The following is a 57,671-nucleotide window of genomic DNA, read 5'->3' as shown; positions in this document are numbered from 1 at the left end:
GTCACCGCCACCGCGGCCGGCGATCTCGGGCGCGACGCGGAGTTGCTGGAGCGGGTCCGCGCGGCGTGGCGGTCGGCCGTCCCGGGTCTGTCCGGTCAGCCCTACGTGCATTGGGCCGGAAACACCCCGGCCGGACCGGTCGCGCTGATCACCCAGTCCAGCGCCGACACCGTGATGGACCACCAGGGTTTTGTCGAGACGGTCGGCGGCCGGTTGCGGGTGGTCGCCGGGACGCTCCTCGTCGAGCCGGGCACGGTCGGGCCGGCGGCGATCCTGGCCGGGGCCGGCCGCGACGTGCTGGTGCTCGCCACCGGAGGTCAGTCCGTGTGGTACTCGGAAACCTACGAGATCAACGCGGCCGGGCGGGTCGACCGCACCTTCGTCCAGGTGCCGGACCAGCGCGAGGGGGTCGTGGTCTATCCGCGGGTCGACAACACGGGGATCGCGTTGATGCTCAGCGGCGGGCGCACGCCCCGGGTGCCGATCCTGAACTTCGACGAGCGCTTCGGCGGTGCGCGACCGGTGCGGATCGAGCGGGTGCTGCCGGGCGCGGGGACGGCCCGGCTCACCGACTCCGAGAAGATCCGCTGGGACCTGGGGAGACAGACGGGCTTTCTGGATCCGTACGGGTACCACTTCGACGAGGGGCCGGCCGAGTGGTACCTGCGGGGTCGCACGGCCGACGGGCGCCGCCTCGTGGTGCAGACCCTCGTCCTCAATGGTGAGGCGCGCGTGTTCTGCCTGGTCGGAGCCGCGAACTCGACGCCGGTGGTGCACTATCTGGGTGCGTACGGGACGGGTGTTTCCGCTCGTCTGAAGGTGCCCGGCGGCGACGTTCTCGTGCTGCGGGCGCGGCTGCCGGAGAAACTGGGCGTCGCGGTCGCCGCCGACAAATGCCAACTGCGTTTCCGCGTACGGGATGGGGCCTGGCTGCCGGTGTCCGGGAACGCGGCCGTGCTCCCCGAGGCCGCGACCGAACTGGAGGTGACCCCTCCGGATGGTGCCGCCATCGTTCCGCTGCCGCTGCCCTGAGTCGTGCGCCCCGGCTGTGGCTCGTGTCGTGCGCTCGGCCGCGGCTCGTGTCGTACGTCCGGCTGTGGCTCGTGTCGTGTGCTCGGCCGCGGCTCGTGTCGTACGTCCGGCTGTGGCTCGTGTCGTGTGCTCGGGCGCGGCTCGTGTCGTGCGTCCCGGCCGCGGCCCGGGTCGTACGGCGGCCGCTTCCGTGAGGAAAGGGGGCGTGGCGGATAGGTTGGTGGCATGGACGTTGTGATCGGCATCGACACCGGCACCACCGCGACGAAAGGGATCGCCGCCGCGCCGGACGGGTCGCTCCGCGCGCAGACCAGCGTCCACTACCCGTTGAGCGTTCCCGGGCCCGGGCGCGCCGAGCTCGACCCGGTCGCGCTGCGCAACGCCGCGGTCAAGGCGCTCATCGACGTCGCCTCGGCCTGCCGCGAGAACGGTGACCACGTCGTCGCCATCGGGCTCAGCGCTTTCCTGCACGCCGTGGTGCCGATGGACGCGGCCGGTGGCCCGCTCGGCCCGCTCGTCACCTGGGCCGACGGGCGCGCCGGTGAGCAGAGCGAACGTATTGTCGCCGACGGCCGGGGCAAACGGCTCCAGGCCCGTACGGGAACGCCGGTCCACCCGATGTCGCCGCTGACCAAGCTCGCCTGGTGGCTCGACAATGACCCGGACACGCTGCGCCGGACCCCGCGCTGGGGTGGGGTGAAGGAACTCGTGCTGGCCGGGCTGGCCGACGCCCCGTACTCGGTCGATCTCTCCATCGCCAGCGGCACCGGGCTCTACGACATCCACGAGCGGCGCTGGGACCCCGAAGCCCTGGAACTGGCCGGTGTGCGCGCCGAACAGCTGGCCGAAGTGCTGACCACGACGACCCGGCTGCGGCTGCGGTCCGACGTGGCGCAGGCGGCGGGCCTCGACCCGGCGACGCCCCTGATCATCGGGGCGGCCGACGGGCCGCTGGCCAACCTGGGCGTCGGCGCCACCCCGGCCGGGGTCGGGGCGATCTCGCTGGGCACGAGCGGCGCCCTCCGTACGGTGGTCGACCGCCCCACCGCCGACAAAGCGGGCCGCCTGTTCTGTTACGCGCTGACCGAGGACCGCTGGGTGATCGGGGGCGCGGTCAACAACGCCGGCTCGGTCGTGCGCTGGGCCGGGCAGAGCTTCGCGGCCGGGTTCGAGCGGCCGGGCGCCGAGGGGGAGGACGCCGACGAGCGGGACGCCGCCCTGCTGGTCGAGGCGCAGGGGGTGGCGGCCGGCAGCGAGGGGCTGCTGTGCCTGCCCTACCTGCTGGGCGAACGCGCGCCTTGGTGGCGGCCCGGTCTGCGCGGCGCCTATCTGGGGTTGCGCCGCGAGCACGCCCGGGCTCATCTGGTGCGCTCGGCCGTCGAGGGCGTGTGCCAGCAGCTCGCCCTGGTCAAAGACTCGTTCACGGCCGAGGGCATTCCGCTTTCGGCCGTACGGGCGACGGGCGGAGCGGTCGCCTCGGAGCTCTGGGTCGGCGTGCTGGCGGCGACGCTCGACCTGCCGGTCACGGTGGCCGACACGCCCGAAGGCACGGCGCTCGGGGCGTGTCTGCTCGCCCGGCACGCCATCGGCGAGCTGCCCGACCTCGACGCGGCGGCGGCCCTGGTGCCGATCGGCGAGCCGACCCGGCCCGACCCGCGGAACGCCGAGCTGTACGCCCGGTTGCGGCCGCTGGTGGAGACGTCGGCGCTGGCCGTGCAGGACGTGGTGAAGGAACTCGACCGCCTCGCCCCGCAGCCGCTGCCCACCACCGAGAAGGCCGTGTCGGACCGCGCCCGCTGACCCGGACAGGGCGGCGCTGGTCACCCCGCGTTGACTCGGTGCGTGGCGGTAGGAAAGCATGGCGGGCGAGCGGTCGCGGAGGAACCCGGTGTGCAATCCGGGACGGTCCCGCCACTGTGACCGGGGAGCGACCCGCGTGACATGCCACGGCCCCTAAGGCCGGAAGGCGCGCGGCGAGCGACGATCCGGGAGTCAGGAGACTCCGGCCGCTCGTGCCAACCGCCGCGCGGGCGTGGACACCCGCGCAGAAGGGGATCCACGTGACGCCGTACCCGTTCTCGGCCGTGGTCGGGCTCGCCGACCTGCGCCTCGCCCTGCTGCTGACCGCCGTCTCGCCCGCCGTGGGTGGAGTGCTGGTGCGGGGTGAGAAGGGCACCGCGAAGAGCACCGTCGTGCGGGCCCTGGCCGCGCTGCTGCCCGAGGTCGCGGTCGTGCGAGGGTGCCGCTTCGCCTGCGACCCGGCCGCCCCCGACCCGCTCTGCCCGGACGGGCCGCACGCCGCCGACTCGCCGGGCCTGCATCGGGCCGCGAACCTGGTTGAGCTGCCGGTCGGCGCGACCGAGGACCGCGTGGTGGGCACGCTGGACATTCAGCGTGCGCTGGCCGACGGGGTGAAGGCGTACGAGCCGGGGCTTCTCGCCGCCGCCCATCGTGGGGTGCTCTATGTCGACGAGGTCAACCTGCTGCCCGACCACCTGGTCGACCTGCTGCTCGACGCGGCGGCGATGGGGCGGGCCCACGTCGAGCGGGACGGGGTGTCGGTCAAGCACGCGGCCCGGTTCCTGCTGGTCGGCACGATGAACCCGGAGGAGGGCGAGCCGCGGCCGCAGTTGGTCGACCGGTTCGGGCTGGTCGTCAACGTCGCGGCGCCCCGGGAGGCGCGCGACCGGGCCGAGGTGGTGCGGCGACGGCTGGCGTACGAGGCCTCGCCCGATGATTTCGCGGCCCGGTTCGCCGGGGACGAGCGGGAGTTGGCGGCGCGGATCGTGGCGGCCCGTGAACTGCTGCCGCGCGTTGTGCTCCCGGACGGTGAGCTGGATCGGATCGCCCTGATCAGCCTGGCCTACGGGGTGGACGGGATGCGCGCCGACATTGTCGTCGCGCGGTGTGCGGTTGCGCTGGCGGCCTGGCACGGGCGGGAGCGGGTCACTGCGGACGACGTACGGAATGCGGCCCGGCTCGCCCTGCCGCACCGGCGTCGCAAGGACCCGTTGGATCCGCCGGGCTCGGACGAGCAGAAGCTCGAGGAGGCGCTGGCCGAGGCGGATGCGCAGCACGGGCCGGACGACGACCCCGACGACCCCGACGGTGGGGGACCGGGCTCGGGCGGCGGTCCGGATGACCATCCCGACGGCGACTCCAATCACGATTTAGCGGATAAATCGGGTGAGGGAGAAGTAGGCGAGGGAGCGGGCGACGGAAGCGCGGGCGGCGAAACAGCGGGCGACGATGGGGGTCGCGCGCGCGATGGCAGCTCGCCGCGTAGCAGGAGCTCGATGCGCTACGGGAGCTCGATGCGGGACGGGAACGGCGCGAACTCCGATGGCAGCCCGCGCGATGGGAACGCGATGCGCGACGGAGGCTTGAACGGCGACGCGACCAGCGGCGACGCGAGCAGCGGCGACGGCACGAACAGCGACGACGGGCAGAACGGCCGGCGCGCCACGCCGGAGAACGCCGCGAGCCTGGCCGCCGCGGTCGCGCCCGGCACGGCGTACCGGACGAAGACCCTCAGCATCGCCCGCCGCGGCGAGGGTGGGCACGCCGGCCGGCGGTCACCGTCGCTGTCGCGGCGGGGGCGGGTGATCGGGTCGCGGGTGCCGCGCGGCAAGCTGGCCGGGGCGCCGCACCTGTCGGCCACCCTGCGCGCCGCCCTGCACCGGGGCGTGCGTGAGGTCGACCCGCGTGACCTGCGGGAGGCCGTCCACGTGGGACGCGAGTCGAACCTGGTGCTGTTCGTGGTCGACGCGTCCGGCTCGATGGCCGCCCGCAAGCGGATGACCGTCGTCAAGACCGCCGTGCTGTCGCTGCTGCGCGACGCCTACCAGCGGCGGGACCGGATCGGGATGATCACGTTCCGGGGGCACGAGGCCGAGCAGGTGCTGCCGCCGACCTCCAGCCACGAGGTCGGGGTGCTGCGGCTCGCCAGTCTGCGGACCGGGGGCCGTACGCCGCTCGCGGAAGGGTTGAAACGGGCGGCCGCGACGATCGCCACCGAACGCCGCCGGGATCCGCGACGACGGCCGCTGCTGATCGTCGTGACCGACGGGCGGGCGACCAGCGGGCCTGACCCCGTACGGATGGCGCCTGCTCTGGCCGGTGTGTCCACGGTGGTCGTCGACTGCGAGTCCGGCCCGATCCGGCTCGGCCTCGCGTCACGGCTGGCCACGGCACTCAACGCCGACGTGATGCCGCTGGAGAGCCTGCAGACGGGACGGGCCGCCTGATGCCACAGGGCAAAGTGACCTCCGTACCCGACGATGGTCTGACCACCCGGCAGCGTCGCCGGCAGGCCGTGCTCGCCGTGCACACCGGTCACGGCAAGGGCAAGTCGACGGCCGCGTTCGGCATGGCGCTGCGGGCGTGGAGCGCGGGCTGGCCGATCGGCGTGTTCCAGTTCGTGAAGTCGGAGAAGTGGCGGGTCGGCGAGGAATCCGCGCTCAAGGCGCTCGGCCAGGCCGGGGGAGCGCCGGTGACCTGGCACAAGATGGGCGAGGGCTGGTCGTGGATCCAGCGCGCCGGCACCGAACGCGACCACGCGGCCGAGGCCGCCGAGGGCTGGGCGCAGATCAAACGCGACCTCGCGGCCGAGACGTACAAGTTCTACGTGCTCGACGAATTCACGTACCCGATGAAATGGGGTTGGGTCGACGTGGACGACGTGGTGGCCACGCTGGCCGCCCGCCCCGGCACGCAACACGTGGTGGTCACCGGCCGGGACGCGGCGCCGGCCCTGCTCGAGGCGGCCGACCTGGTGACCGAGATGACGAAGGTGAAACACCCGATGGACGCGGGTCGCAAGGGTCAGCCGGGCATCGAATGGTGACCATCCCGCGCGTCGTGATCGGCGCGCCCGCCTCGGGTCACGGCAAGACGACAGTGGCGACCGGCCTGCTGGCGGCGTTCGCGCGCCGGGGCCTGCCGGTGGCGCCGTTCAAGGTCGGGCCCGACTACATCGATCCCGGCTACCACGCCCTCGCCGCCGGTCGCCCCGGCCGCAACCTCGACCCCGTGCTGGTGGGGGAGAAGGAGATCGGGCCGCTGTTCGCGCACGGTTCGCAGGGCGCCTCGCTCGCGGTCATCGAGGGCGTGATGGGCCTGTACGACGGGCGGACCGGCGCCGGCGAGACGGGTTCGACGGCCCAGGTCGCCGGCCTGCTCGACGCGCCCGTGATCCTGGTGGTCGACGCGGCCGCCCAGGGCCGCTCGATCGCCGCGCTGGTCCACGGTTTCCGGAGCTTCGGCACCGTACGCATGGCGGGCGTGATCCTGAACCGGGTCGGCTCGGACCGGCACGAGGCGATCCTGCGCGAGGCCTGCGAGGAGGTCGGCACTCCGGTGCTGGGCGCGCTGCGCCGGGCCGACGCCGTGGCCGCCCCCTCGCGCCACCTGGGTCTGGTGCCGGCCGCCGAACGCCGGGCCGAGGCCCAGCAGTCGGTGGACGCCCTGGCCACGCTGATCGAGTCGTCGGTCGACCTGGCCGAGGTCATGGCGATCGCCCGCTCGGCCCCGACGCTGTCGGTCGAGCCCTGGTCACCGGTCGCGCCGGAGCCGGTGGCGGGCCGTCCGGTGGTCGCGCTCGCCGGTGGTCCCGCTTTCTCCTTCGCGTACGCCGAGACGGCCGAACTCCTGGCCGGCGCGGGCGCCGAGGTGGTGACCGTCGACCCCCTGCACGACGAGGCGCTGCCCACCGGAACCCGCGGCCTGGTCGTCGGGGGCGGCTTCCCGGAGGTCTACGCCTCGGAGCTCTCGGCCAACGAACCCCTGCGCCGGGCGGTAGCCGACCTGGTCACCGGCGGCGGCAAGATCGTCGCCGAGTGCGCGGGCCTGCTCTGGCTGTGCCGAAGCCTCGACGGCGCCCCGATGTGCGGCGTGATCGACGCCGAGGCGGCCATGACCCCCACGCTGACCCTCGGCTACCGCGACGCGGTGGCGCTCACGGACAGCCCCCTGGCCCCGGCCGGAACCCGGGTCACCGGCCACGAGTTCCACCGCACGACGGTCCACCCCCGCTCGGGCTTGCTGCTGTCACCCGCCGGCGGCGCGGCGTGGGCGTGGCGGGGCGCCGATCCCGAGGGTTTCGCCACGCCCGCTGTGCAGGCCTCCTACCTGCACCTGCACTGGGCCGGAAACCCCGCTTTCGCGTCCCGCTTCGTCGAGTCCCTGTGACGGTTTGCGTTGTGAGCGCCCTCCCTGTGAGCGTGCGCTTATGAGCGCCCAGTTAGCGAACGGCGTGTGACTGGCTGGCCGGGGCGTGGCCGTGCGGTGGTTGTCGGTCTCGGCGCGCGGCCCTCGGCGACCATGGCCGACCTGCTGACGGCCGTCGACACGACCCTGACCACGGCCGGTCTGTCCGCATCGGACGTGACGACCCTGGCGACGCTTGATCGGCGGGGCGGCGATTCCGCCGTACGGGAAATGGCCGTTGATCGTGGTTGGCAGCTGGCCCTGTTCGCGGCGGCCGATTTGGCGGCGACACCCGTGCCGTCGCCGAGCGGAGCGGTGGCCGCGGCCGTCGGCACCCCGAGTGTCGCCGAGGCCGCTGCCCTGCGTGCCGCCGGCCCGGACGCCTCACTCCTCGTGCCGAAGCGCATCTTCCCCAACGTGACCGTGGCGATAGCGACCGCCGTCTTCACCAAGGCCTCGCGGGAGTTCCTGGACCCTCTGGGCTGATCGTTCCCGTTCGTCGCCCGATCAGCCGGGGTGCGTGGTTCGCCGGTTTCGTTACCCTCCCGGCATGCAGGCCGCTCTCTATTTCCCCTTCATCAACGTCCCGCAGACGGCGTGGTGGACTCGGACGCTTCTCTACTGGGACCAGGTGGGCACGATCACGCCCGGGGAGTACATGCGGCGTCCCGATTTCTTCGACGGGCACACACGCGATCTCGTCCGCGCCGAGCTGTTGGTGCAGCGCGGGCCGGACGAAGCCGGCTATGTTTTCGCCGAGAAATTCGCCGCCTACCTCGCCCGGCTGAGTCCGAAAGAGATCAACCGCCGCCGCGAGGCCTTCCGGCGGGGCGAGGTCACGCGGATCCACCAGGACAAGATGTTCTACATCCAGGGCTTGGACGATCTGCCGGCCGGGTTGTCGACGGAGGACTCCTGGAGCGGGCGCGGCTACTGGGTGTTGGTCGAGCGGACCACGGCCGACGAGCTCATGGCCGCCTTGGCGTTGGCGCTGTGCCAGAAACGGGACTTCGCCGGGAACGCCCGCAAGAGCTGGATGCCGGTGACCGACCGGCCGGAGGCGCTTGACACGTTGCTCAGCGGCTTGGAACTCGTCCCGGCCGGCCGGGAGGCAACCGACCCGGACAGGGCCGACCGGGACGTCGACCGGGAGGAGCAGCTGACCACTCGTCGCCTCGACGCCGACTCGCCCCGCGCCGAGATCCGGACCGAGCTACTCGCCGATCTGTTGCCGGTGCCCGCCGAGCCGCTTTCCGTCGACCGGATCCTGCGTTTTCGCGAGAAGCGAGGCGACCTGCTGCCTCAATTGCGCCGGCACATCGAGGAGCGGGTGCGGGCGGCGGCCGACGCAACGGATGAGCGGTCCCAGTTCCAGATCTTGCAGGACGTCCGCGACGAGTTCGAATCGCGGGTGCAGGAGGCGGAGGGATATCTCAAGGAGGCCGGCGCCACGCGGATCGCCCGGTCGCCACTGCTCAAGGTCCTCAAGTTCGTGCCGCTGCTCAAGGACCCGGTGGAGGCGCTGCAGGATCTGGCCGAGAGCCGGCGCAAGCACGCGAACTTCACGTCCGAGCCGCTGGCCTATCTGGCGTTCGCGCGGGTCGAGTTGTTCCCGGTCCAGCGCTACCGCAGCGCCCACGAGCGGGGGCTTCCGCTGCTCGAGGCGATTGCGGCCGACGCACGAGCCGGGAACGGCTGAGCGGTCGGAGCACGAGCCGGGCCGGGAACATCTGAGCGGCCCCGGGGTACGGGCCGGGAACGGCTGAGCGGCCCCGGCCCGTACGGGAAATCAGTTGTCTTTCGGAAGGTCGGCCGGACCGGTGGCCCACGAGGTGTTCGCGGTGGTGCCCAGGGTGAAGTCGAGCGTGCCGCCGCGCTGGACGAAGGACTCGGGGAGCCACGACCTGGTCAGGCGCGAGCCGTTGAGGCGGGTGCTCTGCACGTACTTGTCGGTGGTGCCGGCATTGATCGTGAGGCGGACGTTGTTGCTCCGGTTGATCTCGACCCGGGTGAAGACGGGGCTGCCCAGCAGCATCTCGGCGCGGCCGGGCACCTGCGGGAACATGCCGATGGCGGCGAAGACGTACCAGGCGCTCATGGTTCCCAGGTCGTCGTTGCCGGGCAGGCCGCCGGGTCCGGTTCCGTACGCGGTGTCGACGATCTGCCGCACGGTCTCCTGCGTCTTCCACGGCTGGCCGAGCCCGTTGTACAGCCAGGGCGCGTGGATGCCGGGCTCGTTGGTCGGATCGTAGCGCAGCGCGTTGCCGCCCAGAACCGCCCAGTTGCCGTTCTCGTCGTGGAACAGCGAGTCGAGCCGGGCGGCCGCCGCCGGTCGCCCGCCCATCAGCGTGGCCAGGCCGGACACGTTCTGCGGCACCATCCAGGTGTACGTGGCGCTCGACCCCTGCGCGAACCCGACGTCGGTGGACGGGGTGAACCCGGCCTGCCAGGAGCCGTCCGCGCGGCGCGCCGCCTGATGACCCACGGCCGGGTTGTACGTGTTCTTCCAGTAGTCGCCGCGCGGCCGGAACTGGCGGGCGAGGTCGCCGCGGCCGGCCCGCTGCGCCCACATCGCCAGTGAATAGTCGGCCAGCGAGTTCTCCAGGGTCTCGGCCGCACCGCCCCAGCAGTGGCAGATGTCGTTGGCCGCGTACTTCAGGGCCAGGTAGGTGTTCAGGGTCGGCCGCTGCCCCTTGCACTGGCCGGGGCAGCCGGCGTCCGACAGCGCGTCCGGGTTCTGCACGGTGGCCTGCCTGACCAGCGAGTCGAGGGCCGCCCGGCTGTCGAAGTTGCGGACGCCCATCGCGTACCAGGTGGCGAGCGTCGGCGCGGCCGGGTCACCGGTCATCACGTGGGTGGGCGCGCCGAGGTGCAGCCATCGATCCCAGACACCGCCGTTCTGGGCCGCGAAATCGGCCATCGACGTTGCCATGTCACCGGCCACGTCGGGTCGCAGCAGCCCCAGAAGCTGGATCTGCGCCCGGTACTGGTCCCATCCGGAGAAGGTTCCGTACGCCGCTTTCTGGCCCGGCCGGATCCGGTACGTCTTCATGTCGGCGCCGAGATACTGCCCGTCGAGATCGTTCATCGTCTGTGGCTGCATCAGCGAGTGGTAGACCGCCGTATAGAAGGCCTTCGTCCGGTCCTCGGTGCCGCCACCCACCCGGATCCGCTTCAGTTCGGCGTTCCAGGCAGCCCGGGTCGCTTCCCCGACCGTCGATGGCGTGACCCCGTCGGGGACCTCCGTGTCGCGGTTCGCGGCCGCCCCGGAAAGGCTCACGTACGAGATCCCGACCCGCATGCGGACATCACTGTCCGTAGTCGTGTCGAATCCGACCCAGCCGCCCGAACCCTTTCCGGCCCGGTCGGCCCCGGTCAGATATCCCTCGCCGCCGGAGGCCGAAAGAGAGTCAGGCGTCAATGTCGAGTTCTGCCACGTGCCGGTCCGCGCGAAGTCCCGGTCGAACGCGGCGCTGAAATACACCTTGTAATAGGAACGGCGGTTGGGGTTGGTCGCGCCCCCGCCGTTGCCCCGCCGGCCGCAGAATCCGCCGGTCAGAACCCAGCCCTCGACGGTCCTCCGCTCGGGCGAGATCGTGATGGACGCGTCCTCGCTGCCATTGAGCGAATTCGACGTCCGGAACAGGAGGCTGGCCTCCGATCCGGCCGGGAAGGTGAAGTCGCCGACGCCGGCCCGGGTGTTCACCGCGACGTCGGCGCGGGCCCCCGAGTCGAGGGTCACCGCATACCGCCCGGGGGTGGCCGATTCATTCGCGTGGCTGAATGACGAGGCGTACTTGGCATCCTTCGTGTCGGCCGTGGGGGAGGAGTCGACCGGACCCACGTACGGCATGATCGGCACGTCTCCGGCGGCCCCGGGTGAACACCCGGCGCCATTGACGTGGGTCAGGCTGAAGCCCCGCAGCCGGGTGACGTTCCAGTCGTAGCCGTTGGAGGCCGGCGCGCTGGTCTGGTCGCCGGTGGTGGCGGTCGGGCTCCAGGCGATCATGCCGAACGGCCGGGTCGCGCCGGGCCAGGTGTTGCCCCCTCGGGTGGAGCCGACGAAGGGGTCCACGTACGCCGCCGGATCGGTCACGAGGGCGACCGGAGCGGCCTCGGCCGGCGCGGCCGCGCCCAGTGTGAGCCCGACCAGCAGGGCGGCGGCTCCGGTTAATGTCCGACGAATTCCTGGTATCGACACGCGTCTTCCTCTCTCGAGCTGCCGAAAACGTACTCCACGGGGCCGTTTCCGGGGCCTGCGGAGGGGTGAACTGCGCATGGACAGTCTGCATCGAGAGTGATGGATCGATTACCCGCCGAAACTGGAAACCGTTGCGGCGTAAGGCGTGGAGGCGTTTTTCCGGGTGCCCGCGGTGTGCCCGCGCGAACTTCGCGGTGTGCTCGCGCGTTCCATTGAGGACGCGCGGGTCGGCCGGTCGGAGAGTGTCACGGAAGGGCCTGGTGGGAATGGCGTGAATATTGTGACGGACAATTTCGGCGAGAATGCATCGGACGAATTGTCAAGACGTGCGGAAAACGAAGGACATATGCCGCGGGAGGCGATGAAAATCGACCTGTGATCTGCCTTCGGTCTATTCCGGTCAAGCGTTTCGCAGCGGTGATCGTGCTCGCGCTCGCGCTGGCCATGCTCTGGAATCCCACCGCCGCGCGTGCGGCCGCGGGAGCGATCAACACCTCGGCCCAGGGCGCCCGCGTGAACATCGGTCTGCTCGGCCTCGTCGGGTTCCCGTCGATCACGCTCGGGTTGCCCGCGCAGCAGAACTGGACGACCGGGGGCAGCACCGCCACCAAGACCGACCTGGGCGTCGACCTGCTCCCGGCGCCGCTGCCCAGCATCATCAAGGTCGGCGCGATCACCGCCACCGCCCAGCCGGCCACGGGCGGCGGCCGGGCCCAGGCCGACGTGGCCGGGCTCAACCTCCTCGGCGTGAACAGCCCGGCGGTCCTGAACCTCGGCGCCATCCGGACCCAGTGCCAGATGACCTCGACCGGAATCACCGGGACGACCGACATCGCCGACCTCAAGGTCCTCGGCCTTTCCGTCAACCCGGACGTCAACCTCGACCTGGGCAACCTTCTCGGTGGGATCGCCTCGGGCTGGATCGACCACCGGACGGCGGCGTGGGACAGCACCACCGGCCGGCTCGACTACACGATCCGGGCCGTCGACCTCAAGCTGCTCAAGGGCACCGGCCTGCTGACCATGATCGCCAACGGCGACGTGGTCATCGCCGAGTCGGTCTGCTCCGGCATCGTCAAGCTGGGATCGGTCACGACCTCTCCGGTCAACCTGGTCCCGGGCAACAGCGCGACGCCCTCGGTGAGCGTGCAGAACACCGGCGACATCGCCGCGCCGAACACCACGATCACCATCCCGGCCCCTCCGACCGGCTACACCGTGGGAACGCCGAGCATCACGGGGAGTAACGGAACCGGGTCCTGCGCCGTCGCCTCGTCGGGCACTGTCACATGCACGAACGTGACTGTCCCGGGCGCCGGCACGGTGAAGGTGAACGTGCCGGTGACTCTCAGCGCCACCGCGACGAACGCCGCTGACTGGTCGCCCGCGGCTCGCACCATCACCGCCAACAGCACGCCGGTCAGCGGATCGTCGACCGTCATTCCCGCCTCCGGCTCCGGCACCCTGGTCGCCGCCCAGCCCGCGGCCAGCACCGGTGGCTCGTTCGCCGTCCCCACCCCGTCCACGCTGACCGCCGGCAAGACCGCCACGACTTCGATCACCGTCTCCAACCAGGGACCGTCGAACGCCACCACCACGGTGACCATCCCGATCGACAACGCGCCGGCCGGCGTGTCGGTCACCTCGGCCAAGGTCGGCTCGACCCCGTGCAGCGTCACCACCTCGGCGATCACCTGTTCCGGGGTCAGCGTGGCGGCCGGAAGCGCGGCCACCATCGATGTCGCCACCAAGGCGACACTGGCGGCCGTCCCCGGCACGGTCTGGAACCTGCAGGGCATGACGGCCAACCTCAACGGCACCCCGATCGGCGGCCAGGCCAAGTTCCTCACCGTCGGCGACCCGGACGTCAACCTCACCGGCGGTGTCAGCATCACCCCGGCCAACGGCACCCCGGGCGGCGGCACCGCCACCGCCACGGTGCGGGTCGTCAACACCGGCGGCACCACCGCCGACCCGGCGACGATCACGATCCCGGCACCGCCCGCCGGTTACACGGTCGGCTCGGTCACGACCAGCAACGGCATCGGCACCTGTGCGCAGCAGGCGAACGGCAGCATTCAATGTACGGGCGTCCGGATCCCGTCCGGCAGCGCCAACGCAGTGACCATCTCGATCCCCGTCACCCTGGCCGCCAACGTGACGGCCAACTGGAGCGCGGCCGCCGGCACCGAGGTCAGAGCAACCACCACCGACTCGACCGGCACCGCCACCGGCGCGATCATCAACGCCGTCCCGCGGTCGACCCTGGGCATCACCGCCACCGGCCCGGCCGACGGCACGGTCAATCCCGGCCAGAACACCTCCATGGCGGTCAACGTCTACAACCAGGGACCGTCGGACGCCCGCAACAGCGCCTTCGTCGTGGTCGCCCCGCCCAACACCACGTTCGGGACGCTCACCGCGCCGACCTCGAACCTGTGCACGAACCTGACCTCGACCACCCTGCGATGCACGATCAGCATGGGTGCGGGTGACCCGGCCACCGGGCTGACCCTGCCGCTGGTCGTCTCGGCCGCGGCCGACCCGGCCACCCCGATCACCGGCGGTTGCGTCAGCCTCGACAACGACAGCGCCTGCGACGGACCGACCGACCAGGCCCTGCCCACGGTCAAGCTGCGCACGCCGCTGGCCACCCGCCTCACCACCAGCACCGACGCCGCCACCATCACGCCCGGCACGAGCGGCACCGGCAAGCTGACCCTCACCTCGACCCAGGCCGAGACCGGCGTGACGGTCACCATTCCGACCACCGGCCTGCCCGTCGGCTTCACGGTCGGTCAGGCGACGGTCGCGGGCGGCACCGGCACCTGTACGACCGGCTCCGGCGCCATCACGTGTACCGGCATCACGCTGACGGCCGGCCAGGCCAAGGACATCTCGGTGCCGATCACGGTCGCCTCGAGCGTGACGCCGCCGCAGGCCTGGTCCCCGTCCGGCATCGTCATCGCCACCGGCAACGAGCAGGTCAGCCGCTCCGGCTCGCTGGCCGGCACCGGCACCGGCAACTACACCCTGACCGCACCCACCCTGACCGTGCCCACCGACGGCTCGGTCGAGCCCGGCGGAACCACCTCGATGCAGGTGGCGGTCAGGAACATCGGCCCGTCCGACGCCACCAACGCTTCCTTCAGCGTACGGGCCCCGGCCGGCACCACCTTCGGCGCGCTGAGCGCTCCGGCCACGCCGATGTGCACCCTGACCAGCAGCACCGTGGTCACCTGTACCACCACCCTGACCGCCGGCTCCAGCACGTCCACGCTGACCCTGCCGTTGCAGGTCGGAGCCAACACCGATCCCGACAAGACCGTCACCGGGGGCTGCGTCGACCTCGACGGCACGCCGGGCTGTGGCTCGTCCGACACGGCGATCCCGTCGTTCACGCTCAAGGTGCCGTTCTCGATGCAGGCCACGGTGACGGCCGATCGCGCCGACGTCACCCCCGGCTCGACCGCGACCGCCACCGTGCACGTCGCGGCGCCGCACAACGACCTGTCCGGCGTGACCGTCACGATCCCGCTCACCGCGCTGCCGGCCGGGCTCACCGTCACCGGCCAGACGCCCGGCGGCTGCACCCGCACCGCCTCCGCGGTGACCTGCCCCGGTCTGTCCATCACCAAGGGCAACACCGCCGACATCGGGCTCACCGTGAACGCCACCTCCTCGTCGACGGCCGGCACGGGCTGGACCGCGACCGGCATCACCGTCGCCTCGGGCTCGGACTCGATCACCTCCGCCCAGGAGCTGGCCCGGGTCGGCGCGGCCCAGCCGGCGCTGAGCGCGGCGATCACCCTGCCCGCCGGCACCCTGCTGCCGGGCGCGACCGGCAACCTGGACGTCGCGGTGACCAACACCGGCCCCTCGGACGCCAAGAGCGCCCCGGTCGTCGTGACCGCCCCGCTCGGCGCCACGTTCAGCCCGCTCAACGGGGCCACCGCCACCGCCTGCACGCTGAGCCCGGACTCGCGCACCGCCACCTGCTCGGTCGATCTGGCCGCGGGCGCGCCGGCGGCCGGCCTCAGCTTCCCGCTGCGCGTCGACGCCACGGCCGCGCCCGGGTCGACCCTGACCGGAGGCTGCGTCGACCTGGACGGCCAGCCTGGCTGCTCGCCCACCACCGACAAGCCGATCGCGAGCATCACTGTGGGCACGCCGCTGCAGCGTCGGCTGACCGTCACCACCAACCCGGCGACCCTGGTGCCCGGTCAGACCAACCGGACCGCGGAACTCACCATCAAGTCGACCGCGACGGAGAGCGGACTGACCGTCACCATCCCGACGATCAACCTGCCGGCCGGTGTCACCGCCAGCTCGGCCACCGTTCCCGGCGGCACCTGCACCGTCAACGCCTCCGCGATCGTCTGCTCACCGGTCAACCTGCCGACCGCCGGTCAGACCGTCACCGTCGCGCTGAACACCTCGGCCCTGCCGTCGACGGCCGCCGCCACCTGGACCGCGGCCGGGATCACGGTGGCCAAGGGATCGGACACGGCCACCGCCAGCGGCGACCTCGCGGTCATCGGCCAGCCGCAGACCACCGTGACCGCGGACGCCTCCGTCCCGCCCAACGGCGCGGTCACCGCCGGCAGCAACGCCGACATCACGGTCAAGGTGTCCAACGGCGGCCCGTCGAACGCCAGTCCGGCCACGTTCACGGTGCGGGCGCCCGACGGCACCACGTTCGCCGCCCTGCCGCCCAACACGGCCAGCATCTGCACCGTCGGCCCGGCCACCGTGGCGACCTGCTCGGTCAACCTGGCGGCGGGCGCCGACACCGGCAACCTGATCTTCCCGGTCGCGGTGCCGGTCACCGCCGACCCGTTCGTCACTCTCGGCGGGGGCTGTGTCGACCTCGACGGCGCCGCCGCGTGCACGGCCGGCGACAAGGTCATTCCGGCGATCACGCTGAAGGTGCCGTTCGACCGCCGGGCCGCGATCACTGCCACTCCGGCCACCGTCACCCCGGGCGGTTCCGGCAGCGTGAAGGTGCGGGCCACCTCACTCAAGAGCGGCGACAACCTGAGCAACCTCACCCTGACCGTGCCGCTGGCCGCATTGCCGCCGAGCCTGATCGTGGGCACACCGGCCCCGGGCGCCTGCGCCAAGAGTGGCAGCACCCCCGACACCGTGGTCTGCTCCAACGTCAGCATCACCGGCGGGGGCTACTTCGACCTCACCCTGCCGGTCAGCGCCCCGGCCTCGGCCGCCGCCGGCGTGACCTGGACCGCCACCGGCATCACGCTGGCCTCCGGCAGTGAGAGCGTCACCGCGACCCGGGCGCTGGCCACCACCGGCGCGGCGACCTTCGCCCTGAACCCGACCGTCACCATGCCGAGCGGGTCGATCGAGCCCGGCGCCACGACGGCGATCAGCGTCTCGGTCAACAACCCGGGCCCGTCCGACGCGACCGGCGCCAAGCTCGCCTACAACGCTCCGGCCGGCACCACCTTCGGCACGCCGACCGGGTCGCTCGCCGTCGGCTGCACCGTGGACAGTCCGACCCGGATCACCTGCAACAACGTCAACCTGGCGAACGGCGCCACCGGAACCTTGACCCTGCCGATCACGGTCGACGCCAGCGCCGACCCGACCAAGCCGATCAGCGGCGGCTGTGTGGACGGCAACGCCGACGGCTACTGCACGAGCGACCCGGCCGACACGGCCTTCACCTCGTTCGCGCTGACCGTGCCGTTCTCGCAGCGGGTCTCGGTGACGACCACGAGCACCCCGGTGTCGCCCGGAACCACCGGCACGGCCAGCGTCGTGGTCACCAACTCGGGGAACACCAACCTGACCGGTCTCACCGTGACGGTGCCGCTGCCCCCGGTGGGCAGCGACGTGACCCTGACCCCGACGGCCGGTTGTTCGATCGTGGGTTCGACCATCACCTGCACCAACGTCTCGGTCACGGCCGGCGGCAACACCACCATTCCGATCGATGTCGCGATGGCGGGTGGAGCCCCGGCGACCACGGCCTACGCGTCCACCGTGTCGGTCTCGGACGGCACCCCGGGCAACACCGTCACCGCCCGCCGGGTGGTGGCCAGCGCCGGCAGCGCCGCCTACACGCTGGCCGCCCAGCTGACCGGCCCGGCCGACAACACGGTCCTGCCCGGAACCACGACCTCGATCACCGCGGTCATCTCCAACACCGGCTCGAACGCGGCGGTCACCGCGCCGGTCACCATCACGGCGCCGACCGGCACCACGTTCGGCACCCTGGCCCCGTCCGTCTCGACCGCCTGCACCCTGGTCAACCCGACCACGCTCTCCTGCGGCGTCGACGTCTCGGGCACGGCGGTGCCGCCCGCGCTGCCGGTGACCTGGACCCTGCCGATCAGCGTGCCGGCCGGGACGACGGCCGCGACGCTCACCGGCGGCTGCGTCGACCTGAACGACAACGGTGCCTGTGCCACCGCCGAGCAGTTGCCCACGATCGTCATGCGCAAGGCGTTGTCGGCGGTGCTGGTTCCCAGCGGCACCCCGCCGACGATCACCCCGGGCAACAGCGGCAGCTCGGTGATCACGCTGGCCGCCTCCGAGACCCGTACGGGCCTGGTCGTCGGTCTTGATCCGGCCGGTCTCCCGACCGGAGTCTCGGTGACCGGCGCCAGGATCAATACCACCGACTGCCAGGTCACCACCAACGCGGTCTCGTGCCCGGCGACGACGATCAACGCCGGTGCCACCGCCGAGCTGACCGTCGACGTCGCGACCGGGCCGTCGTCTCCGGCCTCGTCCGGCGCCGGCTGGTCGCAGGCGCTCACGGTGACCCAGGCCGCCGAGACCCTGACCCTGCACCCGACCATCGCCAAGATCGGTGCCGCGGTCAGCTCGCTGACGGTCGCCCTGGTCGTCCCGGACGCCGGCACCCTGAAGCCCGGCACCACCGGCGAGATGGACGTGACCCTGACCAACCCGGGACCGTCGGCCAACCCCACCGCCCGGGCCGTGTTCACGGCGCCGACCGGCACCACTTTCGCCGCCCTGTCCGGCCCGGCGGCCGCTCTGTGCACGGTGGACTCGCCGACGCAGGTCTCCTGCGGAACCTCCCTGGGTGTGGAGTCCAAGAGCTTCACCCTCGGGATCAGCGTGCCGGCCAACGCGAGCACCAGCAGCCCGCTGACCGGCGGGTGCGTCGACATCGTGTCGGACGGTGTCTGCCCGGGCCCCGGTGACCGGACCATCCCGGCCATCACGCTGGCCAAGCCGTTCAGCGCGCAGGCCGGGCTCGGCATCAGCCCGCTGACCATCGTGCCGGGCACCTCGGACACGGCGACCCTGACCGTCGCGCCCGACCGCCCCCTGAGCGGGATGACCGCGACCGTTCCACTGAGCGGCCTTCCGCAGGGCCTCACGGTGATGTCGGTGACCGGGCCGAGCGGGTCGACCTGCACCTGGGTCGGCGCGATCACCTGCACCGGTGTCAACGCCACGACCAGCACCACCAACCTGATCACCATCACCGTGCGGGCCGCGGCCTCGATGGCCTCGGGCACGGTGTGGTCGCCCAACCCGGTGACGCTGACCAGCGCCGCCGGCGACACCGCCCAGGTGACGGGGACACTCGTCCGCACCGGGACCGCTGCCACCAACCTGTCGTTCGACATGAGCGCCCCGACGACGCCGGTCGCCCCGGGCTCGACGGCCACCATCACCGCCACGGCCGCCAACTCCGGGCCGTCCGACGCCACCGGCCTGGTCGCCCGCCTCATCGCGCCGACCGGCACCACCTTCGGGCCGCTGACCGGCCGGGCCGCGACCGACTGCACACCGGTCGGCAACACGCAGCTCGACTGCCGCACCAACCTGCCCGTCGGCGCCGCCGCGGCCCAGTGGGCGCTGCCGGTGCGCATCCCGGCCAACGCCAACCCCAACGCCACGATCAGTGGCGGCTGCATCGACCTCAACCGCGACGGCGCCTGCGCCGCCGCCCCGGCCGACTACCCGCTGCCCTCCATCGCCGTGCAGGCGACCCTCGACCAGGCGGTCACCGCCACGGCCACCAGCCCGGCGATCGTGCCCGGCCGCAACGGCACCGTCGCGGTCACCCTGACGACGACCCGGGCGGCCTCCGCCGTCACGGTGACGATCCCGACCACCGGCCTGCCGTCCGGGGTGACGATCGCCCAGGCGCAGTCGACCAGCGGCACCTGCTCGGCCGTGGTGAACGGCGCGATCACCTGCACCGGCGTGAACGTGCCGGTCGGCAGCGGCGGCACCACGATCACGCTCGGCGCCGACGTCGCGACCGCCGCCACGCCCGGCCAGCCGGCCTGGACACCGACGCTCACCCTGGTCGAGGCTGGGGTGACCGCGGCCAAGGCGATCAGCTCGACGCTGGTCGGCGCGGCCGACGCCAAGCCGGTGGTGACGTTCACCGTCCCGGCCGCGCAGTCGCTCAAGCCCGGCGACACCGGCGCGATCGACGTGACCGTGACCAACCAGGGCACCTCGACGGCGAAGAACGTGCACTATCTGTTCCGCGCGCCGACCGGCACCACGTTCCAGCCTCCGACCGGCACGACCGCGAGCCTGTGCACGCGGAACCCGGCCGGCACGGTGGTCGACTGCAGGGTCACCGTGGACGGCAGCGCGAAGGTGCAGTTCCCCCTCCCGCTGCAGGTGTCGCCGACCGCGGACCCGGCCAGCCCGGTCTCCGGAGGCTGCGCCGACGTCAACCTCGACAACAACTGCGGCGGGACGAACGACGTCACGATCCCGGCCATCCAGCTCGGCCAGCCGGCCGGTCAGCTGGTCATCTCGGGCACGCCGGGCACGGTCACGCCGGGCAGCACCGCCACCGGTCAGGTGAAGGTCACCTCGGCCGGGGCGATCACCGGCGCCACCGTGGTCGTGCCGCTGAGCACGCTGCCGGCCGGGTTCACGGTCACCGGGGCGACCGGCCCGGGCAACGCGTTCTGCTCGGTGAGCACCACCGAGATCCGGTGCACGGGCGTCGCCCTGAGCACCGGCACCACGACCGCCGTCACGGTCACCACCAAGGTGGCGGCGACCGTCGCGCCCGGTGTGGCCTGGCGGGCCACCGGTGTCACGGTGACTTCGGGCTCGGACTCGGCCACCGGGGCGGCCGACATCGCCACCAGCGGCGCCCGCGTCGCGGCGGTGACGTTCAAGGCGACCCCGGCCAGCACGACGGTCAAGCCGGGCGACTCGACCTCGGTGTCGGTCGTCGCGACCAACGCCGGGCCCTCCAACGCCGTACGCAGGACGGTGACGATGACCGCGCCGACCGGCACCACCTTCGGCACGCTCACCGGCACCGCGGCCCAGGACTGCGTGATCTCCGGCTCGACCGTGACCTGCACGTACGACCTGGACGCGAACCAGTCGAAGACGTACACGGTGCCTCTGGTCGTCTCGAGCTCGGCCAAGAACGGCGACACCATCGCCGGCGCCTGCGTGACCGCCGACGGGGCCAAGGTCTGCGGGGCCGACGTGAAGGTTTCGGTCGACAACACCTCGACCAACCCGTCGATCAGCAAGACCGGCACGCTGTCGTTGACCAGCGCGGTCGTCGCGGCCGGAGCGTCCGGTACGGCAGAGGTCAAGTTCTCGTCGACGGTGGCGCACACCGGTCTGACGCTGACCGTGCCGCTGACCGCCCTGCCCGACGGGTTCAGCGTCACCTCGGCCACGGTCGAGGGGGCCACCTGCACGGTCGGCGCCACGGCGATCAGCTGCACCGGCGTCGACCTGGCGGCGAACGTGGCCAGGACGCTGTCGATCGGGGTCGGTGTGGCCTCGAACGCGGCCGCCACCGCCTCGTGGACGGCCACCGGCATCACCCTGGCCGACCCGAAAGACGCCGACGACAAGCTGACCGCCAGTGGCCTGATCGTCAGCACGTCCCGGCGGTCGTACTCGGTCGGGGTGACCTACGGCAGCCCGTCCAACACGTCGCCGCTGCCGGGGCAGACCACGACCCTGCCGATCACGTTCACCAACGCCGGGCCGGACGACGCCAGCCCGTACACGACGACGATCCAGCTGCCGGCCAACACCACCGCGGGCACGTTGCCGGACGGCTGTGTGCTCGGTGAGACGGGCCGGACGATCGTCTGCACCGTCTCGCTGCCGGCCGGCACGTCCCGGCTGATCCAGGTGCCGATCGTGATCGGCAGCGACCTCAAGGGCGGCGAGAGCATCACCGGCGGCTGCATCGACGGCGTGCTCGGCGACGACCCCCAGCCCGACGGCGAGTGCGGCGGCGACGCCGACGTGTCGATCCCGGAGGTCACGCTGGGCCGCTACAAGGTCAACCTGGCCGTCACCTACAACGAGCCGGCCGTGACCGTGGGCCCGAACGCAACCGGCGTGGTGGTGAGGATCCCGTACACCAACGAGGGCACCGACACGGCCGACAACGTCCGGTTCACGGTGGTGCCGCCGACCGGCGTGGTGGTGCGGTCCGCGTCCGTCGTGCTCGACAACACCACCGTCAGTGAGGGTGTCGTGGTGGCTGCGGCGACCGACGCCAAGACGGTCGCGGCCACCTGTGAGGGCGTCGGCGGCGCGGCGGCGTCGAATGCGGTCGTCTGCACGGCTCCGGATGCGGCCGGCCTGTACGGCAGCCAGCTCCTGCTGACCATCGACGGGTCGAAGGCCACCAAATCGGGCACCCAGCCGATGAAGGTCACGATCAGCACGACCAGCACCGAGGGCAACTCGCAGGACAACACCGTGTCGGTGATGCTGAAGCTGACCGCCAAGGCGTCCAGCGGTGGCGGCAGCGACAACGACGGCGACGACAACGGCGGCGGCAAGCTGCCCACCACGGGCGCCCAGATCGCCGGTACGGCCCTGGTGTCGCTGCTGATGATCGTCGCCGGTGCGACGCTGATGCTGGCCATGCGGGAACGGCGGCTTCCGACCCCGGCCTCGGTCCGGATTCCGGTCCGGGTCCCGCCGTACTCGCCGCGGCACTCGCGGCCCCGCTGGTCGCCCACCAGCCTGCTGCGACGCGAGTAGGGACGCCGGTCAGGCCGGGTAGGGCCACTCGTGCACGGGGAGGTTCTCGTGCATGAGTGGCAGGTAGCGCCGGAGCATCTCGTGCAGGGCGGCCTGGCGGTCGTTGCCGTCGGCCTCCAGCGCGTGCAGGGTCTGCACCTGCCAGGCGGCGCCGTTGCGGTGGGTCAGGCAGCGCTGCTCGATGATGCCGAGCAGGCGGTCGCGCTCGCCCTGGGAGACGCCCCAGCGCTCCAGACCCTGGTGGGCCATCGGCAGCAGCCGCCGCAGCACCAGCTCGGTGACCTGGATGTAGCCCATGCCGGGCCAGAACACCGTGGCGTCGATGCCGTGCCGGGCGCAGGTGTGGAAGTTCTCCTCGGCCGCGCTGAAGCTCATCTGGGTCCACAGCGGACGTTCCGCCTCGGCCAGCGTACGAATCAGGCCGTAGTAGAACGCGGCGTTGGCCATGGTGTCCACAACGGTCGGTCCGGCCGGCAGCACCCGGTTCTCCACGCGCAGGTGCGGACGGCCCTTCACCACGTCATAGATGGGCCGGTTCCAGCGGTACACCGTGCCGTTGTGCAGTCGCAGCTCGCTGAGCTGAGGAATCTCGCCCCGCTCGAGCATCTCGGCCGGGTCGGCGTCGTCACAGATCGGCAACAGGGCGGGGAAGTAGCGCACGTTCTCCTCGAAGAGGTCGAACACGCTCGTGATCCAGCGTTCCCCGAACCACACCCGCGGCCGTACGCCCTGGGCCCGGATCTCTTCCGAGCGGGTGTCGGTGGCCTGCTCGAACAGCGGGATCCGGGTCTCGCGCCACAACTCCCGGCCGAACAGCAGCGGTGCGTTCGCGCCCAGGGCGACCTGCACCCCGGCGATCACCTGGGCCGCGTTCCAGTAGGCGGCGAACTGGGCCGGACTGACCTGCAGGTGGAACTGGGTGCTGGTGCAGGCCGACTCGGGCGCGATCGTGTCCGTGGTCACGGCGAGCCGGTCCACGCCGTCGATCCGGATGTCGAGATCCTCCCCCCGGGCCGCGAAGATCTGCTCGTTGAGCAGCTTGTAGCGCGGGTTGGCCGAGAGCGCGTCGTCGGTCATGTGCTCGCGACGCAACGTCGGCAGGATCCCGATCATCACCGTGTGCGCGCCGACCGTACGGGAATGCTTCTCGGCGTTGTTCAGACTGGCCCGTAGCGTGCGTTCCAGGTCGGCGTTCTCGTCGCCGGCCAGCCGCCGCGGCGGCACGTTGATCTCGATGTTGAACTGGCCCAGCTCGGTCTGGAAATCGGGGTCGGCGATCGCCCCCAGCACCTCGGCGTTGCGCATCGCCGGGTCGCAGTTCTCGTCCACCAGGTTGAGCTCGATCTCCATGCCGGTCAGGGGCCGCTCGAATTCGAACCGCGACTCCCGCAGCATCGCCGCGAACACGTCGAGGCTCCGGCGGATCTTGTGCCGGTACTTCGCTCGGTCCTCACGGGTGAAGTTGGCCTGCTCGACGTCCTCGCCCACGGCACACCACCTCTCTCGCCAGCTTCCATCAAACTCGCACAGCCCGGTGTGTCGCGCCAGACGACACCAAAGCATGAGATCGCACGTGGTGTCCCTCTCATCGCCGTCGATGTGAGGCAGGTTGACGCCGGCGAACACGATCGCAGCGGTACCCTGCCGTACCGGATTTCATCCGGATCAGCACCCTGGGGAGGGCAAGATCTTGAACGTGCGGCGCTTGCTGATCGGCGTCGTGGTGACTTCGGTCCTGTCCACGATCCTGACGGTCACCTGGATGGCGCTCGGCCCGCTGCGGGCGGTGACCCCGTCGCCGCAGGCATCCGCGCAGGCCGCGGCGGCCACCGAGAGCCCGACCGGCACCAACCCGGAATGGTCGACCGCCTGGGCGGCCGCGCCCGCCGCGGCGAACCTGAAACGCCCGCTCGGCCACACGGTCCGCAACGTCGTGCACACCACGATCGGCGGGCCCCAGGTGCGCATCCGGCTGACCAACCGCTTCGGGCTCGCCCCGGTCCGCTTCGGCCACGTCACCGTCGGGCTCTCGGCCCACTCCGGCGGCCGCCGCGACGGAGCCGACAACCCCAGCGACGGTACGGCGGTTCAGGGCACCCTGCGCGACGTCACGTTCGGCGGGCGAGGCGACGTGACCGTGCCGGTCGGCGGCGACGTCCTCAGCGACACCCTCAACCTGCAGGTCGCGGCCGACGCCGACCTGCTGGTCTCGATCTGGACCCCGGTCAAGCCGGCCGCGTCGACCTTCCACGCCGACGCCAAGCAGCTGTCGTTCGTCAGCCCCGACAGCCTCGACCGGGCCGGCGATCTGGCCTCCACCGCGTTCACCCAGGGCACCGGGGCGTGGTTCTACGTCTCCGCGGTCGAGGTGACCGGCGCCCCCGGCACGATCGTCGCGCTCGGCGACTCGATCACGAACGGCGCCGCCTCGACCGCGGGCCGCAACCGGCGCTGGCCCGACCTGCTGGCGGCGCGCCTCGCGGCGACCCCCGGCCCCGACTACGGCGTGGCCAACGCGGGCCTGGCCGGCAACCGGCTCCTGCTCGACGCGCAATATCCGCAATACCGCATCAACTCCACGGCCGGCCGGTCGGCGCAGGCCCGCTTCGCCGAAGACGTGCTGGAACGCGCGGGCGGCCGCACGCTGATCGTCTTCGCCGGCATCAACGACATCATGCAGCCGCCGCAGCAGAGCGACGCGACCCAGATCACCGGTGGGCTCACCCACCTGGCGACCCGGGCCCGCGCGCAGGGCCTGCGCGTGATCGTCTGCACGATCACGCCGTGGAAGGGCTACACGAAATACACCCCGGCCCTCGACCAGGTGCGGCTGCGGGTGAACACGTGGATCCGCGGCGGAGGCAACGGCGCCTTCGACGCGGTGGCCGACTTCGACCAGGCGCTGCGCGACCCGTCCGACCCGCTGCGGCTCAATCCGCAGTACGACGGTGGGGATCATCTGCACCCGAACGACGCCGGCATGCTGGCGCTGGCCAACGCCGTGCCGCTCGACAAGCTGTAAGCCGATCTCTAACTGACCAGGACGGCCACGACCGCGGCGACGACGGCGAAGCCCAGGACGGCCTGGAGGAGCAGCGCCGGGCCCATGTGCGACCACATCGTCGGGATGCGCGGGGTGAGCGGCTGCATGGTGGTGAGGTTGACCAGCCGGACCAGCCGTACGGCCAGATGGGGGTCTTTCTGCGGGGCGGTCGTGAGCTGAACGAGGTCGCCTCGGTGCAGGGCGGACTGCGGTAACTGCCCGTGCATCTCGACCTCGTAGGTCTGGCCCAGGTCGTCGCGCACCCGCACCGGTGTCACGAGAAACTCGGGGCCCTTCTTGAGTTCCTTGAAGCTGCGGCGGCCCGGCTTCATGCGCAGCATCGCGCCGATCAGCTGAATCACGCCGGCGGCCAGGAAAACGGCCATGACCAGCGGCTGGCCGATCCGGACCTCGCGGGTGTACGAGGTCTGGAAGCCGGCGAACCGACCGGTGATGACGGGTCCGACGTGCCGGAGGATCTGCTCGCGGTGCAGGTCGACGTCATCCATTCCGATCACCTCCTGAGGGGTTCTCACATAGTACGGAGAGTTAATGCCTGAGCACCGTGAGTGAAATCGTGAGTACTGTAAGCACCTCCGCTGGGCTGCGGAGATAGATTTGTCGGTTTCTTCGCGCCCGGCGCTGACGCATCGTCCGGTGCCGCTTGTTGCTCGTCTGCCACCCCTGTCGCCGAAATGCTGAAAAGCGCGCGAATCGGTACCAATCGGCGGTGAACTTGTTTCGTGTCAGGCGAGGCGCACGCCTCGGAGCGGAATGGGGGCGGCTGACGTGGCACCGAACAAGGCGTACGTGGATCCGGAGAGCGTTCTGGCCCGCACCGCCCGGGAGATGCTCGCGGCGCACTTCGGCGGTCGCGGCCCCGCCGACGGTGTGACCGTGTGCCCCGCCTGCGGTGAACGTCTGCCCTGCACCGCCGGCCAGTCCGCGGGCGACGTCCTGGCCGCGGCCGGGCTCGCCGAGGAGTCCGGGCTGGTCGCGGCGGCCCGGCGGGGCTTGGGGGAGCCGTACGGGGAGCCGGGGTCCGGCTTCGACTTCAGCACCCCCGATCTGGACCGGCCGTGGGCCCGCACGTCCTCGGCTTCCGTCCCGCTCTCCGATTCCTCCGGCAGCTCGTCGACGGCTTTCGGTTCGGCCGACCGGCCCGCGACGGCCTTGGGTTCGACCGCGTTCGGTTCGGCCGACGTGCCCTCGACCGCGTTCGCTTCGGCCGAAGCTCTCGGGTCGGGCCCGTCGGCTCCCGCCTTCCGGTCCGCGTTGGCCTTCGGGTCGCCGATCGAGCTGTCGGCCGAGGATGAGCCGGCCCGGTCCGAGTACAAGCCGCGGCGTGCCAGGCCCGAGGAGGACAGCCCGGCGACCGGCTCCGGCTATCGCGACGCGTTGCACGTCGGCCCGGTCGACTTGTCCTTCTCCTCCGCGCCCTCCGCTTCCTCCGCTTCCTCCGCGCCCTCCGCGCCGGAAACTCTGGATCCGGCGTCATCGCGCTTGATCCCACCGGCCGACCTGACACACGGCGACCTGTCCCCGGGCGACCTGTCCACTGGTTCCTCGAGCGGCCTGTCCTTGGGTGGCCCGACCCCCGGCACCCCGAGCGGCCTGTCCCTGGGTGGCCTGGCTCCGGCTGCCCCGGGCGACCGGGAGCCCAGCGGTCTGGGCGGCGGTTCTGCGTTCGCCGGGGCGGCGTCAGATGGCGTGGGGGAGAACGAGCCGGGTGGACGCGCCTCGGGTGAGGGCCCTGAGACCGGTGGGCTGAGCCGCGGCCCGGCGTTCGGCGGTTCGGGCGAGCCCACGGAGAGCGGCCTCGCGTCGGGTACCCGTGGGGAGCCCGGGCCGAGCGGTTTGAGTAGCGGTTCGGCCTTCGGTGGCTCGGGGGAACAGGAGCCGAGCGGTCTTGCTGTGGGCGGTTCGGCTTTCGGTGGCTCGGGGGAGCAGGAGCCCAGCGGCCTCGCGGCGGGCGGTTCGGCGTCGGGTGTCTCCGCTGGGAGCGAGCTGAGCGGCCTGTCCGGCCGGATGCTCGGCGGCGCGGGGGAGCCGGAACCCAGCGGTCTGGGCGGACGGTTGCCCGCGGAGTCCGCCACGCCCCGGCCCGGGGGCGGGGACGAGCCGAGTGGGCCGCGTCTTGACCTGAGTTTTTCCGGTGGTGGCATGACGCTGGGCGAGCCACGCCTCGACCTCAGCCTCGGGGGCGCGGGAACGGAGCCGTCCGGCCCCCGCGTGGAGCTTTCCGGCCCGGGTGGTGCCGAGCTGGGCCACCCCGGTGGCGTGATCGCCGGCGGTCAGGCGGCACCGACTCATCCCTCATCCTCGACCGCGCAGCCCGAACCACCCACGACAGTCCGCTCGGCGCCGCCCACCGGGACTCAGCCGACGCCGTTCGCGGGCGGTCAGCCGACACCGTCTGCTGTGGATGACACGGCGCAGTCGGCGGCTGACCGGTCGACACCGGCCACAGCTGACCGGTCGGCGCATTCCGCTGCTGACCAGGCGGCTTCAGCCGCTGGGCCGCGACCGGAAGAGCCGGAGCGCCCGGCCTTGCGGAAGCCGGCGCCGCCGCTGCCGCCGGACTGGCACCAGAACCGGCCCCTGGACGCCCCGAAGTTCACTCCGTCGCGTCCCGTGACCAAGGCCAACGGAACAAACGGCCAGAGCCTGCCTGGCTCTCCCACCGGCCCGCGGGTGCCGGGCTCGGACACCCGCCCGCAATCGCCGGCCACGCCCTCCCCGCAGTACGGCTCGCCGACTGCACCGCCCCAGCCTCCGGCACCGACCAACCCGTCCCAGCCCTCGACCGGTCTGAGCAACCCTTCCCAGCCGTCAGCCGGCCTGAGCAACCAGTCGCAGCCTTCAACGGGGCCGAGCAACCTGTCTCAGCACATGACTGGACTGCAGCCACCGACGGCGTTGAACCAGCCGCCGCAGTCACTGACCGCGCTGAATCAGCCGCCGCAGCCGCCGACCGCGTTGAACCAGCCGCCGCAGTCGCCGGTCGCGTCGAACACGCCGCCCCAGGCTCCGGCCGCGGTCAACCCGCCCCGGCCCGCCGCGCACCAACCGCACCCGTCGGCCGGGGCGGTTCCCCCGGCGGTGCCCGGGTCCGGGGGTCACGAACCCTCGGGCCTGCCCGGCCTCTCCGGCCCCAACGCTGCCGCGGCCACGTCCCAGGCCGGCGGAACCGGCCCGGACTCCGCATCCCAGGGTCTCACCGCCCCGCAGCCGGGTGGTCTCGGCCAGAGCGCGCCCCCGAATGACGCCGACGGCCCGTCCGGTCTCATCGCGCACAACACCGGACACCAGCCTCCAACCGGACACCAGCCCCCGGGCTCCATGGCGTCGGCCGGGGCCGCGCCGACGAGCGGGCACGAGCCGTCGGGCCTTCCCGGCTTGGCCTCGGGCAACGAGCCGTCCGGCCTGACGGGCCGTCTCGCCGGTCAAGCGCCGCCCGCCGTCCACCCCACTCAGGCGAGCCCGGGCTCGACCGGCCACGAGCCGTCCGGTCTTCCCACCGGTCAGGAGCCTTCCGGCCTGGGCCAGGCCGCCGGCTGGACCGGCCAGGCGCTAGCCGGTCAAGTGCCCGGCGGCCAAGCGCCCGGCGGCCAAGCGCCCGGCGGCCAAGCGCCCGGCGGCCAAGCGCCCGCCGGCCAAGCGCCCGCCGGCCCGGCCTCCGGCGGCCCGGCTCCGGCGATGCCGACCGGCCAGGAGCCGTCCGGGCTGCCCGGCCGCCCGTCCCAGCCCACCGGCCCCAGCCAGCCGCACGGTGACACGGGCCAGTTCCCGCAGGGCCCGACGGGCGGACCACAGAGCCTCACCGGCCGGCCGCCGCAAGGTTCCACCGGGCCGGTCCCGCCGGGCTCGACGGCCCACGCGCCGCAGGGTTCCGCGGGGGAAGGCCTGACGGGCCAGGCGCCGCAGGGTTCCGTCGGTTCTGGGTCGCCGGGCCCCGGCAACGGCTCGACGCATTTCGGCGCCTCCGGGCCCGAGCAGAACGGCGCGCCCCGGGCCGCCATGACGCGCGCGCCGCTCGAAGCGCCGAACATGGGGCAGGTCAACCGGCCCCCGGCCGCGGGCGCGGCACCGGGCATGCCGGGCGGTCCGGGCTACGGCGGCAACGCCGGCCCAGGGGAGCCGGCCATGGGCACGCCCGCCGCCGCTCCCCGCCCGCCCCGGCCCAAGCTCGAGGCGCCCAACATGGGCCAGCTCAACAAGCCCCTCGGCGACCGCGACCACCCGGGCCCGCCGCATCAGTCCGGGCGGTGAATCCGCGCGTCTAGTTTGAGCACCGGTGAGGGAGGGCAGTAGGGTCCCGAATGGGCGGCGTGGGCGACCCGTCGTCCCCAATCACCTGCGGCCCCGGCGTTTCCAGCTCCGGCCGAGGCTGTCGAGGGGAGCGTCGATGTCCGAGAACACCGGTGCCCTGTCACCGGTCGAGGCTCTCGGCCTGGCCGCCGCGCCGGCCGAGGTGGGCGGGCTCGAAGATCTCGACGCCGCCGCGCTGGCCTACGCCGAACGCATCGTCGCCGCCTCCCCGGCCGAGCGCGCCACGCTGCGTGACGCCCTCTCCCGGCTGTGCCTGCCCTTCTGCCGGCGGCTGGCCCGGCGCTACCGGGGCCGCGGCGAATCCCTGGACGACATCGAACAGGTGGCCCGGCTCGGACTGGTCAAGGCGATCGACCGCTACGACCCGGGGCGGGGCTCCTTCACGGCGTACGCGGTCATCACCATCTCGGGCGAGATCAAGCGTCACTTCCGTGACAAGACGTGGGGGGTGCACGTGCCCCGCCGGGTGCAGGACCTCAGCCTCGAGGTCGGGCACGCCACCACCGTCCTGACCGCGCAGCTGTCCCGCACGCCGACGGCGGCCGAGATCGCCGACCGGCTGGGCCTGACGGTCGAGGCCGTTCGCGACGCGCAGGAGTCCTCGGCCGGATACTCTCCGTCGTCGCTGAACGCGCCCGTGGGTGACGGCGCCGCCGAGTTCGGTGATCTGCTCGGTGACGTCGACGGCGACCTGGAGCTGGTCGACGACCGGGTCACCGTGGCCGACCTGCTGATGCGGCTGCCGGCCCGGGAACGCCGGATGCTGGCGCTGCGGTTCTACGGCAACCGCACCCAGACCGAGATCGCCGACGAGCTCGGCATCTCCCAGATGCACGTGTCGCGGCTGCTGACCCGGGCCCTGTCCTGGCTGCGGGAGGCGATGCTGAGCGACGTCCCGCCGCGCTGGGAGGGTGTCGAGGCTCGGCCCGAGCGTCATCCGGTGCAGGTCGAGGCCGAGCACCACGACGGCGTGGTGACGGCCCGGGTGCGAGGCGAGGTCGACCGCGACACCGCCGAGCGGCTCCGGCTGGGCCTGCGTCACGCGATCGCCCTGTCCGGCGGCGACCCGGTGGAGATCGACCTGTCCGGGGTGCCGCTGCTCGACGCGGCGGGAGTGGCCGTGCTGGTCGACGCCGCCTCGGCGGCCGCGGTGGCCGAGGTCGACCTCACCCTGACCGGGGCCCAGGCGTACGTGGCGGGGATCCTCAAGGTCACCGGCCTGGCCCGTCTCCTCAAGACTGACCGCCCGCGCAACAAAGCAGAGCGCGACGAAACGAAGCGCGACAAAGCACTCGCGACAAAGCGCAGCGCACGAAGCAAAACGTGACAAAACGCAGGGCACGACGAAACGTGACAAAGCAAAACATGACGGAGCAAAGGCGAAGCGGCTAGGCCGCCCGGCGCAGCGAGGCCCACACCACCTTGCCGTCCACCGACGGCACACAACCCCACGAGTGCGCCGTGGCGTCCACCAGCACCAGACCCCGCCCGCGTGAGAGATCCACCGGCGGCTGCACATCGACCGGCGATCCGTCGCGGACAACGATGTGCAGGTAGCGCCGCCGCAGCGCCAGCCGGAGCGTCATCATCGTGTGCACGTGGTCGACCACGTTGCTGACCAGCTCGTTCGCGATCAGGCAGGCCGGGCCGACCAGGTGCGGCAGCTCCCAGCGCAGGCACGCGTCGGTGGTCATGTCGCGGGCGTGCCGGGCCGCCCCGGCGATCGGCAGCAGCTGGTCGGAGAGCGTGCGGACGGCGGCGGCCGGATCGCCCGACAGGTGGGTGCGCGCGCCGTCGAGGCTGTCGAAGACGCTGAGCCGCCGGTACGCGTGTCCGTCGAGCAGCGCCCGGGTCGCCGGTGGGGCCGCACAGAGCAGAACGGGCGTGCCCGGGAACCGGTTGGCCTGCCGGTTGATCGCGGTGAAGACGGCGAGGGACAGCGGTTCGGCGACGGACAGCGCGGACAGGTCGACCAGCAGCGCGTCGGGCTGCTCGGCGAGGGCCTTGAGCAGCTGGAGGTGCAGCGCCGCGACGTCGGTGAGGTCGAGCGCGCCGGACACCCGCGCGACCAGGTGCGAGCCGTCAGAATCGGCCTCGTACTTGATCGCCATCTCCCACCTCCCGACTCAGACTGCGCGGCTTACCCCGGTTCGGCCGGGGCAAACGGGTGATTCACGCCGATTCAACTGCGGCCGTCTCCATCACAATGATCGCTCCTTCGGGCTGGACGCCGCCCTCACGCCGCCGCAGCGGGGTGCACGCCACCCGCACCGAGATCGACCGGCCCCGCCGGTTGACCGCCTCGACCTGGAGCTCGGCGGTGGCCGCCTCGGGCCCCAGGGCCCCGCGCAGGATCGGGCGCAGGCGCTCGATCGGCAGCCCGATGTCGAGGTTGAGGAAGTGCTGCCCGATGACCTCCTCCGAGCGCAGACCCCATAGGTCTTCGGCGCGGCGGTTCCACATCCGGATCCGCAGATCGGGATCGACCACCGCGACGCCGGCCTCCATGCTGGTCAGCACCGTCTCGAGGAAGTCGTTGGCCTCGTCGAGCTGGGTGCTCGAGATGCGCAACTGGTCGTTTATGCTCTGCAGCTCGTCGTTGGTGGACTGGAGCTCTTCGTTCATCGTCTCCAGTTCCTCGTTGGTCGACTGGAGCTCCTCGTTGGTGGTCTCGAGCTCCTCGACCGTGGACTGCAGTTCCTCGTTGGTGGTCTCGAGCTCCTCGTTGGTCGACTGGAGTTCCTCGTACGCCGCCTCGAGCTGCTGGTTGGCATGTTCCAGCTCGTCCTTGAGGCGGCGGGACGCGGTCACGTCGTGGAAGATCAGGTTGACGCCGAGCAGGCTGCCGTCGACCCCGGCCAGGGGGCTGATCTGCACCTCGAGGTTGGCCTGTTCGCCGCCGCGCTGATAGTCGACGTCGCCGACGCGCAACGTGCGGCGTTCCAGCTGGGCCTGTTCGATGTAGCGGCGCAGCTCGACCGGGCGGTAGGACAGGTCGAGGTCGCGGAACGGCCGGCCGATGTCACGCGAGGACACCCCGAACAGTTTCTCGAGCTCGCGGTTGGAGAGCGCGACATGACCGTCGGCGGTGAGCGTGAGCTGGGCCAGCGGGCTGGCGGCGAAGGCCTCGTTGCGCAGCTCGTCGAGGCCGGTGACCGGGGCCCCGGAACTGGGCGGTGGGTCGGCGAACGCGACGCCGGGCCGGGCGTAGAGGCGCGGCACCCGGCGGAAGACGCGGCGCTTGAGGTCGATCGGCGTGAACAGGCTGCCGTGGCTGAGCAGCATCTCGGCCTTGCCGAGGAACAGCACACCCTCGTCGCGCAGCGCGAAGTGGAACCGGCCGAGGATCTTCGACTGGGTCTCGGCGTTGAAGTACATGAGCGTGTTGCGGCAGGTCAGCATGTCGATCCGGGAGATCGGCGCGTCCTGCACGAGGTCGTTGCGGCCGAAGATGACCGAGCGGCGGAGGTCCTTGCGGAAGGCGTGCCGGCCGTTGACCGGCTCGAAGTAGCGTTCGACGAGCTCGGGCGGCACCACCTCCATCGCGCGCTCGCCGTAGGTCGCCTGGCGCGCGTCGTTGAGCTGTTCCTCGTCGACGTCGGTGGCGTAGATCTTCACCCGGTCCTTGAAGGCGTCGACGCCGAGCAACTCGGCCAGCACCATCGCGAGCGTGTAGGCCTCTTCACCGGAGGCGCAGCCCGCGCACCAGATCCGGATGGGCGAGTCGGCCGGCTTGGCCTCGATCATCGGCCCCAGGACGTCCTTGGCGAGGTATTCCCAGGCGTCGGCGTCGCGGAAGAAGCCGGTGACGTTGATCAGGATCGTGTTGAACAGCGCGGTGAACTCGTCCGGATGGACCTGGAGGTAGTCCACGTAGTCCTGATATTCCGACGCGCCGACCTGGCTCATCCGGCGGTCGACCCGCCGCACGAGGCTGGAACGTTTGTACCCGGTGAAGTCGAAGCCGCGAGACTCCTTGAGATAGATCAGCAGCGCTTCGAAATGGGGGTCAGCCGGTTGCACAGAGCGACGCTACCGCACGTCGCCCGGCGCGTCAGCGCGCCCCGGTGACGAATCAGAGCGTGTCCGCGCGCATCCGGGTCCAGACGACCTTGCCGTCGGTGACCGGCAGGACGCCCCAGGCGTCGGTCAGATCCCGCACGAGCCGCAGGCCGCGCCCGCCGGCGTCGGACAACCCGGCGTCGGCCGGCTTGGGCATCCGCCGGCTACGGTCCCGCACGGTCATGCCGAGGCGACCGCCCTGCAGCGGCCGCACGGTGAACTCCATGCTGGTCCGGGCGTGCCGTACGACGTTGGCCACGAGCTCGGTCGCGATCAGGGTCGCGATCGACGCCACGTCGGCCCGCTCCCAGGCCGAGCAGGCCTGGGTGACCAGCGAGCGGACCTGGCGGCAGGCGTCCGGCACCGGGCGCAGGCGCACCCGGATCCGCGGCGGGACGGTCTCGGCCCGGGCGGTGGCGAGGGCGCCCGCGTAGTCGCCGGCGAAGTCCAGACCGGTGCAGTCGGGCGCGTCCGAGATCATGGCCATGGTGGGGGCGTCGGCGCCGCAGAGGACAACCGGCACGTCGGGCCACTCGAACGCCTGACAGACGACCGCGCTGAGCGCCGCGAGCCCGACCGGGTCGCCGATCCGCAGGCCGGCGACGTCGAGCAGAAGCAGAGTGGGCTGGTCGGCCAGGCGCAGCCGGACCGCCTGCTGCAGCGCGTCGCCGGTGACCTGATCGAGGGTGCCGCTGACACGCAGCGCGGCGACCGGAAACCCCCGTTCCGGGCGGCATACGAGCTGACTCGGCACCACGCCTCCTCCACCGCATAGATCCGCGCCCGACATGGTGCCCGCCATGACCCCGACACAAACGCGGTGTGAGGTGAAGGTCGGCACCAACCTCCCAGGGAAATGAAGTACCGTTGCCCGCCATGGGTGTGTCGTCGCGGCTGAAGAGCCGGTTTCGCAAGTTTCTGCAGCGTCCGGGCACAACGGTCGACCTCGCGCCGTTCTCCAAGCGCCTGCCGGCCATCGACGCGCGTGAGGAGGCGCTGCGCGAGCTCGACGACGAGGCGCTGACCGCCGCCGCCCAGGAGGCCACCGACTTCACCGAGCTGTGCGCGATCGGCCGCGAGGCCGCGTGGCGCGCGCTCGAACAGCGACCTTACGACGTGCAGCTGCTCGGCGCCATGGCGCTGCTCTCGGGCAAGGTCGCCGAGATGGCCACCGGTGAGGGCAAGACGCTGACCGCGACCATCGCGGCGTACGGGCACGTCCGTCTCGGCCACGGCCCGGTGCACGTGCTCACCGTCAACGACTACCTGGCCCGCCGCGACGCCGAGTGGATGGAGCCGGTCTACAAGCTGCTCGGCCTCTCGGTCGCCTGGGTCACCGAGGCCGCCACCCCCTCCGAGCGCCGCGAGGCCTACCTGGCCGACGTCACCTATGTCTCGGTCAGCGAGGCCGGCTTCGACTACCTGCGCGACCAGCTGGTCACCGACGTCGAAGACCGCGTGCAGCGCGAGCTGGCCACGGCGATCGTCGACGAGGCCGACTCGATCCTCATCGACGAGGCCCGGGTGCCGATGGTGCTGGCCGGCAGCATCGCCACCGAGGCCGACCCGGTGCACGACGCGGCGGGGCTGGTGCGCGAGCTCAAGGCGGGCAAGGACTACGAGGTGGCCGAGGACGGCCGCAGCGTGGCCTTCACCGAGGCCGGCCTCAAGAAGATCGAGGAGCAGCTCGGCGACATCGACCTCTACGCCGACGACCAGGTTCAGCAGCTGTCCGCGGTCAACGTGGCCCTGCACGCCCACGCCCTGCTGCGCCGCGACGTCGACTACATCGTGCGCAACGGCTCGGTCGAGCTGATCGACGAGATGCGCGGCCGGGTCGCCCAGCGCCGCCGCTGGCCCGACGGCCTGCAGGCCGCGGTCGAGGCGAAGGAGGGCCTGAGCGCCACCGCCGAGGGCGAGGTCCTCGACACCATCACCGTGCAGGCCTACATCGCTCTCTACAAGACGGTGTGCGGCATGACGGCCACCGCCGTGCACGTCGGCGAGCAGCTCCGCGAATACTTCAAGCTCGAGGTCGCGGTCATCCCGTCCAACACCGAGAACATCCGTGAGGACGAGCCCGACCGCATCTACTCGGCGCACGAGACCCGCGACGAGGCCCTGGTCGAAGAGATCAAGATCGCCCACGAGAAGGGCCGGCCGGTGCTGGTCGGCACCCTCGACGTGAAGGCGTCCGAGCTGCTGGCCAAGCAGCTGGCCGCGGTCGGCGTGCCGTCGAACGTGCTGAACGCGAAGAACGACGCCGAGGAGGCGCGGATCATCGCCGAGGCGGGCGCCAAGGGCGCGGTCACCGTCTCGACCCAGATGGCCGGCCGTGGTGTCGACATCCGCCTCGGCGGCAGCGACGAGGCCGACCGCGACGAGGTCGTCGAGCTGGGCGGGCTCTACGTCATCGGCGCCGGCCGGCACGACAGCCGCCGCGTCGACGACCAGCTGCGCGGCCGCGCCGGCCGCCAGGGCGACCCGGGCGGGTCGGTCTTCTTCGTCAGCCTCGAGGACGAGCTGGTCACCCGGCACGCCGGCGACATCCTGCCGGCCTCGCCGCGCATGGACATGGACGGCGTCGTCCACGACGACCAGGTGGAATACGCGGTCGAGCACGCCCAGCGGGTCGCCGAGGGCGTCAACCACGAGATCCACCGCAACACCTGGCGCTACAGCGTCGTCATCGAGCAGCAGCGGGTGGCCCTGGCCGAACGCCGCGAGCGCCTGCTCACCTCCGAGGTCGCCGCGATCATGCTGCTCGAGCGGTCGCCCGAGAAGGCCAAGGAGACCGACGAGGACGTCCTCTCCGACGCCGCCCGGGCCATCGCGCTGTTCCACCTCGACCGGCTCTGGGTCGACCACTTGGCCGAGCTCTCCGAGGTGCGCGAGGGCGTGCACCTGCGCGCGCTGGGCAAGCTCGACCCGCTCGACGAGTTCCACCGGGCCGCCGTGCCGGCCTTCCAGAAGCTCCTGCTCGACGTCGAAGCGCGCACGATCGAGGCGTTCGAAGAGGTCGACCTCTCCGAGGGCTTCGAGCCCGACCGCGCCAAGATCGTGCGGCCGAGCGCCACCTGGACCTACCTGGTGCACGACAACCCGTTCGGTTCGGAACTCGACCGGCTCATCGCGGCCGTGGGTCGTCGTCTCATCTCCGGCAGCAACTAAATACCGGTCTCCGGAATCCGGGCGTTCCCGATGGGACGCCCGGATTCTTTTTGCACGCACGGCGGTAAATGGTGGCGTCGGTGTGTCTTCCGTCTCAGGAGGCTGCCCGACTGTGCCGCCGGCCGAGGTCGTCCGCGCACACTTTGGCCAGCGCAAACGCTTGTTGCTTGCGGTACGCGGCAAGTATTCGCAGGAAGATGCGCGTTCGGCAATGCTTAATCAGTCTGACAGAATCTGTTTGGGGAATGCATTTTCCGCAGTCCAGGCGGACGTGGAACGATTTTCCCACAGTGTGGTTGACGGGTTGACCCGACAACGGCGCTGGCGGAAATATCGTCCGCGGCTTTACGGAGGGTGATCGGTCTTATACGGTTGCCGAGACGTATTTCAGGGGGATCAACTAAATGCCGGCCAGTGCGCTTTCACCACGGCTCGCCCGACATGCCAGCGGGCCGGGCCGCGGCTCCACCGTCGTCCGCCGCCCGTCGGAACCCGCGCTGACCGTCACGGTCGCCATACCGCTCAACGGCGAAGCGATCTCCCCGCAGGCCCACAAGCTCATCGAGGCGGTCCGCGAGCTCGTCGAGGTCAGTCAGGGCACCGTGCACGTCGAGCCGGCCGTCGCGCCCGCTCCGGAGCTCGAGGCCGGCCCCGAGGTCGCCGGTCCCGAGGTGCGCCTGCTCACCGGCACCCGCCAGGTCATCGTCGACGGCGAACCGCTGCCGCTGACCCGGCTCGAGTTCGATCTTCTGCTGTTCCTGGCCGAGCGGCCGCGCCGCGTCTTCACCCGGGCCCAGTTGCTGACCGGCGTCTGGGGCTACGACCACACCGGCGAGCGCACGGTGGACGTCCACGTGCGCCGGCTGCGCCTCAAGCTCGGCGGCGCCGTTCCCCTGATCACCACCGTCTACGGGGTGGGCTACCGGCTGAGCGACGACGCCCACGTGCTGATCAAGCCGAACGAATAGTGCGCGTTCGTCCTGTTTCACCGGAAATCCTGGTCGGAGAACTGGCCGATCTGTTGATATGTCGGGAACCCGACAGTCACCTCCGGGTCGCCCTCGACGGCGCCTCGGCGGCCGGCCCTGGGGCCCTCGCGGACGCGCTGGTCGACCCGCTGAAGGCCCTCGGCCGTCCCACGGTACGGATCGACACGGCCGATTTTCTGCGACCCGCGTCACTGCGCCTGGAGTTCGGCCGGGACAACCCCGACTCGTACTACATGGGCTGGTTCGACGAGGCCGGTCTGGCCCGGGAGGTGCTCGATCCGGCCGGCCCCGGCGGCTCCGGACGTGTGCTCACCCGGCTCTGGGACGCGGGTGTCGACCGGGCTGCCCGCGAGCCTTACCGCGACCTCCCGCCCGGGGCGATTCTGCTGGTCAGCGGGCCCCTGCTGCTGGGTGGCGGGCTCGGCTTCGACGTCACCGTGCACCTCGAGATGTCGGCCGCCGCGCTGGCCCGCCGCACCCCGCCGGAGAGCGCGTGGACCCTGCCCGCGTTCCAGCGGTACGCGGACGAGGTGGCGCCCGCCTCCTTCGCCGACGTGGTCGTCCGCGTCGATGATCCACGGCATCCCGCGATGGTCCTCGAACGTTCCTGAAGCGAGTCTGTAGCGCATCCGACCACTGACAGTTATGCTCCGGTTACTTTTTCAGCGGAGAGCCCGTTTGGGATCTCCGTCGGCGGGTATCAGCCCGGCTCCACGGTGCGATGGGGCGGGGCCTCGGGGGACAGCCGGCAGGGGCAGAGGAAGGCAGGGAGCGCATGCTCGTCAATGGAGCGGTTATCACAGGCAAGGCCGCATCGAAGGGGCGTACGCCGGAGGAGATCGAGCAGATCCGCAACGTTCTGCGGGGCCGGTTCGACGACCTCAACGCCGAGTACGAGTCGGCAGTAGCCGAGAACCAGAAGCTCCGGCTGGTCGAGATCGGCGACTCCGCCGGCGACGACCAGGCCGACAGCGGGTCCAAGACCGCCGAGCGCGACGCCGCGACGTCGCTGCTGCGCACCCTGCTCGACAGGCGTACGCAGGCCGAGCACGCGATGCAGCGGCTCAACGACGGCACCTACGGCAACTGCGAGGGCTGCTCGAACCCGATCCCCTGGGAGCGACTCGAGATCTTCCCCTCGGCCACCACGTGCGTCAACTGCAAGCAGAACCGCGAGCGCCGGGCGAGCTGACGAGCACAGGAGACATCCGGGTCCGCCGCCGAGCGCGGCGGACCGGCTGCATCCGGACTAGCTTGACCTGATGGGGACCATCGAGATCGGCACCGCGTCGTGGACCGACCGGACGCTGCTGGCGTCCGGCTGGTACCCGGCCACCGCCGACACCCCGGAGAAGCGGCTCGCCTGGTACGCGAAGAAGTTCAGCGTGGTCGAGGTCGACGCGACCTACTACGGGCCGCCGGCCGAGCAGACCAGCCGGCTCTGGGCGCAGCGGACTCCCGACGGCTTCACCTTCAACATCAAGGCGTTCAGCCTGCTGACCGGCCACCCCACCAAGGTGTCGGCCATCTACAAGGACCTGCGCCCCGAGACGGATAAGAAGAACGTCTACCCCGGCGACCTGCCTCCACAGGCGTACGAGGAGATCTGGAGCCGTTTCCTGGGTGCGCTGGACCCCTTGGACGAGGCGGGCAAGCTGGGTGCGGTGCTCTTCCAGTTCCCGCCGTGGTTCGGCATCCGCAAGTCCAACAAGGAATACATCCTCGAGGTGGCGGCCCGCTGCAAGCCGATCCGCCCGGTGTTCGAGTTCCGCAATTCCTCGTGGTTCGAGGGCGCCAACCAGAACGAGACGCTCGACTTCCTGCGTGCCCACAAGCTCGCCTTCGTCGGTGTCGACATGCCGCAGGGCTACAAGACCTCGGTGCCGCCGGTGATGGCGGCGACGGCCGACCTCGCGGTGGTCCGTTTCCACGGGCACAGCGACAAGTGGACCAGCAAGGACATCCACGAGAAGTTCGGCTATGAATACTCCCACCAGGAACTGGCCGGGTGGGCGCCGCGCCTGCGCGAGCTGGCCGCCGAAGCCGACCGCACGCACGTGCTGTTCAACAACTGCTACAGCGACTATGCCCAGCGCAACGCGACGGAGTTGATAGGCCTGTTAGAGGGCGTCGAAGGGGACTGACTCCCACGTCTCGGCCATCAGCCCGGCCATTTTGTCGCCGGCCGGATATTTCAGGTCGTCGATCGAGGCGATCTCCTGCCGAACCGTACGGGAATTGACCGCGATCGCCGCCGTGAAATCGGGCAGCTCCGACACCGGCACCGGCCGGATGCCCCACTGCACGCCCTGCATGGTCATGGCGATCTGCAGCAGCACCATCGTCACGCCCTTGAGCATCGGCGCCTGCGGCCACACCACCTCGTCACCCTTGAGGAACGCCACGTTCCAGGTCGTGCCCTCACGCACCATCCCGTCGGGGCCGACCGAGAGCGCGTCGTCGAAACCGGCCGCCTGGGCCAGCCGCTGGGCCCGCCACAGCCCCATCGTGGCCGAGTGCTTGTGCTCGGGCCAGTCGCGGCGGAACTTCGGGTCGATCCGGACACGCAGCGGCGGGCCGGGCTCGTCGCTCGCCGGTTCGGCCACCGCCACCACCACGTCGGGTGGGCCTGCGGGGTCGGCCCCCGGCACGTAGGAGACCCTTACGGAGGCATCGGTCTCGTCGCCCATCGCGTGCAGGATCAGCTGGCGCAGCCGGTGCTCGTCGTCGAGGCCGGGCCGCCAGCCGAAGAACTCCTCGTTGCCGTCGGCGAGCCGGGCGAAATGCAGAGCCAGACCGCGTACGCCCCGGTCCCGCACCTGCATCGAGGTGAAGTGACCGTAGTTGAGCGTGGCCAGGCGGTGGATCTCGGCGGCGTCCGGCGCCCGGCCGTTCAGTTCGAGGAAGCGCACGCCCTCACTGTAAGGCCCCGCCGCCGGGCCATCGCGGACATCGTGTCGGCGTCGGACACGGCCGCGCCATGCTGATCATTGTTGAAATACACGAACGCCTCCCGTACGCCGGAGAGCCGCTCGAGCCAGGACTTGAGTGCGGCCCGTCCGTACCGTGGCCACGGTTGTGCCCGTCCCTCGTGCAGGCGCAGGTAGCCGAAGCCGGCCGTCGTCCAGAGCGGAGTCACCGGGCGGCCCCGGCGATCGGCCCAGCAGAGCGCCGCGCCGTGCCGTTCCAGCAGCTCACGGCACTCGTCCGTCCACCACGAGTCGTGCCGGGGCTCGACCACGACCCGTACGTGGGAACCGAATTGCCGCAGCGTCTCATCGAGCGCGTCCAGATCGGCGCGCAGGGTCGGAGGCAGCTGCAGCAGCACGGGACCGAGCTTGTCGCCGAGCGCCTCGGCCCGCTGCAGGAAACGGGCGACCGGTTCGGCCGGTTCGCGCAGCCGCTTCACGTGGGTCAGATAGCGGCTCACCTTCACCGCCACGAGGAAGCCGTCCGGGGTGCGCTCACGCCACTGTTCGAAGGTGGTGCGCTCGGGCAGCCGGTAGAACGCGTTGTTGACCTCGACGGTGGGGAAGTGGCCGGCGTAATGCTCCAGCCAGAGCCGCTGCGGCAGCTTCGGCGGGTAGAAGTCGTCCTTCCAGTCCCGGTACTGCCAGCCCGAGGTCCCGATGTTCAGCACCCGGAGTGGATACCCACGTCACAGGCAGGTTAGACCCCTTGATCACGGGGTACCTCGCCGCTGCTGCAACCTCCACCGACGAAGGAGCTTCCATGTCTCTCAGCGATGACGACATCACCTCGGGTTCGGCCTCCAGCGCGGGCGAGGGCCCGGCCGACGGCGGTGCGAACCCGTCCGGTCATGACGGTGGGGCGGACGGTTCGGCGGGCGAGGGTCCGGCTGACGGCGGTGCGAACCCGTCCGGTCACGACGGTGGCGCTGACGGCGGCGCGGGCGAGGGTCCGGCTGACGGTGGCGCGAACCCGTCCGGTCACGACGGTGGCGCTGACGGCGGCGCGGGCGAGGGTCCGGCCGACGGTGGCGCCAACCCGGCCGGTCACGACGGTGGCGCCGACGGCACCGCGTCCTGACCATGCCCGGGACGACTGACGAGACGCCGGGCGGGACCCGTCCGGCGCTCTCCCGGGCCGTGGCCGTCGAGCCGGGCAAGTTCGCCGCCGCCCACTGGGGGAAGGCGCCGCTGCTCTCCCGGGCCGGTGAGCTGGCCGGGCCGGACGGCTTCGCCGACCTGCTCTCGCCGGACGCCTTCGACGAGCTGCTCAGCCGCCGCGGCCTGCGCACCCCCTTCCTGCGCGTCGCCCAGCAGGGCAAGGTGCTGCCCACCGCCCGCTTCACCGGCGGGGGCGGGGCCGGCGCCGAGATCGGCGACCAGGTCATCGACGACCAGGTGATGAGGCTCTATGCGGAGGGCGCCACCCTTGTCCTCCAGGGCCTGCACCGCCTGTGGCCGCCGCTGATCGACTACGCCCGGCAGCTCGGCGCCGAACTGCGCCGGCCGTTGCAGGTCAACGCGTATCTGACGCCGCCCGGCAGCCAGGGCTTCAGCACCCACTACGACACCCACGACGTGTTCGTGCTGCAGGTCGACGGCACCAAACGCTGGCGGCTGCACGAGCCGGTGCTGGCCGACCCGCTCGAGAAGCAGGCCTGGGGCGGTCACGCCGACGAGGTGGGCGCCACCGCCCAGGGCGAGCCCGCGATGGACGTGGTGCTCGCGCCCGGCGACGCCCTCTACCTGCCGCGCGGCTGGCTGCACTCGGCCGAGGCGCTGGGCCACCGGTCGCTGCACCTGACCATCGGGGTACGGGCCCTCACCCGCTACGCCGTGGTCGAGGAGCTGCTGGCGTTGGCCGCCGAGGACGCCCGGTTGCGGGCCACCCTCCCGTACGCGGTGGACGTGTCCGACCCCGACGCGATCGAGCCCGAACTCACCGAGACCGTCGAGGCCCTGCGCGACTGGCTCACCACGGTCGAACCGGCCGAGGTCGCGACCCGGCTGCGCGCCCGGGACTGGCCCTCGGCCCGGCCCGAGCCGGTCAGCCCGCTCGCACAGCTCGACTTCGCGGCCGGGCTCGGACCCGACGACCACATCCGGGCCCGCGAGGGGCTGCGCTGGCGGCTCGCCGACGACGGACCCGAGCACGTGGTGCTGCGCCTGGTCGGGCGCACGCTGCGTTTCCCGGCCTCCTGCGCACCGGCTCTGCGGATCGCGTTCGGCCCTGAGCCCGTACGGGTGGGTGATCTGCCCCTCGACGACGACGCCGATCGCCTCGTGCTGGCCCGGCGGCTGCTCAACGAGGCCCTGATCGTCCCGGCGCGCTGAGGCTGAGCGTCAGGTCGTTCTGAGCAGGGCCACCAGCGCGCCGGCCGTGATCAGGCCGGTCAGCAGCACGGTCGCGACCGTCGCGGCGTCCAGTCCGACGCCCCGGCGGTCGGCGACCCGCTTGGCCCCGACCACCGCCAGCACCGGGCAGGCGAGCAGCACCAGCAGCGCCACCACCGGCAGCGCGTCCTGCCAGGTGCCGTCCGCGGCCCCGCCGCCGTTCTCGCGCAGCACCTGGTTGCCGATGGCGCCCACGACACCGCCCAGGAAACCGAACAGCGTGAAAAGGATCTTCACTCCGCCGTTGATCGGGCGGGCCGGCGCCGTGTACTTCACCTTCGTCGCCACCTCGTCGAGGTAGTCGCCGGCGTCGCGGTCGGAACGCTGCCGCGGGATCGAGGCCGGCGGCACCGTGCGGCCGTAACGTTCGGCCACCGGCCCGACCTTGTGCACGTATTCCGACCAGAGCCCGGCCGCGCGCGCGTCCACCTCTTCGAGGGTGCGCTGCGTGCGGTGCACCGTCCGTACGGCGTCGTCAACCGCGGCCTCGGCCTCCCGCACCGCCTCGTCGGCCGCCGCGACCCGTCCGTCGTGCCAGCGCACCGCCTCGGCCCGCAGACCCGCGGCCTCCTCGTCCAGGGTGGTCAGACGCCGGAGCACGCTGCGGTAGTCGGCGGTCTCGAAGTCGGCCGGCTGCAGACCGCCCGTCCGCGGTTGAGTCATGAGCCCACCCCGTACGGGATGATGACCTCGGCCCCGCGGTGCACCGACCGGTCGAAGTGCAGCGCCCGCCAGGGTCGCGGATACCAGGCCGGGGCGCCCGTGCCGGGATAGAACGGGGCCAGTTCGCTGCCGTGCACGTCGAGCGCCACCCACGCGCCGATCGGGTCGGTGCGCGACGCCGGGCCGCCCAGCGCGTCGCGCAGCAGCCCCGCGCCCCGCCACCAGCCGAGCACGTGGATGCGCCGCTCCGGGCCCTGCCGCAGGATCGTGCGGAGCTGGTCGGCCGCGCCCTTGCCACCGGGCAACGCGTCGGCCGCATAGACGAACAGGAAGTGGTGCCGGTCGGCGGGCCAGGACGCCGCCGCCTCGGCCGCCGCCTCCTCGAGCACCCAGTCGGCGTTGTCGTGCTCGTACCAGCCGCAGTCGGGCAACGTCTCGCACAGCGCCTTGGCCGCCGGGCGGGCGTCCGGGTCGAGGCACAGGATCGAGAACCGGGCCCCCTCGGGCGGGAACTGCGCGGCCAGCGACAGGGCGGCCGTGGCCATCACGGCACACGCCTCCTCGATCCGGGTGCCGAGCACGGCCAGGTTGCGGCCGGGGGCGCGGCGCAACAGCGTCCGGGCCGAGCGGGCCTCGACGTCGATGGTCTCGCCGAGCAGCACCGCCGGGGCCGGGGCCGCCTCGACCGGACCGAGCCGCCGGAAGTCGGGGCTGTCGGCCAGGCGCGGGACGACGTCACCGTCGAACAGCCGGGGCGGACCCAGGTCGGCCGGGCGCCGCCGCCACAGCCGGTGCTGCAGGGCGTTCCACCGCTCCCGGTCGCCGGCGGCCGGCACCCGGACGACCCGGTTGGCCTCGACCGCACCCGAGTCGGCGTTGACCAGGGCGTGGTAGCGGGGCAGCGACTCGGCGGCCGTGTTCTGCTCGGCCAGCACCCGCCGCGCGCGGGGCAGCGCGATGCGCAGCGAGAACTGCGCGACCAGGGCCGGGCGGCCCCACAGCGCCTCGATGCCCGAGACGTCCTGGCTGGCCAGGATCATGTGGATGCCCTGCGAGCGGCCGCGGCGGGCGAGGTCTTCGAGCAGGTCGACGGCCTCCTTCTCGACCGCGTCGCGCCCCGAGAGCAGCACCTGGAACTCGTCGATCACGGCGACGATCCGCGGCCACGAGCCCTCCGGATCCTCGGCCCGCAGCTCGGCCAGGTTCGTGACCTCATGCCGTTTCGCCGCGTCGGCCCGCCGCCGCAGCTCGTCGCCGAGGAAGCGCAGCAGCGCCAGCCCGAATTCCCGGTCGGTGTTGACGTTGACCCCGACCAGGCGCACGTGCGGCAGCCAGGTCTGGTCGCGGCGGCCCGGGGCGAACCGCGCGAACGAGACGCCCTCCTTGAAGTCGAGCAGGTAGAAGGCCAGTTCGTCGGGGGAGTAGCGGGCCGCCAGGGCGCCCATCCAGGCGTAGATGAGGTTGGTCTTGCCCGTGCCCGATGGCCCGGCGATCAGCGCGTGCGGCGGATAGTCGGACAGCGTCACCGGCACCGGCACACCCTGCGGGTTGTCCCCGAGCGGTGCGGTCAGGCCCTGGGCCGAGCTCTCCTGCCACTCGACCTGCGGCAACAGGCTGTCCAGGGCGACCGGGGCGGGGCCGGCGGCGACCGCTTCGGCGATCCGGCGACACGTCGCGGCCACCACCGCCTGCGGCGGGCCCCCGTCCAGCCGTACGGGGAGAGCACCCGCGCTGCTGATCCGCGCGTGGCTGCCCGCGGCCGCCGTGATGAACTCGACGCCGTCGGTCGCGGGCACCGGCATCCCCTGGATCACCAGGTGTACGCCGCAGGCCGCGCCGGTCCGCAACAGTCTTTGCAATTGGGCCTGCTCGGCCCGGCTGAGTTCGCCCGCGCCCAGCAGCACCGCGATCCGCCACGGCTCGGGCCGCCGGTGGGTGGCCGCGTTCAGCTCCCGCAGCGACGTGTATTCACCGGCCAGCACCGTCTCGTTGATCCGGCGGACCTGGTCGGTCAGGTCGTCGAGCAGCGAGCCCAGCCCGCCCGGGCCGACGAAGGTGAGCACGTTGGCCGGGGCCAGCGGCGCGAACCGGGCCAGCCCGCCCCCCAGGTGCTCCGGGTCGTACCCGATGATCTGCACCGCTCCCGGCGCGGCCGTCCCGAGCGCGCGCAGCAGCAGGCCGGCCACCACCTCGTCGCCGATCGCCCGGTCGCCGCGCACGACCACGTGACCGCGGTCGAGCAGCGGGACGAGGGCCGGCACGTCTTCCGGGTGGGGTAGCAGCAGCCGGCCCACCCGCAGCTCGGCCGCCCGGTCGAGCGGGGTCGCCTGCCAGTCGTCCCACGGGTCACCGGCGGCGCCCGGGGCGGCCCGGTCGGCCGCGGCCGCGGCGGCCCCGGCATAGGCGGCCAGGTCGTTGCGGTGCTGCTCGTCGATCTCGGCCATGCGGGCGTCGCGGGCCGTGGCCAGTTTCTCGCGCCGGGCCTGCGCAGCCTCGGACACCCGGCGGTGGCGTTCGACCGCACGGTCGTAGTCGTGGTGCGCGGCCTCGACGGCGTTGGCGGCCGCCCCGAGCGCGTGCGACAGGCCCGCCCGGATGTCCATCACCTGCTGCGCGGTCGAGTCAGCCATGGCGCCCCGGCCTGGTGGTGGGCTCGGCCTGCTCGGCGGGCGGCCGCACCGGGTCGGGCGCGGACGGGTCGAGCGATCCGGCGTCGCGGCCCAGCCGGGCCAGCAGCACGCCGGTCAGGACGCCGGCGGTGACCGCGCTGTCGGCCGGATGGTTCTTCGGGCCGCCGCCCTCGGTCGGGACCCGGCAGATGCGGCCGATCAGCGTCTCCAGCACGGCCGGGGAGGTGCCCGGCAACAGCGACTTGACCCGGCCCTCGGCGGCCGAGCGCAGGCGCGGCACGTCTTCGGGGCGTGGTTCGTGACCGAGCAGGTCGCCGGCCAGACGGCTGAGCACCGGCGAGCTGACCGCCGAGAGGGCGAGCCCGGTCGAGGCATTCACCCCGTGCAACTCCCGGCCGAGGCGGGCCCGGTCACCCGCCCGTACGCCGGAAGCGACGCGCCGCAGCAGCTCCGCGGTGTCTGTGCTCTTGTCAGACTTTTCCGTTTTTTCCGGAGCGGGCTCGCCGGTCAGCTTGGTCACGCGGGTCTGCCACCAGGGGCCGAGCTGCTCGGACTCCTCCTTCTCGGCCTCCGGCTCTTTCGTGTCGCGCGGCTTCTCGAGGCCGGCCTTCCAGTCGCGGTCGGGCGGGGCGGCGCCCTCACCGGAGAGGCCGATGCTCGCCAGATAGCGCGCGATGGAGTCCTGCGCGAGGCGCAGCGCGGCGGCCGCCCGCTCGGCGTGCTCGGTGGCGTTGCCGAGCTGGGGCACGCCCATCGGGTCCTGCGACGTCTCGCGCACCCAGTTGAGCAGCTCGGTGGCGCTGCGCAGCTTCTCCAGCGCCACGGTGACCTGACCGGTGGGCAGCTCGTCCGAGGTCGCGCGGAGCTGGGCGCCGAGATCCTGGATCAGTGACATCTCGTCAAAGGTTCGCCGTGTACTGCTGGGCCTGCTCGATCGCGGCCAGCGTCGCCCCCAGGCACTCCTCGAGGGACTGGTCGGCCTGGGACAGCTGGGCGTGCGCCGCGCCCACCGCCTCGTTGCCGCTGCCGTCGAGCGCCGCCGCGAGACTCTGCTGGGCCTCGCCGATCTTTTCGCGGGCCGCCTGTATCGCCTGCTGCCCGTCGGTGACCTGCTGCAACGCAGCGTCCACAGCCGCTTTGACTTCGGCGACACTGGCCACCCGTGGAGCCTCCTGCTGTGTGGAACCCGACTGTGGACCTCAGACTACTGCCCCGTTCCTGCCCCGCCCGCCGGGCCGTCCCCCTGTGGCGGCGGCCCCAGTGTCCCTGTTGGACGGCCTGATCGGAACCGCCTCTCCGGCGCTGCCGGAGAGTCCGTGATCCGACCGGCGAATGAACGGGAATGAATCCTCAGAGTGACATTCCGGCCGCCCTCGCGGGAAGCGTACGCCCGCCCTGCGACCCACGACATTCACCCCCGGGCGCGAATTCCACCACTCTTCAGTGATCAACTTTCCGCCGCGCCCGCCCGTCAAACGGGCCTGTGGACAACTCGCCGGCACCGTGCTGGGACGCAGTATTGTGGACAGCGGCCGGCTCCTCCTCGCCGAGAGATTAGGGTGGGGGTCCCCCTAGGTCGGGCGGGTTGGGGCTGGTTGTCCCGATCTTGACGTTGCGGCGATCATGGCCACGATCGCCAGCGCCGCCACCACGGGAGCGAAGCCGAACCCGGCCCGCACCCCGGCGTCGGTCAGCGGCCCCGCCACCGCCGCCCCCAGCGCGCTCCCCACGCTGAACGCCGTCATGATCCAAGCGAACGCCTCCACCGCCGTCCCGGTCGGGGCCAGCCGGTCCGCGGCCAGAAAAACCGCCGTCAGCACAGGCGGCAACATGACCCCGCTCAGGATCAGCAGGGCGGTCATGGCCGCGGTGCCGGGCGCGATCAGCAACGGCAGATAGCCCACGGCGAAGATCGCGGTCAGCACCGGCAGCCGCCGCGGGCCACCGGGCGTCGCGCGCGTGTAGAGCAGCCCGCCGACCAGCGCGCCCCCGGCCTGAGCGGCCAGCAACCACCCGGTCAGGGAACGGTCACCGGCCGCCTCGGCATAACCGGTGAGCACGACCGGGATGCTGCCCACGGCCGCGCCCACGAACGCCACCCCGGCGACCATCACGGCCAGCCGGGGCTCACGCAACGGTCCGGCCCAGTGCCGCTTGGCCGGGGTTCCACGCCATTCCCGTACGGCCGGAGCGCGCACAAAGGCGACCACCCCGGCCAGTTGGAGCAGGGCGGCGGCGTAGAGACCGGCGGCGGGCCCACCCCACGCGACCGCGCCCAGGGTCACCAGCGGCCCGGTCACGAAGATGACCTCCTGGACGGCGATGTCCAGCGCGTACGCGGCGTGCACCGAGTTCGCCGGCACCAGGGCCGGCCACAGGGCGCGCAGGCAGGCCTCGAGCGGTGGGGTGCCGAGCCCGGCCAGCGCGGCGCCGAGACCGATCACGAGGGGACGGCCGGGACCGGAGGCGGCGACCAGGTAGCCGGCCGTGGAGAGCAGGGCCGAGCCGTACAGGACCGGGGGCTGGCGCCAGCGGTCGACGGCGCGGGCCAGCACGGGGGCGCCGACGGCCATCCCGGCGGTGAAGACGGCGACCATCAGACCGGTGACGGCCAGGCTGAGCGACTCGCGGGCGAACAGCAGCAGGGCCAGGGGAGAGGCGGCCAGCGGGAGGCGGCCGACCTGGGTGGCGGTGAGGACCAGTTTGACGTACGGCTGACGCAGCACGAGGCGTGCGCCGGCGCGTTCGGTGGCGTGTGCGGACATGGGGCGACTCCGTTTTCCGACTGCGCGACAAACGGCGAGCTGCCCTGGGGACAACCGGCTTTGCGGTCGGCCCGAGGCGTAGGGTCACCCCCTGCCCCCGGTGGTGGGGGTTAGGGATGGCGCTACAGCAAGATCAGGCGTAACCGGCCGAGCAAGATCAGGTTCGACTCAAGATCAGGTCGACTCAAGATCAGGTGTGACCGGCAGAGGTCCAGCTCGCGGAGATACCGAGGCGCACAAAAGCAGCCTCGCCGGGGAATGTCAGCCGTGCTGGAGGGGCCACGGAGGCCAGAGCGGCGGCGGCGTCCAGAGCGGCATCGTGCGCGCCGATGCCGAGGGCGCGAAGTCGCGGCGCTCGTGATCGTTGCCGTAGAGGGGCAACGGGGGCGTGATCCAGCTCGCGAAGCGGGCCTCCGAGCGTGCGATCACCCGCCCATCCTAACGGCGCGGCACGCTGGAGGGACCCCTCACCTCGGCCCCGAGCGGGGTCACCCGATCGCGCAGCCCCCGGTCGGCGGTGATCACCACGACGCGGCGGTCGCCGGCCTCACGACTCGCCAGCTCGGCGATGGTGTCGTCGCCCGAACCGGGGGAACTCACCACCTCGACGCCGCCCTCGACGGCCTCGACCCGCTTGGCCTGACCCTCCACGACCAGCACCACCGCGACCGGGCCGGGCAGGTCGGGCAGGCCCCGGACCAGCACCGGAGCCAGCGCGTCACGCAGGCGGACGGCCGCTGCGGCGCGGTCGCGCCACCACCCGTCGGGTACGGAACCGACGACGTTGGCCCCGTCGACGATCACGAGAGGTACGGTCATGAAGTTGAGCCTACCCGAGTCAACTTTCTGCGAAATTCGGGAATGGTTACCAGGTGCACGGCGCTGATACGGGGCGTGCGCGGCGGTGAAGCCGCTCGCACGACGGATACGCAACAGAAGAGGGAAGACGTATGAGCATCGGACCGATCGGACCGACTGGTCCCGGCCAGTGGGACGACTTCTTCGCGCGCTTCTTCGGTGCGGCGGACCCGCGCCGCTCGGCGCGCATCGATATCACGAAGTACATGAGTGGCGACGCCCGTGAGGTCCTCTCCGGCGCCGCCCGTCGCGCGGCCGAGCTCGCCGACCCGGATCGTCCGGTCGCCGACCTGGACACCGATCACCTGCTGTGGTCGGTCCTCCAGCTGGAGCCGATGAAGCAGACCGTGCGCCGCGCGGGCGCCGACCCGGAGTCGCTGCTGTCCGCGCTGGGCCGTCCGGCCGGGGTGCGCGAGGAGCTTCCGACCCAGGTCGCGCTGACCCCCGCCGCGAAGCGGGCCCTGCTCGACAGCCTGCAGATCTCGCGGGCGCTGGGCTCGTCCTATGTGGGCCCCGAGCACATCCTGATGGCCCTCGGCCTCAACCCCGACTCGGCGGCGGGCCGTCTGCTCGCCGGCAAGCTCGACCCGCAGGCCCTGCAGCAGCAGGGGAGTGCCGAGCCGAAGCCGGCCCAGGGTCGCGGGGGCAACCCGGGCAACCCGAACACGCCCACGCTGGAGCAGTTCGGGGTGGACCTGACCGAGATGGCCCGGCGCGGCGAGATCGACCCGGTGATCGGCCGGGCCGACGAGATCGAGCAGGCGGTCGAGATCCTCAGCCGCCGTACCAAGAACAACCCGGTGCTGATCGGTGAGGCCGGCGTCGGCAAGACCGCGATCGTCGAGGGCCTGGCCCAGCGCATCGTGGACGGCGACGTGCCGCTGACCCTGGAGAACAAGCGGGTCATCCAGCTCGACCTGGCCGGTCTGGTGGCGGGCACCCGCTACCGCGGCGACTTCGAAGAGCGCCTGCGCAAGGTCATCGACGAGATCCAGAGCGAGGGTGACAGCCTGATCGTCTTCCTCGACGAGATCCACACCCTGGTCGGCGCCGGTGGCGGCGGTGGCGACGGCGGCGGCATGGACGCGAGCAACATGCTCAAGCCGGCCCTGGCCCGCGGGCAGCTGCGGGTGGTCGGCGCGACCACGCTCGACGAGTACCGCAAGCACATCGAGAAGGACGCGGCGCTGGCCCGTCGTTTCCAGCCGGTGCTGGTGGGCGAGCCCAGCGTCGAGGACACCGTGGCGATCCTGCGCGGCCTGCGCGACAACTACGAGGCGCACCACCAGGTGCGGATCACCGACGAGGCGCTGGACGCCGCGGCGGAGCTGTCCGACCGCTACATCACCGACCGGTTCCTGCCGGACAAGGCGATCGACCTGATCGACCAGGCCGGCGCGCGCGTGCGGCTGCGGGTGAAGACCCCGGACGCCGGCGTACGGGAGAGGGAGCGCAAGCTCGACGAGCTGTCCCGCGACCGGGACCAGGCCGTGGCGGCGGAGAACTACGAGAAGGCGTCCGCCCTGCGCGACGAGATCAACTCGCTCAAGCAGGAGTTGCAGAGCGGCGGCGCCGGTTCGTCGAGCGTCCCGCAGGTGACCGAGGCCGACATCGCCGAGGTCGTGTCGCGGGCCACCGGCATCCCGGTCGCGCAGCTCACCGAGGAGGAGCGGGAGCGCCTGCTGCGCCTCGAGGGGCACCTGCACGAGCGGGTGGTCGGCCAGGACGACGCGGTCGAGGCCGTCGCCGAGGCGGTCCGCCGTTCGCGGGCCGGGCTGGGCGACCCGGACCGGCCGGTGGGCAGCTTCCTGTTCCTCGGCCCGACCGGCGTCGGCAAGACCGAGCTGGCCCGTTCGCTGGCCGGGGCGCTGTTCGGCGACTCGGACCGGATGATCCGGCTCGACATGAGCGAGTTCCAGGAGCGGCACACCGTGTCGCGGCTGGTCGGGGCGCCTCCCGGCTACGTCGGCTACGACGAGGCGGGGCAGCTGACCGAGGCGGTCCGCCGCCGTCCGTACAGCGTGGTTCTGCTCGACGAGATCGAGAAGGCCCACCCGGACGTCTTCAACGTGCTGCTGCAGGTGCTCGACGACGGGCGCCTGACCGACAGCCAGGGCCGCACGGTCAGCTTCAAGAACACCGTGCTGATCATGACCAGCAACCTGGGCTCCGACCTGATCAGCGGCGTCCGCCGCAGCGTCGGGTTCGGCGCCGTCGGTGGCGCCTCGGCCGACGAGGAGCTGCGCGACCGGCTCGACCGGCGGCTCAAGGAGCAGCTGCGCCCCGAGTTCATCAACCGGATCGATGAGATCATCATCTTCCGGCAGCTGGAGCAGGAGCAGGTCCGGCAGATCACCGAGCTGATGCTCGGCGAGACCCGGCGCCGGCTGCACAACCAGGACGTCACCCTGGAGATCACCACCGCGGCGGTCGACTGGCTGGCCGAGAAGGGCTTCCAGCCCGAGTTCGGCGCCCGCCCGCTGCGCCGGGTGATCCAGCGCGAGCTGGACAACCGGCTGTCGACCATGCTGCTCGGCGCCGACCTGGCGCCCGGTCAGACGGTCGAGGTGGACGCGGTCGACGGCGCGCTGACCTTCACGGTCAACTCGCCGGCCAAGGTCTGACGCATCACGAAGAAGGGCCCGGCGGTGACGCCGGGCCCTTTCTCACTTCTCGGCTGCCGCGGCGAGGCTGTTCACCACGCCCAGCTGCGGATAGTCGGCCATCCACTCGACGAAGTCGGGGTTGCGCTCGACGACCTCCTGGTAGGCCTCCTGGGCCATCTCCATCAGCTTGGGCGCGCTGTTCGCGGCCTGCGAGTCGGGATGCCAGCCGAGCACGAGCCGCCAGCGCAGCGGGGCCCCGCGCAGCGGCCGGGAGGTCAGCCCCGAGCCGGGCCGGAACGTCCCCTGGCACAGCGCCAGGGCCAGCCCCGACTCGACCATGTCGATGCAGCCTCGCACGTCGCTCTCCAACATGCGGCGGGGCGTGAAGCCGGCCCGGGCACACGCGGCCGCGAAACAGTCGCCGAAGCAGCCGTCACCGGTCGCCGCCACCCACGACTCCGAGGCCAGCTCGGCCAGGTCGACGTCGACGCCCTTGCTGCCCGGATGGTCCTCGGGCATCAGCACACAGATGCCGTCGACCGCGATCGTCTGCCAGACCAGACCGTAGTCGGCCGAGGGGAACGCGTCCCCGCAGACGCCGACCTGCGCGTAGTCGAGCTTGCCGGCCAGCACCATGTTGGCCAGATCGTCCACGTAGTACGACGCGTGGGTGGTGATCTGGGCCTCGGGCTGGGCCTGGGCGAGACGGGAGACCATGCCGCCGATGATCGGGCCGCCCAGTGCCCCGATCCGGTAGCGGCTCATCGTGTCGTGCCCGGTCGCGCCGGCGAGCCGGGCCGCTTCGTCCTGCAGGCCCTTCATCGCCGGGAGCAGCACCCGGGCGCGGGCGAGAACGAGCTCGCCCAGGGCTGTGGGCCGGGCGCCACGACGGTCCCGCTCGAACAGCGGGCCGCCCAGCGTGCGTTCAATGCGCTGCAACTGCGCGGTCAGGGCCGGTTGGGCCAGCCCGAGTTGCGAGGCCGCCTTGGTCACGCTGCCGGTCTCCGCGATGGCGCAGACCACCTTGAGATGCCGCAGCTCCAGGTTCATAACGTGACGTTAGGACCAAGAAGACATCGAAGGCTAGACCTATAGACGATTGAAAGATCCCCCACATGTGACAAATGGGTTAACGAATCCGGTGATTTACCTACAAATCCTTGGAGTACGTCGTGCGGCCGGTGACCGCGTCGCGGAGTTTGTCGAGGACCGCGACGGCCGGGTCGACCACCTTGTTCCAAGGCGGCGTCGACGGCGTCGAAGGGTGGGGACGGGTCGGCGCGGCCTCCTCGGCGGTCTCGAACCGGTTGCCGACGCGGATCAGGTCCTCGATCGGCACCATCTGCACGAGGACGGGCAGCAGCTCCTCGGCGTCGGCGTCCACGTGCCGGCGTACGGCCTCGGCCACCGCCGCCGTGTGCCGGGCGCGCTCGGCGGCCGGCGTCTTCTGCAGTTGTTGCAAAGTGACCAACAGCTGGCGGTCCTCGGCCAGCTCGCGGTCGGCCAGCTCGTCGCCGCCGGGAACGGTGCGCCGCACGGCCGGGTAGAGGTACTGCTCCTCGGCGCTCAGGTGCCGGGACAGCTCGGCGATCACGACCCCGGCCAGGCGTTTGTCCTCGGGGTCGGCGACCAGGCGGTCACACAGCTCGAGCAGCTCGCGGTGCTCCTCGGTGATCACGTCGACGACGTTGCGTCCCGTCGTCTCGCCGCCCATCGGCGGCAGCGGGGGAAGATTCAAGGAAGACACGGCGGCGCTGGTACCCCTTCCATCGGTCCGACCAAACCTGGCCCGTCCCATCACCGTGACAACCTGCTGGTAAGAAGGTCAAATGGAGACCACCGCCGCCGACGAGGTCGTCGGCATCTGCCGCGACCTGCTGCGCATCGACACCACCAACACCGGCGACCCCCGCACCACGGTCGGTGAGCGGGCCGCCGCCGAATACGTCGCCGGGAAGCTGGGCGAGGCGGGCGTCGACGTCGAGCTCTTCGAGTCGGCGCCGAAACGGGCCAACCTGGTCGCGCGCATCCCCGGCGCCGACCGCAGCCGCGGGGCGCTGCTGGTGCACGGCCACCTCGACGTCGTGCCGGCCGACGCGAGCGAGTGGTCGGTCGACCCCTTCTCGGGCGAGGAGAAGGACGGCTACCTGTGGGGCCGCGGCGCGATCGACATGAAGGACTTCGACGCGATGATGCTCGCGGTGGTCCGGGACTGGTCCCGCACGGGCTACGTGCCGCCGCGCGACATCGTGCTCTGCTACACGGCCGACGAAGAGGCCGGCATGGAGTACGGCTCGCAGTGGCTGGTGAACAACCACCGCGACAAGTTCGACGGGTGCACCGAGGCCATCGGCGAGGTGGGCGGATATTCGTACACGGTGAACGACGACCTGCGGCTCTATCTCGTGCAGACCGCCGAGAAGGGGCTGGACTGGCTGCGCCTGCACGCGAGCGGCCGCCCCGGGCACGGCTCGTTCATCCACGACGACAACGCGGTCACCGCCCTGTCCGAGGCCGTGGCCCGGGTCGGCCGGCACCGCTTCCCGACCGTGGTCACCCCGACCGTGCGGGCGTTTCTCGAACAGGTCGGCGACGCCCTGCAGATCGACATCGACCCGGACAACCCCGAGGTGGCGATCGCCAAGCTGGGCCCGATCGCCAACCTGATCGGCGCGACCATCCGCAACACCGCCAACCCGACCCGTCTCGAGGCCGGCTACAAGGACAACGTGATCCCCGGCCGGGCCTCGGCCACCATCGACTGCCGCACCCTGCCCGGCGAGGCCGACCGTTTCCTGGCCGAGCTGCGCGAGCTGATCGGGCCCGACATCGAGATCGACCACGTGCACCAGCAACCCGCGGTCGAGACGGCGTTCGGGGGTGAACTTGTCGACGCGATGGGGGCGGCGCTGCGCGCCGAAGACCCGGGAGCGCGTACTGTGCCGTACCTGATGTCCGGGGGCACCGACGCGAAGGCCTTCTCGACGCTCGGCATCCGTTGCTTCGGGTTCGCCCCGTTGCGGCTTCCGGCCGACCTGAACTTCGCTTCGCTGTTCCACGGCATCGACGAGCGCGTCCCGGTGGAGGGACTAAAGTTCGGCGTGCGTGTGCTCGACCGTCTGCTCCGGAACAGCTGACCTGCGGAAGGACCCATACCGATGACCGACCAGAACGCGGAACTCGACGCCGCCCTCGAGCGAGTGATCGAGGCCTCCCGGGCGCATCTCGCGGCGGTCAAGGCGGCCGAGGGCCGTGTCGACGACGACGGCGTCTGGCAGGCGTACGTCGACCTGAACAACGCTTCCTTCGCGTACGACGAGAAGCTGCTCGACGCGTTCGGCGAGGTGACGCCGTGGGACGTCGAGTCGATCGACCCGAACGAGGCCGACCAGCGCTTCGGCCTGGGCGTCAACGGCTTCGAGCCGGGTGACTCGGCCGACCCCTACCCGCAGGTGCTCTCGGTGCGTCAGCGCCGCGACTACCGCGTGCCCAGCGTCTCGGCGCTGCTGCGCCGGGCCGAGGAGGCGCGCCGCCAGTCCGTGCCCGAGGACGAGGACGGCGGCCCGGTCGAGAGCGTCGGCGAGGCCGTGCTCGAGCTGCTGCAGGCCGGCGACGGGTCGCTGTCGTCGCTCGACGTGCCCGAGCTGGAGCCGCTCGACGGCCTGCTCACGGTCAGCGAGATCGCCGCCCCGCTCGACCTCGACGAGTTCGAGGACTCCGACGGCGAAGGCCCGTTCGCCCCCAAGGAGGGCGACCTGCTGGTCGGCCGTCTCGACGAGCACCCGTTCCTGCCGGACGAGGACGAGCACGACCATGACCACGCCGGTCACCAGCGCTGACCGGCGGCGCCTGAAGTTGTGACCTGAGAGGGGCCCGTCCGTGTGGACGGGCCCCTCTCAGTAACTCAGCCCCGGCTGCGGAGTGGGCTGGATCCGGCGGCGGAGCATCACCTTGCGGCTGCCGTCGGCGAAGAGCTGGACCCGGGCCAGCTCCCAGCCCGAGAACTCCGCCTGAATGGCGAGCCTCGCCGCCGCGGTCAACCGATCGACATTCGAGGGCAACCGCAGCGGCGCGTATTCGTAGTCCATGCGATCTAATATGCGCCCGCCTGCTGCTGGGACACCACCCCTGCGGGGGAGTCCGATCGGCCGCACTTCGCGCAGGCCGGGCGGCGGCGGAGGTGGTAGGCGAGGGTCGCCGCGCCCAGCGCGACCGACCAGACCGGCCAGGCCAGCATGGGTGCGACCGCCATCGTGTCGGTGGTGAGCTTGTCGAAGAAGACCGGGTCGGCGTAGAAGGCCACCGAGGCCGACATCACAAAGATCGACACCAGCGTCGCCGGCACGGTGGCCAGACGGATCGGCACCCGCTGGCCGGCCAGGCCGGCCGTCCAGCGCGGGAAGACCTCGCCCCAGCGCTGCACCAGCCCCAGCGTGAGGATCGCGCCGACCACCGCGAAGGCGCCCAGCCCGAGACCGGCCCAGACGGCGCCGCTGTTCCGCAGCTCGTCCAGGGCGTCGGAGGGCAGCCCGAGCGGAACACCGAGCACCCAGGCGAACCGGGTGAGGGCGTAGAGCACCGGGATCAGCGCCGCCACGTAGGCCGCGCGCCGGCCCCAGAGCGCGGCCGACTGCCTCGACGTCCAGCCGCCGGGCCGGTCGTCGCGTCCGCAGTCCTCGCATGCCCCGGCCGTGCCGAACTGCCAGCGCAGCGCGGCCCGGGCGATCAGCAGGCCACCG

The 57,671-nt window shown here is 71.9% G+C and carries 41 protein-coding genes and 1 riboswitch (2 of these 42 only partly in view); of the genes, 22 read left to right on the top strand and 19 right to left on the bottom strand.

Annotation, left to right across the window (positions count from 1 at the left end; translation table 11 throughout):
* The 7 genes from JIG36_RS31160 to JIG36_RS31130 form a co-directional block, all read left to right on the top strand.
* Positions 1-1,032 carry the 3' portion of a hypothetical protein gene (locus JIG36_RS31160; protein ID WP_203379951.1) on the top strand. It extends 192 nt beyond the left edge of the window, so the window shows 1,032 of its 1,224 coding nt (coding positions 193-1,224); its start codon lies beyond the left edge, outside the window; its stop codon occupies positions 1,030-1,032.
* 225 nt (positions 1,033-1,257) lie between these two features.
* A complete protein-coding gene (locus JIG36_RS31155; RefSeq protein WP_203379950.1) occupies positions 1,258-2,832 on the top strand; it encodes a gluconokinase in 1,575 nt (524 codons plus the stop codon).
* Positions 2,833-2,910: 78 nt separating this feature from the next.
* A riboswitch (cobalamin riboswitch) is annotated at positions 2,911-3,035 on the top strand.
* A 9-nt stretch (positions 3,036-3,044) separates the two neighbouring features.
* A complete protein-coding gene (locus JIG36_RS31150; RefSeq protein WP_438870775.1) occupies positions 3,045-5,279 on the top strand; it encodes a VWA domain-containing protein in 2,235 nt (744 codons plus the stop codon).
* Complete coding sequence (gene cobO, locus JIG36_RS31145) at positions 5,279-5,878, top strand: cob(I)yrinic acid a,c-diamide adenosyltransferase (RefSeq protein ID WP_203379948.1); 600 nt, start codon at positions 5,279-5,281, stop codon at positions 5,876-5,878. Before JIG36_RS31150 ends, cobO begins: the two co-directional genes overlap by 1 nt.
* Complete coding sequence (locus JIG36_RS31140) at positions 5,872-7,221, top strand: cobyrinic acid a,c-diamide synthase CobB (RefSeq protein ID WP_203379947.1); 1,350 nt, start codon at positions 5,872-5,874, stop codon at positions 7,219-7,221. The genes cobO and JIG36_RS31140 overlap by 7 nt, the downstream gene beginning before the upstream one ends.
* Positions 7,222-7,287: 66 nt before the next feature.
* A complete protein-coding gene (locus tag JIG36_RS31135) occupies positions 7,288-7,725 on the top strand; it encodes a cobalamin biosynthesis protein (RefSeq protein WP_203379946.1) in 438 nt (145 codons plus the stop codon).
* Positions 7,726-7,789: 64 nt separating this feature from the next.
* Complete coding sequence (locus JIG36_RS31130) at positions 7,790-8,938, top strand: hypothetical protein (RefSeq protein ID WP_203379945.1); 1,149 nt, start codon at positions 7,790-7,792, stop codon at positions 8,936-8,938.
* A gap of 90 nt (positions 8,939-9,028) precedes the next feature.
* On the opposite strand, the gene JIG36_RS31125 is transcribed toward JIG36_RS31130, so the two are convergent.
* Complete coding sequence (locus JIG36_RS31125) at positions 9,029-11,440, bottom strand: GH92 family glycosyl hydrolase (RefSeq protein WP_307872978.1); 2,412 nt, start codon at positions 11,438-11,440, stop codon at positions 9,029-9,031.
* Positions 11,441-11,585: 145 nt separating this feature from the next.
* On the opposite strand from JIG36_RS31125, the gene JIG36_RS31120 reads away from it, so the two are divergent.
* Positions 11,586-11,819 (top strand): hypothetical protein, encoded by a 234-nt coding sequence (locus tag JIG36_RS31120; RefSeq protein WP_203379943.1) that lies wholly within the window; start codon positions 11,586-11,588, stop codon positions 11,817-11,819.
* The gene (locus tag JIG36_RS31115; RefSeq protein ID WP_203379942.1) at positions 11,816-22,450 is read left to right on the top strand and encodes a beta strand repeat-containing protein; all 10,635 of its coding nucleotides are present in this window, start codon (positions 11,816-11,818) and stop codon (positions 22,448-22,450) included. Before JIG36_RS31120 ends, JIG36_RS31115 begins: the two co-directional genes overlap by 4 nt.
* Positions 22,451-22,459: 9 nt before the next feature.
* Here JIG36_RS31115 and JIG36_RS31110 read toward each other — a convergent pair whose 3' ends face one another.
* Entirely contained in the window at positions 22,460-23,938 is a 1,479-nt protein-coding gene (locus JIG36_RS31110) for a glutamate-cysteine ligase family protein (RefSeq protein ID WP_203379941.1), read from the bottom strand.
* Positions 23,939-24,146: 208 nt separating this feature from the next.
* On the opposite strand from JIG36_RS31110, the gene JIG36_RS31105 reads away from it, so the two are divergent.
* The gene (locus JIG36_RS31105; protein ID WP_203379940.1) at positions 24,147-25,472 is read left to right on the top strand and encodes an SGNH/GDSL hydrolase family protein; all 1,326 of its coding nucleotides are present in this window, start codon (positions 24,147-24,149) and stop codon (positions 25,470-25,472) included.
* A gap of 8 nt (positions 25,473-25,480) precedes the next feature.
* Here the strand turns inward: JIG36_RS31105 and JIG36_RS31100 are convergent, their stop codons facing one another.
* Complete coding sequence (locus JIG36_RS31100; protein WP_203379939.1) at positions 25,481-26,002, bottom strand: hypothetical protein; 522 nt, start codon at positions 26,000-26,002, stop codon at positions 25,481-25,483.
* 280 nt (positions 26,003-26,282) lie between these two features.
* Here JIG36_RS31100 and JIG36_RS53515 point away from each other — a divergent pair, with 280 nt between their 5' ends.
* Together JIG36_RS53515 and JIG36_RS31090 are read left to right on the top strand one after the other, a co-directional pair.
* On the top strand, positions 26,283-29,765 hold the full coding sequence (locus JIG36_RS53515) for a hypothetical protein (protein ID WP_203379938.1): 3,483 nt from the start codon (positions 26,283-26,285) through the stop codon (positions 29,763-29,765).
* Between the two features lie 136 nt (positions 29,766-29,901).
* A complete protein-coding gene (locus JIG36_RS31090; protein WP_203379937.1) occupies positions 29,902-31,152 on the top strand; it encodes a SigB/SigF/SigG family RNA polymerase sigma factor in 1,251 nt (416 codons plus the stop codon).
* Positions 31,153-31,213: 61 nt separating this feature from the next.
* Here JIG36_RS31090 and JIG36_RS31085 read toward each other — a convergent pair whose 3' ends face one another.
* From JIG36_RS31085 to JIG36_RS31075, 3 genes are all read right to left on the bottom strand, one after another.
* Positions 31,214-31,936, bottom strand: coding sequence for an STAS domain-containing protein (locus JIG36_RS31085; protein WP_203379936.1), 723 nt, complete (start codon positions 31,934-31,936; stop codon positions 31,214-31,216).
* 61 nt (positions 31,937-31,997) lie between these two features.
* On the bottom strand, positions 31,998-33,848 hold the full coding sequence (locus tag JIG36_RS31080) for a CheR family methyltransferase (RefSeq protein ID WP_203379935.1): 1,851 nt from the start codon (positions 33,846-33,848) through the stop codon (positions 31,998-32,000).
* Positions 33,849-33,900: 52 nt separating this feature from the next.
* The gene (locus JIG36_RS31075; protein ID WP_203379934.1) at positions 33,901-34,641 is read right to left on the bottom strand and encodes an ATP-binding protein; all 741 of its coding nucleotides are present in this window, start codon (positions 34,639-34,641) and stop codon (positions 33,901-33,903) included.
* Between the two features lie 122 nt (positions 34,642-34,763).
* Between JIG36_RS31075 and secA2 the strand changes: the two genes are divergently transcribed.
* From secA2 to JIG36_RS31050, 5 genes are all read left to right on the top strand, one after another.
* Positions 34,764-37,058, top strand: a complete 2,295-nt coding sequence (gene secA2 / locus JIG36_RS31070) for an accessory Sec system translocase SecA2 (RefSeq protein WP_203379933.1) — start codon at positions 34,764-34,766, stop codon at positions 37,056-37,058.
* Between the two features lie 404 nt (positions 37,059-37,462).
* Complete coding sequence (locus JIG36_RS54290; RefSeq protein ID WP_203379932.1) at positions 37,463-38,026, top strand: winged helix-turn-helix domain-containing protein; 564 nt, start codon at positions 37,463-37,465, stop codon at positions 38,024-38,026.
* On the top strand, positions 38,026-38,658 hold the full coding sequence (locus JIG36_RS31060) for a nucleoside/nucleotide kinase family protein (RefSeq protein WP_203379931.1): 633 nt from the start codon (positions 38,026-38,028) through the stop codon (positions 38,656-38,658). Before JIG36_RS54290 ends, JIG36_RS31060 begins: the two co-directional genes overlap by 1 nt.
* A gap of 164 nt (positions 38,659-38,822) precedes the next feature.
* Positions 38,823-39,239, top strand: coding sequence for a TraR/DksA family transcriptional regulator (locus tag JIG36_RS31055; RefSeq protein WP_203379930.1), 417 nt, complete (start codon positions 38,823-38,825; stop codon positions 39,237-39,239).
* A gap of 70 nt (positions 39,240-39,309) precedes the next feature.
* Positions 39,310-40,191 carry a DUF72 domain-containing protein gene (locus JIG36_RS31050; protein WP_203379929.1) on the top strand — a complete coding sequence of 294 codons (882 nt, stop codon included), beginning with the start codon at positions 39,310-39,312 and terminating at the stop codon, positions 40,189-40,191.
* Here the strand turns inward: JIG36_RS31050 and JIG36_RS31045 are convergent.
* A complete protein-coding gene (locus tag JIG36_RS31045) occupies positions 40,168-40,959 on the bottom strand; it encodes an aminotransferase class IV (RefSeq protein WP_203379928.1) in 792 nt (263 codons plus the stop codon). The two genes, JIG36_RS31050 and JIG36_RS31045, sit on opposite strands and share 24 nt — an antisense overlap.
* Positions 40,941-41,687, bottom strand: coding sequence for a DUF72 domain-containing protein (locus JIG36_RS31040; protein ID WP_203379927.1), 747 nt, complete (start codon positions 41,685-41,687; stop codon positions 40,941-40,943). The genes JIG36_RS31045 and JIG36_RS31040 overlap by 19 nt, the downstream gene beginning before the upstream one ends.
* A 92-nt stretch (positions 41,688-41,779) precedes the next feature.
* Between JIG36_RS31040 and JIG36_RS31035 the strand changes: the two genes are divergently transcribed.
* Together JIG36_RS31035 and JIG36_RS31030 are read left to right on the top strand one after the other, a co-directional pair.
* Entirely contained in the window at positions 41,780-42,097 is a 318-nt protein-coding gene (locus JIG36_RS31035) for a BatC protein (protein WP_203379926.1), read from the top strand.
* A 2-nt stretch (positions 42,098-42,099) separates the two neighbouring features.
* Complete coding sequence (locus JIG36_RS31030) at positions 42,100-43,350, top strand: cupin domain-containing protein (RefSeq protein ID WP_203379925.1); 1,251 nt, start codon at positions 42,100-42,102, stop codon at positions 43,348-43,350.
* Between the two features lie 9 nt (positions 43,351-43,359).
* On the opposite strand, the gene JIG36_RS31025 is transcribed toward JIG36_RS31030, so the two are convergent.
* From JIG36_RS31025 to JIG36_RS30995, 7 genes are all read right to left on the bottom strand, one after another.
* Positions 43,360-44,073, bottom strand: coding sequence for a hypothetical protein (locus JIG36_RS31025; protein WP_203379924.1), 714 nt, complete (start codon positions 44,071-44,073; stop codon positions 43,360-43,362).
* The gene (locus tag JIG36_RS31020) at positions 44,070-46,703 is read right to left on the bottom strand and encodes an FtsK/SpoIIIE domain-containing protein (RefSeq protein ID WP_203379923.1); all 2,634 of its coding nucleotides are present in this window, start codon (positions 46,701-46,703) and stop codon (positions 44,070-44,072) included. Before JIG36_RS31020 ends, JIG36_RS31025 begins: the two co-directional genes overlap by 4 nt.
* Entirely contained in the window at positions 46,696-47,598 is a 903-nt protein-coding gene (locus tag JIG36_RS31015; protein WP_203379922.1) for a hypothetical protein, read from the bottom strand. The genes JIG36_RS31020 and JIG36_RS31015 overlap by 8 nt, the downstream gene beginning before the upstream one ends.
* A 4-nt stretch (positions 47,599-47,602) precedes the next feature.
* On the bottom strand, positions 47,603-47,863 hold the full coding sequence (locus tag JIG36_RS31010; protein ID WP_203379921.1) for a hypothetical protein: 261 nt from the start codon (positions 47,861-47,863) through the stop codon (positions 47,603-47,605).
* Positions 47,864-48,274: 411 nt separating this feature from the next.
* Complete coding sequence (locus JIG36_RS31005) at positions 48,275-49,468, bottom strand: MFS transporter (RefSeq protein WP_203379920.1); 1,194 nt, start codon at positions 49,466-49,468, stop codon at positions 48,275-48,277.
* 261 nt (positions 49,469-49,729) lie between these two features.
* Positions 49,730-49,897 carry a hypothetical protein gene (locus JIG36_RS31000; protein ID WP_203379919.1) on the bottom strand — a complete coding sequence of 56 codons (168 nt, stop codon included), beginning with the start codon at positions 49,895-49,897 and terminating at the stop codon, positions 49,730-49,732.
* A gap of 9 nt (positions 49,898-49,906) precedes the next feature.
* Positions 49,907-50,287: a hypothetical protein gene (locus JIG36_RS30995; RefSeq protein WP_203379918.1), complete on the bottom strand. Its 381-nt coding sequence runs from the start codon at positions 50,285-50,287 to the stop codon at positions 49,907-49,909.
* Between the two features lie 131 nt (positions 50,288-50,418).
* Between JIG36_RS30995 and JIG36_RS30990 the strand changes: the two genes are divergently transcribed.
* Entirely contained in the window at positions 50,419-52,950 is a 2,532-nt protein-coding gene (locus tag JIG36_RS30990) for an ATP-dependent Clp protease ATP-binding subunit (protein ID WP_203379917.1), read from the top strand.
* A gap of 42 nt (positions 52,951-52,992) precedes the next feature.
* Here the strand turns inward: JIG36_RS30990 and JIG36_RS30985 are convergent, their stop codons facing one another.
* Together JIG36_RS30985 and JIG36_RS30980 are read right to left on the bottom strand one after the other, a co-directional pair.
* Positions 52,993-53,982, bottom strand: coding sequence for a LysR family transcriptional regulator (locus JIG36_RS30985; protein ID WP_203379916.1), 990 nt, complete (start codon positions 53,980-53,982; stop codon positions 52,993-52,995).
* Between the two features lie 100 nt (positions 53,983-54,082).
* Complete coding sequence (locus tag JIG36_RS30980) at positions 54,083-54,679, bottom strand: hemerythrin domain-containing protein (RefSeq protein ID WP_307872977.1); 597 nt, start codon at positions 54,677-54,679, stop codon at positions 54,083-54,085.
* Between the two features lie 82 nt (positions 54,680-54,761).
* Between JIG36_RS30980 and JIG36_RS30975 the strand changes: the two genes are divergently transcribed.
* Together JIG36_RS30975 and JIG36_RS30970 are read left to right on the top strand one after the other, a co-directional pair.
* A complete protein-coding gene (locus JIG36_RS30975) occupies positions 54,762-56,069 on the top strand; it encodes a M20/M25/M40 family metallo-hydrolase (RefSeq protein ID WP_203379914.1) in 1,308 nt (435 codons plus the stop codon).
* A gap of 21 nt (positions 56,070-56,090) precedes the next feature.
* Positions 56,091-56,771, top strand: coding sequence for a hypothetical protein (locus JIG36_RS30970; protein WP_203379913.1), 681 nt, complete (start codon positions 56,091-56,093; stop codon positions 56,769-56,771).
* Between the two features lie 57 nt (positions 56,772-56,828).
* Here JIG36_RS30970 and JIG36_RS30965 read toward each other — a convergent pair whose 3' ends face one another.
* Positions 56,829-57,020: a DUF5703 family protein gene (locus JIG36_RS30965; protein WP_203379912.1), complete on the bottom strand. Its 192-nt coding sequence runs from the start codon at positions 57,018-57,020 to the stop codon at positions 56,829-56,831.
* A 5-nt stretch (positions 57,021-57,025) separates the two neighbouring features.
* Positions 57,026-57,671 carry the 3' portion of a hypothetical protein gene (locus JIG36_RS30960; RefSeq protein ID WP_203379911.1) on the bottom strand. 428 nt of this gene lie beyond the right edge of the window, so the window shows 646 of its 1,074 coding nt (coding positions 429-1,074); its start codon lies beyond the right edge, outside the window; the stop codon is at positions 57,026-57,028.

The organism is Paractinoplanes ovalisporus (assembly GCF_016834655.1).
GTDB classification, from domain to species: Bacteria; Actinomycetota; Actinomycetes; order Mycobacteriales; family Micromonosporaceae; genus Actinoplanes; species Actinoplanes ovalisporus.
This window is presented reverse-complemented; position numbering and strand designations above follow the sequence as displayed.

Coding starts and splice junctions, on each gene's coding strand:
- JIG36_RS31155 (WP_203379950.1), top strand. CDS start 1,258: ATGGACGTTGTGATCGGCATCGACACCGGCACCACCGCGACGAAAGGG.
- cobO (WP_203379948.1), top strand. CDS start 5,279: ATGCCACAGGGCAAAGTGACCTCCGTACCCGACGATGGTCTGACCACC.
- JIG36_RS31140 (WP_203379947.1), top strand. CDS start 5,872: ATGGTGACCATCCCGCGCGTCGTGATCGGCGCGCCCGCCTCGGGTCAC.
- JIG36_RS31130 (WP_203379945.1), top strand. CDS start 7,790: ATGCAGGCCGCTCTCTATTTCCCCTTCATCAACGTCCCGCAGACGGCG.
- JIG36_RS31100 (WP_203379939.1), bottom strand. CDS start 26,002: ATGGATGACGTCGACCTGCACCGCGAGCAGATCCTCCGGCACGTCGGA.
- JIG36_RS31090 (WP_203379937.1), top strand. CDS start 29,902: ATGTCCGAGAACACCGGTGCCCTGTCACCGGTCGAGGCTCTCGGCCTG.
- JIG36_RS31085 (WP_203379936.1), bottom strand. CDS start 31,936: ATGGCGATCAAGTACGAGGCCGATTCTGACGGCTCGCACCTGGTCGCG.
- secA2 (WP_203379933.1), top strand. CDS start 34,764: ATGGGTGTGTCGTCGCGGCTGAAGAGCCGGTTTCGCAAGTTTCTGCAG.
- JIG36_RS54290 (WP_203379932.1), top strand. CDS start 37,463: ATGCCGGCCAGTGCGCTTTCACCACGGCTCGCCCGACATGCCAGCGGG.
- JIG36_RS31055 (WP_203379930.1), top strand. CDS start 38,823: ATGCTCGTCAATGGAGCGGTTATCACAGGCAAGGCCGCATCGAAGGGG.
- JIG36_RS31050 (WP_203379929.1), top strand. CDS start 39,310: ATGGGGACCATCGAGATCGGCACCGCGTCGTGGACCGACCGGACGCTG.
- JIG36_RS31035 (WP_203379926.1), top strand. CDS start 41,780: ATGTCTCTCAGCGATGACGACATCACCTCGGGTTCGGCCTCCAGCGCG.
- JIG36_RS31030 (WP_203379925.1), top strand. CDS start 42,100: ATGCCCGGGACGACTGACGAGACGCCGGGCGGGACCCGTCCGGCGCTC.
- JIG36_RS31025 (WP_203379924.1), bottom strand. CDS start 44,073: ATGACTCAACCGCGGACGGGCGGTCTGCAGCCGGCCGACTTCGAGACC.
- JIG36_RS31020 (WP_203379923.1), bottom strand. CDS start 46,703: ATGGCTGACTCGACCGCGCAGCAGGTGATGGACATCCGGGCGGGCCTG.
- JIG36_RS31015 (WP_203379922.1), bottom strand. CDS start 47,598: ATGTCACTGATCCAGGATCTCGGCGCCCAGCTCCGCGCGACCTCGGAC.
- JIG36_RS31005 (WP_203379920.1), bottom strand. CDS start 49,468: ATGTCCGCACACGCCACCGAACGCGCCGGCGCACGCCTCGTGCTGCGT.
- JIG36_RS30995 (WP_203379918.1), bottom strand. CDS start 50,287: ATGACCGTACCTCTCGTGATCGTCGACGGGGCCAACGTCGTCGGTTCC.
- JIG36_RS30990 (WP_203379917.1), top strand. CDS start 50,419: ATGAGCATCGGACCGATCGGACCGACTGGTCCCGGCCAGTGGGACGAC.
- JIG36_RS30985 (WP_203379916.1), bottom strand. CDS start 53,982: ATGAACCTGGAGCTGCGGCATCTCAAGGTGGTCTGCGCCATCGCGGAG.
- JIG36_RS30975 (WP_203379914.1), top strand. CDS start 54,762: ATGGAGACCACCGCCGCCGACGAGGTCGTCGGCATCTGCCGCGACCTG.
- JIG36_RS30970 (WP_203379913.1), top strand. CDS start 56,091: ATGACCGACCAGAACGCGGAACTCGACGCCGCCCTCGAGCGAGTGATC.
- JIG36_RS30965 (WP_203379912.1), bottom strand. CDS start 57,020: ATGGACTACGAATACGCGCCGCTGCGGTTGCCCTCGAATGTCGATCGG.